31 protein-coding genes are annotated in these 40,427 nt (G+C 42.1%); 26 read left to right on the top strand and 5 right to left on the bottom strand.

The genetic code is table 11. The features are described 5' to 3' along the window. The 8 genes from AC075L_RS15160 to AC075L_RS15125 all read left to right on the top strand — a co-directional run. A partial coding sequence (locus AC075L_RS15160; protein ID WP_476387870.1) for a carbohydrate ABC transporter permease occupies positions 1–429 on the top strand: 429 nt, incomplete at its 5' end. Next, a complete protein-coding gene (locus tag AC075L_RS15155) occupies positions 419–604 on the top strand; it encodes a hypothetical protein (protein ID WP_476387869.1) in 186 nt (61 codons plus the stop codon). The genes AC075L_RS15160 and AC075L_RS15155, both read left to right, overlap by 11 nt. Positions 605–636: 32 nt before the next feature. Then, complete coding sequence (locus tag AC075L_RS15150; protein ID WP_118331179.1) at positions 637–3,015, top strand: glycoside hydrolase family 31 protein; 2,379 nt, start codon at positions 637–639, stop codon at positions 3,013–3,015. Positions 3,016–3,242: 227 nt separating this feature from the next. Next, positions 3,243–3,632 carry a hypothetical protein gene (locus AC075L_RS15145; protein WP_270434708.1) on the top strand — a complete coding sequence of 130 codons (390 nt, stop codon included), beginning with the start codon at positions 3,243–3,245 and terminating at the stop codon, positions 3,630–3,632. A gap of 108 nt (positions 3,633–3,740) precedes the next feature. Continuing rightward, positions 3,741–4,256 carry a flavodoxin family protein BilS gene (gene bilS, locus AC075L_RS15140; RefSeq protein WP_270434723.1) on the top strand — a complete coding sequence of 172 codons (516 nt, stop codon included), beginning with the start codon at positions 3,741–3,743 and terminating at the stop codon, positions 4,254–4,256. A 101-nt stretch (positions 4,257–4,357) separates the two neighbouring features. After that, positions 4,358–5,422, top strand: coding sequence for an FUSC family protein (locus AC075L_RS15135; protein ID WP_161233623.1), 1,065 nt, complete (start codon positions 4,358–4,360; stop codon positions 5,420–5,422). A gap of 126 nt (positions 5,423–5,548) precedes the next feature. Continuing rightward, positions 5,549–7,108, top strand: a complete 1,560-nt coding sequence (gene cls / locus AC075L_RS15130; protein WP_008706252.1) for a cardiolipin synthase — start codon at positions 5,549–5,551, stop codon at positions 7,106–7,108. 99 nt (positions 7,109–7,207) lie between these two features. After that, on the top strand, positions 7,208–8,296 hold the full coding sequence (locus AC075L_RS15125; protein ID WP_119250514.1) for a class II aldolase/adducin family protein: 1,089 nt from the start codon (positions 7,208–7,210) through the stop codon (positions 8,294–8,296). Positions 8,297–8,385: 89 nt separating this feature from the next. Here AC075L_RS15125 and adhE read toward each other — a convergent pair whose 3' ends face one another. Continuing rightward, entirely contained in the window at positions 8,386–11,043 is a 2,658-nt protein-coding gene (gene adhE, locus AC075L_RS15120) for a bifunctional acetaldehyde-CoA/alcohol dehydrogenase (protein ID WP_476387868.1), read from the bottom strand. 504 nt (positions 11,044–11,547) lie between these two features. Beyond that, positions 11,548–13,380, bottom strand: a complete 1,833-nt coding sequence (typA, locus tag AC075L_RS15115) for a translational GTPase TypA (RefSeq protein WP_055060077.1) — start codon at positions 13,378–13,380, stop codon at positions 11,548–11,550. 427 nt (positions 13,381–13,807) lie between these two features. Here typA and AC075L_RS15110 point away from each other — a divergent pair, with 427 nt between their 5' ends. The 4 genes from AC075L_RS15110 (at position 13,808) to dapB (ending at position 17,007) form a co-directional block, all read left to right on the top strand. Then, positions 13,808–14,434 carry a single-stranded DNA-binding protein gene (locus AC075L_RS15110; RefSeq protein ID WP_008706256.1) on the top strand — a complete coding sequence of 209 codons (627 nt, stop codon included), beginning with the start codon at positions 13,808–13,810 and terminating at the stop codon, positions 14,432–14,434. A gap of 281 nt (positions 14,435–14,715) precedes the next feature. Beyond that, positions 14,716–15,207 (top strand): cob(I)yrinic acid a,c-diamide adenosyltransferase, encoded by a 492-nt coding sequence (locus AC075L_RS15105; RefSeq protein WP_020993654.1) that lies wholly within the window; start codon positions 14,716–14,718, stop codon positions 15,205–15,207. 79 nt (positions 15,208–15,286) lie between these two features. Beyond that, complete coding sequence (dapA, locus tag AC075L_RS15100) at positions 15,287–16,180, top strand: 4-hydroxy-tetrahydrodipicolinate synthase (protein ID WP_008706258.1); 894 nt, start codon at positions 15,287–15,289, stop codon at positions 16,178–16,180. A 65-nt stretch (positions 16,181–16,245) separates the two neighbouring features. Beyond that, a complete protein-coding gene (gene dapB / locus AC075L_RS15095) occupies positions 16,246–17,007 on the top strand; it encodes a 4-hydroxy-tetrahydrodipicolinate reductase (RefSeq protein WP_008706259.1) in 762 nt (253 codons plus the stop codon). A 147-nt stretch (positions 17,008–17,154) separates the two neighbouring features. On the opposite strand, the gene AC075L_RS15090 is transcribed toward dapB, so the two are convergent. Beyond that, positions 17,155–18,414 (bottom strand): D-alanyl-D-alanine carboxypeptidase, encoded by a 1,260-nt coding sequence (locus AC075L_RS15090; RefSeq protein ID WP_118331210.1) that lies wholly within the window; start codon positions 18,412–18,414, stop codon positions 17,155–17,157. Positions 18,415–18,707: 293 nt separating this feature from the next. On the opposite strand from AC075L_RS15090, the gene AC075L_RS15085 reads away from it, so the two are divergent. The 6 genes from AC075L_RS15085 to AC075L_RS15060 all read left to right on the top strand — a co-directional run bounded on the left by AC075L_RS15085 (position 18,708) and on the right by AC075L_RS15060 (position 27,382). Continuing rightward, positions 18,708–19,181, top strand: a complete 474-nt coding sequence (locus AC075L_RS15085) for a midas domain-containing protein (RefSeq protein WP_161233631.1) — start codon at positions 18,708–18,710, stop codon at positions 19,179–19,181. A gap of 296 nt (positions 19,182–19,477) precedes the next feature. Continuing rightward, on the top strand, positions 19,478–20,245 hold the full coding sequence (hisA, locus tag AC075L_RS15080) for a phosphoribosylformimino-5-aminoimidazole carboxamide ribotide isomerase (protein WP_195982475.1): 768 nt from the start codon (positions 19,478–19,480) through the stop codon (positions 20,243–20,245). A 202-nt stretch (positions 20,246–20,447) separates the two neighbouring features. Beyond that, positions 20,448–20,975 carry a ribosome hibernation-promoting factor, HPF/YfiA family gene (gene hpf, locus AC075L_RS15075; RefSeq protein ID WP_008706266.1) on the top strand — a complete coding sequence of 176 codons (528 nt, stop codon included), beginning with the start codon at positions 20,448–20,450 and terminating at the stop codon, positions 20,973–20,975. Positions 20,976–21,350: 375 nt separating this feature from the next. Next, positions 21,351–22,823, top strand: coding sequence for a 4-alpha-glucanotransferase (gene malQ / locus AC075L_RS15070; RefSeq protein WP_008706270.1), 1,473 nt, complete (start codon positions 21,351–21,353; stop codon positions 22,821–22,823). A gap of 233 nt (positions 22,824–23,056) precedes the next feature. Further along, a complete protein-coding gene (secA, locus tag AC075L_RS15065; RefSeq protein WP_025578833.1) occupies positions 23,057–25,633 on the top strand; it encodes a preprotein translocase subunit SecA in 2,577 nt (858 codons plus the stop codon). A 282-nt stretch (positions 25,634–25,915) separates the two neighbouring features. After that, positions 25,916–27,382: a sodium-dependent transporter gene (locus AC075L_RS15060; protein ID WP_022380009.1), complete on the top strand. Its 1,467-nt coding sequence runs from the start codon at positions 25,916–25,918 to the stop codon at positions 27,380–27,382. Positions 27,383–27,511: 129 nt separating this feature from the next. On the opposite strand, the gene AC075L_RS15055 is transcribed toward AC075L_RS15060, so the two are convergent. Then, positions 27,512–28,372 carry a helix-turn-helix domain-containing protein gene (locus tag AC075L_RS15055; protein ID WP_270434712.1) on the bottom strand — a complete coding sequence of 287 codons (861 nt, stop codon included), beginning with the start codon at positions 28,370–28,372 and terminating at the stop codon, positions 27,512–27,514. A 675-nt stretch (positions 28,373–29,047) separates the two neighbouring features. Here AC075L_RS15055 and dapF point away from each other — a divergent pair. The 8 genes from dapF (at position 29,048) to AC075L_RS15015 (ending at position 39,407) form a co-directional block, all read left to right on the top strand. Continuing rightward, the gene (gene dapF / locus AC075L_RS15050; protein WP_330674782.1) at positions 29,048–29,896 is read left to right on the top strand and encodes a diaminopimelate epimerase; all 849 of its coding nucleotides are present in this window, start codon (positions 29,048–29,050) and stop codon (positions 29,894–29,896) included. Between the two features lie 233 nt (positions 29,897–30,129). Continuing rightward, positions 30,130–31,240 (top strand): peptide chain release factor 2 gene (gene prfB / locus AC075L_RS15045; RefSeq protein ID WP_096788358.1). Its coding sequence is split into 2 segments (ribosomal slippage): positions 30,130–30,204 and positions 30,206–31,240, totalling 1,110 coding nucleotides; the frame shifts between segments, so codons are not numbered across the junction. 168 nt (positions 31,241–31,408) lie between these two features. Further along, positions 31,409–31,864: an ACT domain-containing protein gene (locus AC075L_RS15040; RefSeq protein ID WP_008706279.1), complete on the top strand. Its 456-nt coding sequence runs from the start codon at positions 31,409–31,411 to the stop codon at positions 31,862–31,864. A gap of 6 nt (positions 31,865–31,870) precedes the next feature. Then, positions 31,871–33,085: a homoserine dehydrogenase gene (locus AC075L_RS15035; RefSeq protein WP_476387867.1), complete on the top strand. Its 1,215-nt coding sequence runs from the start codon at positions 31,871–31,873 to the stop codon at positions 33,083–33,085. Positions 33,086–33,248: 163 nt separating this feature from the next. Next, positions 33,249–34,457, top strand: coding sequence for an aspartate kinase (locus AC075L_RS15030; RefSeq protein WP_008706282.1), 1,209 nt, complete (start codon positions 33,249–33,251; stop codon positions 34,455–34,457). 14 nt (positions 34,458–34,471) lie between these two features. Further along, on the top strand, positions 34,472–35,494 hold the full coding sequence (locus AC075L_RS15025; protein ID WP_118409151.1) for a DUF975 family protein: 1,023 nt from the start codon (positions 34,472–34,474) through the stop codon (positions 35,492–35,494). Positions 35,495–35,643: 149 nt separating this feature from the next. Then, positions 35,644–36,924: a M28 family metallopeptidase gene (locus AC075L_RS15020; RefSeq protein ID WP_055057889.1), complete on the top strand. Its 1,281-nt coding sequence runs from the start codon at positions 35,644–35,646 to the stop codon at positions 36,922–36,924. A gap of 323 nt (positions 36,925–37,247) precedes the next feature. Further along, positions 37,248–39,407, top strand: coding sequence for a Tex family protein (locus tag AC075L_RS15015; RefSeq protein ID WP_118409152.1), 2,160 nt, complete (start codon positions 37,248–37,250; stop codon positions 39,405–39,407). A gap of 87 nt (positions 39,408–39,494) precedes the next feature. Here AC075L_RS15015 and AC075L_RS15010 read toward each other — a convergent pair whose 3' ends face one another. Beyond that, entirely contained in the window at positions 39,495–40,388 is an 894-nt protein-coding gene (locus tag AC075L_RS15010; RefSeq protein ID WP_008706289.1) for a LysR family transcriptional regulator, read from the bottom strand. Positions 40,389–40,427 lie beyond the last annotated feature (39 nt).

Raw genomic sequence — 40,427 nt, 5'->3', positions numbered from 1 at the left:
ATGTCCGGATTTACTACTTTGTATGTAATTGTTGTTGCGTCTATGTCTGCATATATCATATCCAGATTCAAATTCAAAGGAAAAAATCTTCTGATGGCATTGATCCTTACAGTAGCAATGTTTCCGCAGATGATCATTATCGGACCGGTGTTCAATATGTACTATTCTCTTGGAAAACTGAATTCCTACTGGGTATGTCTGGCGTATTCATCTATTACTCTGCCAAGTGCAGTATGGATTATGGTGGCACATTTCAAACAGGTTCCTCTTGCACTGGAGGAGGCAGCGAAGATTGATGGATGTTCTACCTGGGGAACTTTATGGAGAATTATTTTTCCAATTGCAGCACCGGGAGTAATTACAGACTGCGATGATGACTTTTATTTCAGCATGGAACGAATATCTTCTTTCATGTACCATGAACAGTAATGAATCAATCCAGACAGTTCCGGTCCGTATCGGATATCTGAGAGGGCAGTATACAATTTACTGGAACCAGATTGCGGCAGCTGCTGTAGTTGTAGTAATTCCTACTTTAGTGATGGTATTACTGTTCCAGAAACAGATCGCAGCCGGAATTGCCAATGGTGCAGTCAAGGAGTAAACAGTTAAAGAGTAAAAAGGAGGCATAAACTGATGAGCTTAAAAAAATACGCAGTACCAACACATCCTTTGTGCTCTGCCGGCGCAGTGCTGCAGGGGGAAAATTACAGAATATCAATGTTGACAACCGCATTAATCAGATTTGAGTATAGCGAAGATGGGAAATTTGAAGATCATGCAACCCAGATGGTTTACAACAGAGAATTTCCTGTTCCGGAATTTCGTGTTGTAGAAAAAGAGGAAACTCTTGATATTTATACAAAGAATCTGGAGATTCATTATGATAAACAGAAATTTACACCAGGCGGTCTGATGGTCCGCGTTGCAGGTGGAATGGCAGGAGAGAGAGTATGGCATTACGGAGAAGAGACGAAAGATCTTCGGGGAACTGCAAGAACTCTGGACTGGGCCAACGGTGAAATCCCGCTGGAACATGGAATTATGTCAAAAGACGGATTTTCTGTTCTGAATGATTCTCATACAATGGTACTTATGGAAAATGGTTCTGTAAAACCAAGACAAAACAAAGGAGAAGATTTTTATTTCTTTGGTTACGGTCATCGATTCCTTGAATGTCTGAAGGATTTTTATCATCTTTGTGGAAAAACACCTCTTTTACCAAGATATGTGCTGGGTAACTGGTGGAGCCGTTACCACAAATATGATGAAGCAGAGTATAAAGAGCTGGTAGAGAGATTTGAAAAAGAAAAAGTTCCTTTTTCAGTAGCTGTTATTGATATGGACTGGCATCTTGTTGAGGATGTGGATCCTGTATATGGAAGCGGATGGACAGGCTATACCTGGAACAAAAAGCTGTTTCCGGATCCGCCGGAATTCCTGAAATGGCTTCATGACCATAATATGAAGGTAACATTGAATGTTCATCCGGCAGATGGAATCCGCCCATATGAAGAAGCATATCCACGTATTGCAAAGAAAATGGGAATGGATCCTGAGCAAAAAGAGCCGGTACTTTTTGACATAGCAGATGATAAATTCCTTGAGGTTTATCTTAATGATCTGCATCATCCGATGGAAGAAGACGGCGTAGATTTCTGGTGGCTTGACTGGCAGCAGGGAACTGTTACGAAAATACCGGGTCTGGATCCCCTTTGGATGTTGAACCATTATCACTATCTTGACAGTGTATGGAAAGGCAAGAGACAACTTACCTTTTCCAGATATGCAGGTCCGGGAAGCCACAGATATCCCATTGGATTCTCTGGTGATACGATTATTACATGGGAGAGTCTGAAGTTCCAGCCATATTTCACTGCAAATGCCAGCAATATCGGATATGGATGGTGGAGCCATGACATTGGTGGTCATATGTTTGGATACAGAGATGATGAACTGACTGCCAGATGGGTAGAATTGGGAGTATTCTCTCCGATCAACCGCCTTCACAGTACAGATAATCCATTTAATGGAAAAGAACCGTGGAAGTATAACCGGATTGTGGAAGAAACAATGAAGAAGTATCTTCGTATGCGTCATAGCCTGGTTCCTTATCTTTATACTATGAATAAGTATGCAAGCAGAGACGGAATTCCGCTTGTACAGCCAATGTACTATCAGGAACCGGATCAGGAGCAGACTTATCATGTGCCAAACAATTATTATTTTGGAAATGAGATGATGGTTTCTCCGATTACGGAAAAAATGGATGAGGTTGCAGTTGCTGCCAAAGCAGTTACCTGGATCCCTAAAGGAGTCTGGTATGATTTCTTTAATGGAAGAAGGTATGATGGCGGACGATTGATGGAACTGTGGAGAACTATAGATGAGATTCCTGTACTTGTAAAAGAGGGCGGTATTATCCCGCTGAAAGATATGGAGGAATATGACAATTCCATAGATAATCCGGAAAAATTCCTGATAAAAATATTCCCTGGTAATACAGGATCATTTGAACTGTGGGAAGATCAGGGGGATACAGCGGAAGATAATGATGAGAACTGGGTAAAAACACGGTTTGCAAAGGAGAAGAATATATTTACAATTTCCAGGGCTGCGGGAAATACAGATGTAATTCCTGTGAACCGTACATGGAAATTATGGTTCTATGGTGTGAAGGAATCCAACTTTAAAATATATGTCGGAGACCGGGAATGTGACTGTGTATCTGAATGGAAAAAGAATCCTGACAGATTTGAGATTATTGTAAAGGATATTCCAGTGGATCAGGAAATATGTGTAGAGTTTGTTGATGGAATAACAGAGTGTGAGCATAGATGGACAGAAGAGATTTTTGCTGTTCTGGAACGTGCGCAGATTGAATACAATTTGAAATCTGAAATTTTATCTACCATACAGAAACTTGGAAAGGATGCTGTGGCATCTTTGAATGCGATGCATCTGAATCAGGCTCTTTATGGAGAATTATTAGAGATTCTTACAGCAGAAATGTAATGTTTAATATCTGTTAGATGAAACTATTTTCAACAGTTCAAAAAATAAAAAAGTGATCGGGAAATAGGATCCCCAGAACAGGGAGGGTATGACTCATTTTGAGTTATACTCTCCCTGTTTAAGTTTATAAAAAAGGAGTCCTCCATTATTTTATTATTTTATTGAGAAAAGCCTGAGAAAAGTTTAAAATAGGAGATAATAAAAAATAAACGAAAGGAGTTTTTATCATGAGTAAACGAACAGAGAGAATGAGCCGGAGTGCAGCTGAGAGAATTAACCGCAAAGATACAGTGATCAGACAGAATAATGCAGAACTTGAGGAGCTGAGGAATCAGTATGAGAATCTAGACATCTGTGAGGAGGATAAGCAGGTGATTGATGATTATATTGCCTGCAAAGATGCCAGAGCTGACAGGATGGCAGAGAAGCTCTATGAAAAGGGAAGAAAAGATGTAAAGAGATGTATCCGTATTCGAAAACTGATCCGCAGATGCATAATTCTGTCTGCCATTGTTACAGTGGTGCTGGTCCAGTATAATAAGAATGAAAAGCTGAGAGAAAGTATGGAGGAGCTGCTGAAAATGTTCCGGGATGGAGTGTCGGACGAGGATTTATAACTGATATAAATAACGCAGATAAAAATGTACTTTCGGAATCTTTTTACAAAAGCAAATACAAGGAAGACTTCGAGAGTGCATAAAACAAAAAAAGGAGCAAGAGACAGCATGGGAATACAAAGATACTCGATTATATACAGCAGTAAAACAGGGAACACAAAGAAGCTTGCGGAGAAGATCAGGGAGGTATTGCCTGAGGAAAACTGTGACTATTTTGGAACAGAAGGAGCAAAGGCTCTCTCTTCCGACATATTATACATTGGATTCTGGACAGATATAGGGAATGCAGATCCTGCAACACTTGAACTGTTAAAGAGTCTGAAAAACAAGAAGATCTTTCTGTTTGGAACAGCAGGTTTCGGAGGCAGTGAAGCCTATTTCCAGCAGGTTCTCGGGAAAGTTAAAGAATCTGTTGATGAGAGTAATACAGTGATGGGAGAATTTATGTGTCAGGGGAAAATGCCCCAGTCAGTCAGGGACAGATACGTAAAGATGAAAGAGAAGCCGGATCATGCGCCGAACCTGGATGAACTGATCCAGAATTTTGACAGGGCGTTATCTCATCCTGACAATGAGGATCTGGACAGACTGGAAGAAATAATCAGAAGAGACCTGAAAAAATAATTAAGTCTTGACTAACAGAGGGAACTGCGGTATAGTGCTCGTTACTAAAAAAGGTAATTCATAAATTTTTATAGATTTTCGCGAAAGAGAGGTAACGAGATATGACATTTTATCAGGAATTACAATTGAGTTCGACCGGCTCCAAGCAGCTGATCAGAAGCACCACAGACCCAAAAGAGAAAAGACGGCACATTTTAATCTATAATTTTAAAGTGTATCTGGTTATGGCTTTTTGCGTAGCAGTGGTGAGCATGTACAGTAAGCTTACAGGGAGCAGCAACAGTGTAGTTGGTGTTACTGTTCTGTTGGCAGTGCTTGTGCTGCGGCAGGCAGATTTCGGGATCAGGACAACACATGGACTGCTTTCCATTGCAGGAATCTTCGGTATTCTTATGGCAGGACCCCGTCTGGCAAATATAGTGCCTCCGTTAGCCGCGTTTGCAGTGAATGCTGTGTGTATTTTACTACTGATGATACTGGGCTGTCATAATGTGATCATGTACAATCATTCTACCTTTGTTCTGGGCTATTTGCTGCTTCTGGGCTATGATGTGACAGGAAAGGAATACACCTTCCGTGTGATCGGCTTGTTGGTGGGAATGGTGATCTGTATGATCGTCTTCTATAAGAACCAGAGAAACAGAGCCTATCGAAGAACCTTCCTGGATTTGTTCCGGGAATTTGATCTTAAGTCAGCAAGAAGCAGATGGTATGTGAAACTGACACTGATCGTATCCAGCGCAATGCTGTTTATGAATCTTCTGGGACTTCCCAGAGCAATGTGGGCAGGAATCGCCTGTATGTCCGTATGTCTGCCTTTTACAGAGGACTGTATCCCAAGGTCTGTGAGCAGAGGAATGTTTAATGTTGTGGGCTGTCTGCTGTTTATTGTGCTGTATCTGGTACTTCCTAAATCCATGTATCCGTACATTGGAATGATCGGAGGAATCGGAGTTGGATATTCAGCAGGATATCCGTGGCAGACTGCATTTAATACTTTTGGAGCCTTATCTATTGCAGCAGGGATCTTCGGAATGCCGGCAGCAGTAGCGCTTCGTATAGGCGCCAATGTACTGGGAGCAGCTTATACGGTAATCTGCAATAAAGTGACAGATAAAGTAGCAGAGTATATAGGCACAAATAAATGTGCAGAAAATCTTTCCTGACTGAAACTGCGGAGCAGTTATCCGGTTATAAGCAAGTAAAAAAAGCGGACGATTTTATCTGTCTGATATGTGTTCTGGGAACAGAGTGAATATTAACGTATAATGACAGAGGGAGAGAGAAAGAATATGAAACAGGATACCCTGGAAGGCAGGGCGAAAACGAAAAATGGTGTAAAACGATTATGCTTTTCCGCAGTATGTATTTTACTGGAAGCAGCTTTTATCATTGCTATGATCACAAAGCTGAATCAATATGCGGAGATTATCAATCTGATGACAAGGCTTCTTGCAGGTGTACTGGTTCTTAAGCTGTATGCGTCAGACCAGACTTCATCTATGAAAATGCCCTGGGTTATTTTGATCCTTGTATTCCCTATCTTGGGAGTGGGATTGTACTTACTGATTGGTCTCAATGGCGGTACCCGTAAAATGCGGGAGCGTTATGACCAGATCGACAGGGAACTTCTGCCGTTGCTTCCCAATGACAGTGAGTGCAGGGAAACGCTTGGCAGGAAAATCCCGAAGGCAGGCAATATTTCTGATTATATACAGAAAAATGCCTCCTATCCGGTCTATCAGAATACAGATGTTATTTATTATGATGAGGCAGTCAAAGGGCTGGAGGCTCAGCTGGCAGATCTGGCAAAGGCAGAGAAATTCATTTTTATGGAATATCATGCCATTGAGGATGCACAGGCCTGGCATAAAATCCAGAGAGTTCTGGAAGACCGCGTAAAGGCAGGCGTAGAAGTCAGAGTATTTTATGACGACATGGGTTCCATTGGGTTTATCAATACAGACTTCATTAAGAAAATGGAAAATGTGGGAATCCATTGCAGAGTGTTCAACCCTTTTACTCCGGGCCTGAATGTGTTCCTGAATAACCGGGATCACCGCAAGATCACAGTGATCGATGGAAAAGTGGGATTTACCGGCGGTTACAACCTTGCCAACGAATATTTTAATTTCACACATCCTTATGGACAGTGGAAGGATACAGGTATCCGTCTGGAGGGGGAGGCAGTCCGTTCCCTAACAGTAACATTCCTGGAGATGTGGAATGCTGTCAGTGATAAGGATAAAAATGACAGTGATTTTACCGAATTTCTGGTCCAGACAGATTATCAGGCAAAGCAGACAGGATTTATCCAACCCTATGCGGACAGTCCTATGGATCATGAACAGGTAGGTGAAGAAGTGTATATCAGTATGGTGAATAAAGCGGAAAAATACTGCTGGTTTATGACTCCGTACCTGATCATCACAGATGAAATGACCCATGCTCTGTGTCTGGCAGCCAAGCGAGGGGTAGATGTAAGGATCATTACACCTGGTATTCCGGATAAAAAGATGATCTACAATATCACACGATCCTTTTACCATGGACTGGTAAAGCATGGAGTGCGTATTTACGAATGGACACCTGGTTTCTGTCACGCAAAGATGAGTGTGGCAGATGACTGTATGGCAACCTGCGGAACCATAAATCTGGATTACAGAAGTTTGTATCATCATTTTGAAAACGGCTGCTTTATGGCAGACTGTCAGGCAGTTCTGGATATCCGAAATGATCTTGCAGCAACCATGGATGAATGCCGTGAAGTGACAGAACAGTACAGTACCGGACGCAGCGCGTATCTGCGCCTGGGACAGCTGTTTATGAGGTTATTTGCGGGACTATTATAACGTTACTGTTTACTCCATAACACTTGGAAAAAAGCAGAATATCGTGTACAATGGAATGGGTAATAGCAAAACTATTAAAATATGGGAGGTATTTTAACTATGGATCTTTCAATCTTAGTAAAAATGTCAAATACTTATGGAAGCAACCCTGCCTATGTTCTTGCAGGCGGTGGCAATACTTCTGTAAAAGACGACACTACATTGTATGTAAAAGGCTCTGGTACACAGCTTGCCACAATCAAGGCAGAGGAATTTGTGGAAATGAGCAGAACACGTTTGAATGAAATCATGAAGACAGATTATCCTGAAGATGATGTCAAACGTGAATCACTGTATCTTGCAGATGTTATGGCTGCAGTAACAGATGCTGACAAAACAAAACGTCCAAGTGTAGAAGCACTGCTTCATAACTTATTTGCCTATACTTATGTACTGCATGTTCATCCTACACTTGTCAATGGACTGACCTGCGGAAAAGGGGCAAAGGAACTCAGTGAACAGCTTCTTGGAAAAGATGTACTCTGGATTGATATCTGCAAACCCGGATATACACTTGCGCGTATCTGCTATGAGAAAATGAATGCTTATAAAGAAGAATTTGGAAAAGATGTTCAGGTTCTTCTGCTCCAGAATCACGGAATTTTCGTTGCAGCAAATACTGTAGAGGAAATTGGAGCATTATTTGACGGCGTGATCAGTAAATTAGAGAAACAGGTAAAGAGAACTGCTGATGTCAGTGATGCTGTTACATCTGAAAAAGAACAGGCAGCAGAGAAGCTTTCCCGGTTATTGGGACATGCAGTAGAAGTTGTACCTGTAGCGGAAGCTGATAACTTCGTAAAAGATAAGGCAGCGGCTGCACCGCTTCTGAAACCATTTACACCGGATCACATTGTATACTGTGGACCATATCCGTTATTTGTAGAGGATATTGACCAGGCAAAAGCTGCGCTGGATGCATTTATGGCAGAGAATGACAAAGAGCCAAGACTGATCCTGGTACAGGGAGTCGGTGCCTTTATCATGGAAGATGATAAGGGAAAAGCTGCAAAAGCACAGCTTCTTGTAAAAGATGCCATTAAGCTTGCAGTATATGCAGAAAGCTTTGGTGGCCCGCTTCACATGACAGATGATATTACATACTTCATCACACATTGGGAAGCAGAAGCATATCGCAGTAAGAAATAATATAATAAGGGCTGTCGTTTTTTGACAGCCCTTATTATATTGGTTTAAACACTATATTTTTAAAGGAAAAGGTTTATTTTCAGCAAATCTTATTTCGTTTCTTTTTTCTCTTTGGCCTTCCTGGATTCAGGAATATTTCCCTCTCCATAGTAAGCTTTCAGATAGATTTCTTTCAGCTCAGACATTAATGGATATCTCGGGTTGGCACCGGTACACTGGTCGTTGAATGCCTGTTCGGTCATTTCGTCCAGAGTTTCGAGGAAGTATTTCTCGTCTACGCCGTATTCTTTGATCGTATGTTTGATCTCGATAGTATCCATCAGTTCCTGCAGTTTCTGGAGAAGCTTCTCAAATACTTCGCTGTCGTTCTTGCCTGTCAGACCTACAGAACGGCCAATCTCAGCGTAACGTGCAAGTGTGTGCGGATACTGATACTGTGGGAAGGTACCCATCTTAGCTGGAACTTCGGCTGCATTATAGCGCAGAACATGAAGCAGAACCAGAGCATTTGCAATACCATGTGGAAGGTGATGGAAAGCTCCCAGCTTATGAGCAAGAGAGTGGTTTACGCCAAGGAAAGCATTTGCGAAAGCCATACCAGCCATGCAGGAAGCATTTGCCATATGCTGTCTGGCTTCTACATCAGAACCATCTTTGTATGCACGTGGCAGATAGTTAAATACCAGTTTGATTGCATTTAATGCAAGACCATCTGTATAATCAGATGCCATCATGGAAGCATAGGCTTCAAGTGCATGAGTCATAACGTCGATACCGGAAGCACAGGTCAGTCCCTTAGGTGCGCTCATCATATTATCTGTATCAACAATAGCCATGTCAGGCATTAATTCATAATCAGCCAGAGGCCATTTGATACCTGTAGTCTTATCAGTAATGATAGCAAAAGGTGTTACCTCGGAACCTGTACCGGAAGATGTTGGAACAGCTATAAAGTAAGCTTTCTTACCCATATGCGGGAATGTGAAGATTCTCTTACGGATATCCATAAAGTCCATAGCCATATCATCAAAGTTGGCGTCCGGATTTTCATAGAGAACCCACATGATCTTGCCGGCATCCATTGCGGAACCACCGCCCATTGCGATAATGCAGTCAGGCTCGAACATTCTCATTGCAGCAGCACCGGCTCTTGCAGAAGCGAGAGATGGATCTGGCTCTACATCGTAGAAGCAGGTATGTACGATTCCCATCTGATCTAATTTATCTTCGATCTTTTTAGTATATCCATTCTTATAAAGGAAAGAGTCTGTTACGATAAAGCAGCGTTTCTTGTGCATAACAGTGCCAAGTTCATCCAGAGCAACCGGCAGGCAGCCTTTTTTGAAATAAACTTTTTCCGGTGTTCTAATCCAGAGCATATTTTCTCTCCTTTCAGCAACGGTCTTGATGTTAATGAGATGTTTTACACCTACGTTCTCAGATACGGAGTTGCCACCCCAGGAACCGCAGCCCAAAGTCAGGGACGGAACAAGTTTGAAGTTGTAAAGGTCGCCGATACCGCCCTGAGAAGATGGAGTATTGATGAGGATACGGCAGGTCTTCATAGCTGCTGCGTGTTTTTCCATCTTTTCCTTCTCTCTTGTGTCAATGTAGAGAGCGGAGGTATGTCCATAACCGCCGTCAGCTACAAGCTGTTCAGTTTTGGCAATCGCTTCGTCAAAAGTTTTGGCCTTGTACATGGCCAGTACAGGTGAAAGCTTCTCATGTGCGAATTCTTCGCTGATGTCTACAGATTCAACTTCGCCGATCAGAATCTTTGTTTCAGGAGGAACTGCAACACCGGCCATCTCAGCGATAGTGGCAGCCTTCTGGCCTACGATCTTTGCATTCAATGCGCCATTGATAAGGATAGTTTTTCTTACTTTCTCTAATTCATCCGGTTTCAGGAAGTAACATCCTCTGTAAAGGAATTCTTCTTTTACTTTCTTATAAATGCTCTCAAGAACAGTTACAGACTGTTCGGAAGCACAGATCATACCATTGTCAAAGGTCTTGGAATGGATGATGGAGTTAACTGCCAGACGGATATCTGCACTGTCATCAATGATAACAGGAGTATTTCCGGGACCTACACCTAAAGCAGGTTTTCCGGAAGAATAGGCAGCCTTAACCATTCCGGGACCACCTGTGGCAAGGATGATGTCTGCTTCACGCATAACCTGATTTGTCAGATCAAGACTTGGAACATCAATCCATCCGATGATTCCCTCCGGTGCACCGGCTTCTACAGCTGCCTCCAGAACAACCTTTGCTGCCTCAATGGTACATTTCTTTGCGCGGGGATGCGGACTGATGATGATTGCATTACGTGTTTTCAGTGCGATCAGAGTTTTGAAGATTGCAGTAGATGTTGGGTTGGTTGTAGGAATAACAGCAGCAATCAGACCGATCGGTTCAGCGATTTTCTTAATACCGTAAGCAGTATCTTCTTCAATCACACCGCAGGTTCTGGTATTCTTATATGCGTTGTATACATATTCGGCTGCGTAATGGTTCTTGATAACCTTATCTTCTACAATACCCATTCCTGTTTCTTCAACAGCATCTTTAGCAAGCGGGATACGTGCTTTGTCAGCAGCAGTAGCGGCAGCTTTAAAAATCTTATCTACCTGCTCCTGGGTAAATGTTGCGAAAATCTTCTGTGCCTCTTTCATGGCTGCAATCTTTGCAGTAAGGGCTTCAGGGGTGTCGATGATGGTTGGGATAGTGTTCTCTTTTTTTGCCATTTGGGAATCCTCCTGTTTGTGTTTTCGTTAAAAGTATTTACCGTGACCTGTTATGTTTTTATTATATAAATAAACTGATTATTCGGTCAACAGTAACATTGATATGAGCATAACGAAATATTATGGTGAAAATTGTGCATAATCACGTAAATAATGTGAATAAAATATCAATTGTCAGAATATATGAGAAAAATTTAACAATATATGTTCTGTTGGCAACTGAGAGAAAGTTAAAAAAATAACGTTAATAAATTAACAACCTCGATGATGCTATTATATGACTTTGTTAATCATTTGTCAATTACATAGCATATGAAAAAGTTAACAAATACTAACTAGGAATTTCGTGAAAATATAACAATATAATTTGTAGAAGGATTTATGTTTTTCCATATGTTTGCAGGAGATTAAGAGTTACTGTGAACGGAGTGAACAGTAATGATTAAGAAAAATTAAGCCCCGCAAAATCTGCGGGGCTTAATTTTTCTTAAGTTTCTATTTGTTTCAGGCTTTTCTGAAAGCGGCTCTCTTACGTTCTCTGGAATCCAGAAGTCTCTTACGGATACGGAGAGACTCTGGTGTAACCTCAAGGAGTTCATCCTGGTCGATGAAATCGATGGCCTGTTCCAGACTGAGAACTCTTGGTGGAGTTAATTTCAGTGCATCATCAGCGGAAGAAGAACGTGTGTTAGTCAGATGTTTTGTCTTGCATACGTTCAACTCGATATCTTCGGCTTTACCATTCTGTCCGATAACCATACCGCTGTAAACCTTTGCACCAGGTCCGATAAACAGAGTACCACGCTCCTGGGCTGCGAACAGACCATAAGTAACAGCTTCACCAGCCTCGAAAGCGATCAGAGATCCCTGTTTTCTGTACTGGAAATCTCCCTTGTAAGGAGCATATCCGTCAAACATAGTATTGATGATGCCGGTACCCTTGGTGGAAGTAAGGAACTCACCGCGGAATCCGATCAGTCCACGGGAAGGAATGTGGAATTCCAGACGGACAGTACCGTCACTGGCAGTACTCATACCCTGCAGCTCACCTTTACGTTCGCTCAGCTTCTGGATTACAGTACCGGAAAATTCTTCCGGAACATCTACATAAGCGATTTCCATAGGTTCAAGTTTCTTTCCGCGCTCGTCTGTTTTGTACAGAACCTCCGGTTTACTTACTGCGAATTCATAACCTTCACGTCTCATGTTCTCGATCAGGACAGACAGATGAAGTTCTCCACGTCCGGAAACCTTAAAGGCTTCTGTTGTTTCAGTATCTTCTACACGAAGGCTGACATCTGTATTCAGCTCACGGTAGAGACGGTCACGAAGATGACGGGATGTGATGTATTTACCTTCCTGGCCTGCCAGCGGACTGTCATTTACGATGAAGTTCATGGCAATGGTAGGCTCGGAAATCTTCTGGAAAGGAATTGCCTCCGGGTTTTCTCCGCCGCAGAGAGTATCACCGATATGGATGTCTGCGATACCGGAAATAGCAACGATAGCACCGATAGTGGCCTCTTTTACTTCAACTTTGTTCAGACCGTCAAACTCGTAGAGCTTGCTGATCTTAACTTTCTTACGTTTGTCCAGATCATGATGGTTTAACAGAGTCAGTTCCTGGTTAACAGCGATTGTACCGTTTTCAACTTTACCAACACCGATACGTCCAACGTATTCATTGTAATCAATCGTGCTGATCAGAACCTGAGTATCTGCCTCCGGATCTCCTTCCGGAGCCGGGATATATTTCAGGATTGCTTCAAATAACGGAGCCATATCCTTAGGAGTGTCGTTTAAGTCGATCACAGCATGTCCTGCTTTGGCAGAAGCATACAGGAACGGACAGTCAAGCTGTTCATCAGAAGCACCAAGATCCATAAGAAGTTCCAGAACCTCATCTACAACTTCATCCGGACGGGCTTCCGGACGGTCGATCTTGTTGATACATACGATTACATGAAGGTCAAGTTCCAGTGCTTTCTTAAGAACGAATTTTGTCTGAGGCATAGCACCTTCGAAAGCATCAACGAGAAGAATAACACCGTCTACCATCTTAAGTACACGTTCTACCTCGCCGCCGAAATCAGCATGTCCTGGTGTGTCAATGATGTTGATTTTTGTATTTTTGTAATGAACAGCTGTGTTCTTGGATAAAATAGTGATACCACGTTCACGTTCGATATCATTAGAGTCCATGACACGTTCCTGAACTTCCTGATTTTCGCGGAATACACCGCTCTGTTTCAGAAGCTGGTCAACCAGAGTTGTTTTACCATGGTCAACGTGGGCGATAATGGCTACGTTACGGACATCTTCACGTTTTGTTCTCATAAAATGATTTTCCTTTCCTCTTTAAGCTTTGAATGGGTAACTGTTCGGCACACTGGCTGAACAGTTACCGGAATTGTTAATATTCATGTGTTATCAGCAGGATTATTTTGCTGCAAAAGCAGTTTTTTCAAATATGATTTAATCTTGCAGATGAATTTGTTCCTATTATTATGTGTTTTTTTCTTCAATAAGTTACCCGAATTTTCAGTTTACCACATTTTCGCCAGATTACAAGGTGTTAAAATAATTTTTTTTATTTTTGCAGATTCTGGTTCTAAATGAGAATGCCTGTACATAACCTTATAAAGAACAATACAAGGTACAGAGGAGCATATGCGGGATCGCTGAAAAAGCAGAGACTATTTACGGTCTACACTGCAGGCAGGGATTCTGACACAGGTGCTCTACAGGGAAGGAGAACCACATTATGGCAGATAAAATTATTGAAAACAATCAGGTATCTATGATGGGCAAAATTGCAGCAGGCTTTACATTCAGTCATCAGGTCTTTGGAGAAGGCTTCTATATGACTGAGCTGCTGGTCAAAAGGCTCAGTGATTCGGAAGACAGGATTCCGGTGATGGTTTCTGAACGGCTGGTGGATGTAACGCAGGATTATATCGGAGAATATGTGGAAATCCATGGACAGTTCCGCTCATATAACCGCCATGAGGAGAAGCACAACCGTCTCGTGCTTTCAGTATTCAGCAGAGAACTGAAGTTTGTGGAAGAAGAGGATGAAACAGTTCCGGTAAATCAGATTTTTCTGGACGGATATATCTGTAAGCCTCCGGTGTACCGTAAAACTCCTCTTGGAAGAGAAATTGCGGATGTGCTGTTGGCAGTAAATCGTCCGTATGGAAAATCAGATTACATACCATGCATCTGCTGGGGCAGAAATGCCCGCTATGCATCTGCGTTTGAGGTTGGCGGTCATGTCCTGATCTGGGGACGTATCCAGAGCAGAGAATATATGAAACGGATCGGGGAAAATGAAACAGAGAAGAGAGTTGCGTATGAAGTATCTGTAAGCAAGCTGGAATATATGGAATAATTCCATTGCCGCAGGCAATTTGGAATGAATTTTGGCCACGTTACTGTGAACGGAGTGAACAGTAACGATTACTGTAAACAGTAGCACTTGCAATTCTTCATAAACTGCGGTAATATAAGCGTATTCAGATAACTATGGCAGCCTGCTGTTCCACGAAGCATTCCGGCGTGAATATGCCGGAAGCTCATCGCAGAAGTCGAAAACAGACTGCTGTTTATCATGTCTGTAATGACACAGAGAAGAAGGTACAATTTCAATAACGATAAGAGGAATTGTTTGTTATGGAAAAAGAATTTACAGAGGTTTACTGTGGCGGGGGAAAGGGAAAGACAACTCTGGCGATCGGTCAGTGTCTGAGAGCTTCCGCACAGGGTAAAAGCGTCATTATTATTCAGTTTCTGAAAGGAAGAGAGCGCAGGGAACTGGATTTTCTGGAGGAACTGGATAATCTGGATATTAAGATATTCCGTTTTGAGAAGCATGATGAAGGATATGAGGAACTGAATGAGCAGGAGAAGGCAGAGGAGAAAACCAATATTCTCAATGCTTTGAATTTTGCGCGCAAAGTGATCGCAACGCAGGAATGCGATTTTCTGCTCCTGGATGAGATTCTTGCACTTCCGGATTATGGGATCACTACTGCAGAGGCAATCGGTGATATCCTGAAGATGAAGGACGAGAGTATGCATATTTTGCTTACGGGACGGACGTTACCGGACAGCCTGCGTAAATATGCAGACAGCATAACTACACTGACAACAGAGATTGTATAAGGTGTATAAAACCTGATTATTGTTTATGAATGGGCAGTAATCTGTATGGAAATTACAGAAGAATAAAGGAGGAAGGCAAATGGCAATTTTTAAAGGTGCAGGTGTTGCAATCGTAACCCCTATGTATGAAGATGGCAAGGTTAATTATGATAAACTGGAGGAACTTCTGGAGTATCAGATTGCAAACAGTACAGATGCGATCATTATCTGCGGAACAACAGGAGAATCATCAACGATGACGCATGGAGAGCATCTTAAGACAATTAAGTTTGCAATCGACAAGGTAAACAAACGTGTTCCGGTTATCGCAGGTACAGGTTCCAACTGTACGGAAACTGCAATTATGATGTCAAAGGAGGCTGCTTCTTACGGTGCAGATGCACTTCTTATAGTGACTCCATATTATAACAAGGCGACTCAGAAAGGACTGATCGCTCATTATACAGCTATTGCAGAGGCAGTTCCGGAAACACCGATCATTATGTACAATGTTCCGAGCCGTACAGGATGTAACATCCAGCCTGCAACAGCAGTAGCTCTGGCTAAAAATGTTAAGAATATTGTTGGTATCAAAGCAGCAAGCGGAGATCTTTCACAGATTGCAACCATGATGTCCATGGCTGATGGCTGCATTGAACTCTACTCCGGAAATGATGATCAGGTACTTCCGATTCTTTCACTTGGCGGACTTGGAGTAATTTCCGTACTTTCTAATGTAGCTCCTAAGGAAACACATGATATGGTTATGAAATTCCTTGAAGGAGATACAAAGGGTGCAGCAGAAATCCAGTTAAAGGCAATCCCGTTAATTCATGCACTGTTCAGTGAAGTAAACCCGATTCCGGTGAAAGCAGCTCTGAATCTGATGGGTAAAGAAGTGGGACCACTTCGTATGCCATTATCCGAGATGGAAGATGCAAACAAGGCAAAACTTGCTGAAGAACTGAAGAATTTCGGAATTAAACTTGCATAAATATAACCGCAGGATTGTTCGGAAAATCAACTTGCCGATATACTGGAATTGAGAGGAATAGACAAATGGTAAAGATTATTATGCATGGCTGTAACGGTCACATGGGTCAGGTAATCTCCGGACTTGTGGAGAAGGATCCGGATGCTGAGATCGTAGCAGGTATCGATGTGGCAGATCAGGGAAAGAACAGCTACCCTGTATATACAAATATGGAAGAATGTCAGGTAGAGGCAGATGCCCTTATCGACTTCTCTTCTGCAAAAGCAACAGATGCACTTCTTGCTTACTGTGAGAAACGCAAACTCCCGGTTGTATTATGTACAACCGGTTTAAGCGAGGAGCAGCTCGCAAAGGTGGAAGAGACATCTAAGAATGTCGCAGTTCTGAAATCTGCAAATATGTCTCTTGGAATCAATACTCTGATGAAACTGCTTCAGGATGCGGCAAAGGTTCTGGCAACAGCAGGATTTGACATGGAGATTGTTGAGAAGCATCACAGACTGAAACTGGATGCACCAAGCGGAACAGCACTTGCACTGGCTGACAGCATTAATGAGGCAATGGATAACCAGTATCATTATATCTATGACCGCAGCCAGAGACGTGAGATGCGGGATGATAAGGAAATCGGTATCTCAGCAGTCCGCGGTGGAACAATCGTAGGAGAACACGAAGTGATCTTCGCAGGTCCGGATGAAGTGATTGAATTTAAGCATACTGCATATTCCAAAGCTGTATTTGGAAAGGGTGCTGTTGAAGCTGCGAAATTCCTTGCAGGTAAACCGGCAGGAAGATATGATATGAGCGATGTTATCAGTGCAAAATAATCAGGAATGCAGTAAAAATTGATAACTGGTAATTTTCAGTATCTTCATAGCAGTGAAATAAAATATATAAAAGGAAAGTGTATCTGATGTTTCAGAACACTTTCCTTTTTTGTAATATTGGCCTGTATGCTGCTATAATAATTCTGATCAATGATTATATGCGTAAGTCAGCAATGTTCTGGAATCCTGCCAGCGGGCAGAAGATGAATCTGCACCCAGGACAACAGAAATATAGGTGTTTCCCCTTGCGGAATAAGAAAGTCCGACAAAACAATAGCCTGCTTTGTTGGTATAGCCTGTTTTCATACCCTGAACTCCCGGAACATTGCCGAGCAGGGCGTTGGTGGTGCCGATAGAATAGCTTCTGCCGGTGTTGAGATTAGAGAAAGAATAATAGCCGGTGCTCACCAGTTTGCGGAACATAGGCTTTTTGATCGCATACTGGGCAATTTTTGCCAGGTCAGAAGCTGTTGTGTAATGGTTATACCCTGCATCCAGACCATTTGGGGTTGCGAAATGTGTATTCGTACATCCGATCTCTGCTGCTTTTTTATTCATTAATTTAACAAACTTTGCAGTGGAACCGCTGACGTGTTCGGCAATGGCAACTGCGGTGTCGTTGTGGGAGGGAAGCATCAGGGAATAAAGCAGATCTTTCAGATAAAATATTTCTCCTGCATTTGCATAAAGCTTGCTGGGTTCAATAGATGCTGCGTAAGGGGAGAACTTTACTTTTTCGTTTAATTTGCAGTTTTCAAGTGCAAGGATACAGGTCATAATCTTGGTTGTGCTGGCGTTGGCATGAGCAACATTTTCATTTTTGCCATAAATAATCTGACCAGTATCTGCATTCATAAGAAGTGCACAGTCAGAGGAAAGGGAATAATTTAATCCGGTGTGGGTGACAGTACCATTCTGGTTAAAGTAATAGTAAGTTCCCTTGATCTTGTGTTTTCCTGTAACTGCTTTTCCGTCTTTGCCAAAATAGTATTTCTTTCCGGATTTGTCAGTGTACCATCCGGTAACCATGGCACCGTCTTTACCGACATAGTAATAATTTCCTTTATATTTGATAAGAGAATTCTTTATCAGATATCCCTGAGATCTGGTTCCGAAATAATAATTTTTGCCTTTGATCGTATGCCAGCTGCACCAGCGGTGTCCGAGTTTGTTAAAATAATAGGTCTTTTTGTCAATTTTCAGAAATACATTTTTGGCGATGGTTTTATCATCATAGCGGTAAATCCAGTAATCGCCGTCTTTTACAAATTTTCCCGATGCTGCGATATCAGGTTTCTGAAGTGTGGATGCATAGATAGTAGAAACACTGCAGGTAAACAGCAGGAAAAGTGCAGCCAGAAATATGAAAACAGAGCTGCGAAGTGAATGGTTCCTTTTTCTTTTCATGATAACCTCCTGTAAATATGAGTTATAGATATTCCGTAAAATACTGCAGTCAATCCATCTCATTAATGAGTGAAATCCTGCTATGGCAACTTGTCGGTACGCTAGATTGTAGGAGTATATATGTACGGAGTAATCTGTTTTGTGTTATTTAAATCATAGCATGAAAAGTAAATTTTTTCCAGAATAGTATTGAGTTTTTGGTACATATTAAAAACATAATATAAAAACATGAAAAGACGGAGAGGTTCTGCTGCATGGACCGGCAGAATGCTTTCCGGGAACAGGAGATGAATATGGGAATAAAGGTAAAAAAGATTCTGACAGGTACAGCACTTATTATGTCACTGTGCATGTTCACAGCATGTGGAAATGCAAATAAAGCAGCTGATGAGGCAGACACAAACGAAGAAAATATGACGGATAATAATGCTGCAAACGATGATAACATGGAAAATAACGCAGGAGAAAACAATACAAATGAAAATAGCACATCAGGAAACAATGCGGCAGATAAAAATGTAAATAATGGTGGAACCGTCACAGACAATGGAACTGCCGCAGAGGATGAAGCTGCAGAAAATGAGACAAAACAGAATAGCAATGCAACAGATAACACTGCAGATAATACCAGAATTGATGAAAACAACAACGGTGACGGCACTGTATCCGGTGAACTGGGAAATAGCGTCAAAGATCTGGGCGAAGGGGTAGGTAATGCTGTAGAAGATGTGGGTGATGCTGTTGGCAATGCGGCAGAAGGAAGATAGACATCAGGAATAATTTATGGTATTATCGTGTTAAATCGGTAAAATTTAAATAGTGTACTCCCGAAGTTTTTATTGTATTTGTTTTTGCATCTAACTATAGCAATCATTGTAAATAATGCATATTGATTCAGCTCATCAGAGCGTGAAATCCGTTACTGTGAACGGAGTGAACAGCAGATATCTTCCTTGTCTTTCGCACTCTGCTGAACTGTCTCAAATGCATTAATTTAAGAGGCTTGCTATAAGTACAAAAAGATTCTGAGGGTACATATAACGGATATGGAGGTACGGATTTTATGAAATTTCGCCCATGTATTGATATACATAATGGAAAAGTAAAGCAGATTGTAGGTGGAAGCCTTACGGACGTACAGGATCAGGCAAGTGAGAATTTTGTATCTGAGCAGGATGCATCTTTCTATGCAGAATTATATAAAAAGGCAGGGATAAAAGGAGGACATGTAATTCTGTTAAATGGTCATGACTCCCCATACTATGAATCAACAAAAGAACAGGCGATTCTTGCATTACATACTTATCTGGGAGGATTACAGATTGGCGGAGGAGTGAACCCGGAAAATGCAGGGGAATATCTTAGTGCAGGTGCCAGTCATGTAATCGTTACATCTTATGTATTTAAAGATGGAAGGATTTCCTGGGAAAATCTGAACAAAATGAAAGAGACTGTGGGAAAAGAGAAACTGGTTCTTGACCTGAGCTGTCGCAGAAAAGATGGAAAATACTATATTGTGACAGACCGCTGGCAGAAATTTACAGATGTCACTATGACACTGGATATTATGAAAGAACTGGGAAGTTACTGCGATGAGTTTCTGGTCCATGCAGTAGATGTGGAGGGAAAGGCACGCGGAGTTGAAACAGAACTTGCATCTCTGCTGGGGGAGTATAAAGGAAATCCGGTTACTTACGCAGGTGGAGTTGGCTCCATGAAAGATATTGAGAATCTGCGAAAATATGGAAAAGACAGACTGGATGTCACAGTAGGCAGTGCATTGGATCTTTTTGGAGGAAATATTTCATTCTCAGAACTGATTAAACTTTAACTGATTTTTATAGTAATCTCAGGAATCACTGTGAAAATGTATAGAACAATTACAGAATTTTTGCTATTTCCCCATAATGACAAAGGAACTTTAAAGTTATTTCTGAAGTAAACAGAAAAAATGTGAAATTTTAATAAAATAGTGTTAAAATTCAAAAATGTGTGTTATAATAGATTCATCAAACAGCAAAGGGGATGGAAGCATGAAGTTTATCATCAGCGGAAAAAATATTACAGTTACAGAAGGTCTTAAGACAGCAGTCCAGGACAAGCTCAGTAAACTGGAAAGGTATTTCACTCCTGACACCGAAGTTGTAGTAACTTTAAGTGTTGAAAAAGAAAGACAGAAAATTGAAGTGACAATCCCTGTAAAAGGAAATATCATTCGTTCCGAACAGGTAAGCAATGACATGTATGTATCAATCGATCTGGTAGAGGAAGTCATTGAACGTCAGCTTCGCAAGTACAAAAATAAAATCGTAGACAAACAGCAGGCAGCAGCCAACTTCCAGAAAGCATATCTGGACAAGGACTACGATGAGGATGAAGAAGTTAAGATCATCCGTACCAAGAAATTCGGAATCAAACCAATGTATCCGGAAGATGCATGCGTACAGATGGAACTGCTCGGACATAATTTCTTTGTATTCTACAATGCAGAGACAGAGCAGGTAAATGTAGTTTACAAACGTAAAGGCAATACTTACGGTCTGATCGAACCGGAATTCTAAATCTGCTTATAAGATCAAAAATATGAAACATAGACAGCCATAAAAAAGTTTTCATAAAGAAAAGCTTCCTTACAGAGAGACAAAATGCCCCCTGTAAGGGAGCTTTTTTGTCAGGAAAAATATATACCTTTAGCGCATAAGGAATGCTTTGACGCAGTGGCCTAAATATGTTAAAATATCAAAAGATATTATGAAATTTGTAACTGTTCAGCAGTTAAAAAATTACAAGTTGAAATTCATTCCGGATTGTCTGCGGCAATGGAATATTGACTTGTATATTCTGGTGGAACGTTCTGTTGGAATGGATTGCTGAAGAATAGTTACCGAAATTTTATAAATGAAGAAGTGTAAAAAGAAGGAAGGAGCACAAAAATCATGAGAAAAGCCGGAGTATTAATGCCAGTTTCCGCACTTCCGTCCCGTATTGGTGCCGGAGAACTTGGAGAATCTGCATTCCAATTTATCGAGTTATTAAAGGAGAATCATGTAAAGATATGGCAGATACTGCCACTGAATCCGGTTGGCTATGGTAATTCCCCATACCAGCCATATTCCTCCTGTGCAGGGGATGAGTTGTATATCAGTCTTGATGCGCTTGCAGAGGAAGGTCTGTTAAAGGAACATCCAAAGGAATTTCAGGAGAGAGCTACAAGAGTAGATTATGAGGCTGTTCGCCAGTACAGAGAGCCTTTCTTAAGAACTGCGTTTGATGTTTTTACAGAGAAAAAGGGACAGGAAGAAACAGCATATAAAGAATTTGCTTCACAGGAATGGGTATATGAGTATGGTGTGTTCCGCGCATTAAAGAAAGCAAATAACGGAGAATGCTGGAATGACTGGCCGGAAGAATATAGAACCTGGCCGGAGAACAGACAGAAGTTACCGGCAGAGGTGGAGACAGAGGCGCAGTATCAGATGTTTCTTCAGTATATTTTCTACACACAGTGGATGAAGGTGAAGAAGGCTGCAAACGATGCCGGAATCCAGATCATGGGAGATGTTCCTTTCTATGTGGGACAGGATTCTGTAGACGTATGGGGTGGAAAAGATAACTTTCTTCTTGATACAGATGGACGTCCGATCTTCATCGCCGGAGTACCGCCTGATTATTTCAGTGCTACAGGGCAGAGATGGGGAAATCCGATCTATGACTGGGAGCATATGAAGGAACAGGATTACAGATTCTGGGTGGACAGAATCGGCTATAGCAACAAATTGTTTGATATTATAAGGATCGACCATTTCCGGGCATTTGATACATACTGGAAAATTCCGGCAGACTGCCCGACTGCTATTGACGGTGAATGGATCGAGGCACCGGGATATGAGGTCATTGATACACTTCAGAAAGAAATTCCGGGATTAGATCTGGTAGCAGAGGATCTGGGGCTGCTTCGTCCGGAGGTTCTGATGCTGAAAGATCATTATCATCTGAAGGGAATGAAGATTCTGATCTTCTCCATAGAAACAGGTGGAAAATATGCCCGAGATACCTTCCATGATGTGGAAAACATGATTTTTTACACAGGAACGCATGACAATGATACGATCATGCAGTGGTATGGAAATATGAGTGCCGCAGCCAGAAGAAAAATCCGCAGGATGTTAAAGAAGGCGGGAGCATCACAGGGCTCTGTCAAGGACAGATTCCTGCAGTATACCATGCAGAATCAGGCAGAATATGCGATCATTCCGTTGGCAGATATTCTTGGACTTGGAAAAGAGGGCCATATCAACACACCGGGAACCATTGGTTCTCCGAACTGGGAGTGGCATTTACCGGATTTTATACAGGCCAAAAAGGAACTGCAGAAATTTGGCAGACTGATCGTGGATACAAAGCGATAAATTTTGGTGACTCCGTAATTTTCTTGGTTTGTTCATGAAAAATTCATTGTTTTCCATAACGGAAAGTGTTAGAATATACAAGTATTGTGTATTATAGTAAGCGTTTGTAATGTTCGCATGCTGCTGACATGTCTGCTGTGGACGGAGTGAACAGAAATTATTCCGCACAGTAGCAATTGTTATATGGCAGCAATGCTTGTATAAAAAAGAAATAAACAGGAGTAAAACCTAATATGAATATGTTTTCAAAAGTATTCGGGACCCGCAGCCAGCGAGAGGTTAAGCGTATCATGCCTCTGGTTGAGAAAATTGAGAGCCTGCGCCCGGACATGCAGAAGTTAAGCGACGAAGAACTCAGAGGAAAAACAAGAGAATTTAAGAAACGTCTTGAAGAGGGAGAGACACTGGATGATCTGCTTCCTGAGGCATTTGCGGTTGTACGTGAAGCAGGCAAGCGTGTTCTTGGAATGGAACATTTCCGTGTGCAGCTTATCGGTGGTATCATTCTCCATCAGGGACGTATCGCAGAGATGAGAACAGGTGAAGGTAAAACACTTGTCGCCACACTTCCGTCATATTTAAATGCACTGGAAGGCAAAGGTGTGCATGTCGTAACAGTCAACGATTACCTGGCTAAACGAGATGCGGAAGAAATGGGAAAGATTCATGAGTTTCTTGGCCTGACAGTCGGTGTTGTTTTAAATGATATGAAGCAGGATGAGCGTCGTGCTGCATACAACTGTGATGTTACCTATGTTACGAACAACGAACTCGGTTTCGATTATCTGCGTGACAACATGGTCATCTATAAAGAACAGCTGGTACAGAGAGATCTGCACTACTGTATCATCGATGAGGTCGACTCCATTCTCATCGACGAGGCACGTACCCCTCTGATCATTTCCGGACAGAGCGGTAAGTCAACCAAGTTATACGAGGCCTGCGATATCCTTGCTCAGCAGTTAGAGCGCGGTGAAGCCAGCCATGAGATGACCAAGATGGCAGCCATCATGGGTGAAGAAGTTATCGAGACAGGTGACTTCGTTGTAAATGAAAAAGATAAGATCGTAAACCTTACAGAGCAGGGCGTTCATAAGGTTGAGAAATTTTTCCATATTGAAAACCTGGCAGATCCGGAGAATCTGGAGATCCAGCATAATATTACACTTGCACTTCGCGCCCATAACCTGATGCATAAGGATCAGGATTATGTAGTTAAAGATGATGAAATCCTTATTGTTGATGAATTCACCGGACGTATCATGCCGGGACGCCGTTACTCAGATGGTCTTCATCAGGCAATCGAAGCGAAAGAGCATGTTAAGATCAAACGTGAGAGCAAGACTCTGGCAACCATCACTTTCCAGAACTTCTTTAATAAATATGATAAGAAGGGCGGTATGACCGGTACAGCTGTCACAGAGGAGAAAGAATTCCGTGATATCTATGCAATGGACGTTGTAGAGATCCCGACTAACAGACCGGTTATCCGAGTTGACCATGAAGATGCTGTTTATATGACAAAGAAAGAGAAATTCAACGCAGTTGTCAATGCTGTAGTGGAAGCTCATGCGAAACAGCAGCCTGTACTGGTCGGTACCATTACGATTGAAACTTCCGAGCTTCTCAGCCGTATGCTGAAGAGACAGGGAATCAAACATAATGTATTGAATGCCAAGTTCCATGAACTTGAGGCAGAGATTGTCTCACAGGCAGGTCAGGCAGGAGCAGTTACGATCGCCACTAACATGGCTGGTCGTGGTACAGATATCAAGCTGGATGATGTGGCAAGAAATGCAGGTGGTCTGATGATCATCGGTACAGAACGTCATGAGTCCAGACGTATTGATAATCAGCTTCGCGGACGTTCCGGACGTCAGGGAGATCCGGGTGAATCCCGTTTCTATATTTCCCTGGAAGATGACCTGATGCGTCTGTTCGGTTCTGAGAGACTGATGAAGATCTTTACATCTCTTGGTGTTGCAGAGAATGAACAGATTGAGCACAAGATGCTTTCCAATGCAATTGAGAAAGCTCAGGAGAAGATTGAGTTTAACAACTTTGGTATCCGTAAGAATCTTCTTGATTATGACCAGGTAAACAATGAACAGCGTGAGATCATCTACAAAGAACGTCGTCAGGTTCTCGACGGTGAGAATATGCGCGAAGCAATCTATAAGATGATCCAGGATACAGTGGATACTTATGTTGATATGTGTTTCTCTGATGATGTAGATTCTGAAGAGTGGGATCTGAATGAATTTAACGGTGTTCTTACTCCGATCATTCCGATCAGACCGCTTACAGCTGAGAGTGTAAAAGGCAAGAAACGCGATGAGATCAGACATGAACTGAAAGAAGAGGCAGTGAAGCTCTATGAAGAAAAAGAAGCAGAGTTCCCGGAACCGGAGCAGCTTCGTGAATTAGAGCGAGTTGTACTTCTGAAATGCATTGACAGCAAGTGGATGGATCACATTGATGATATGGAAATCCTTCGTCAGGGTATCGGACTTGCTGCTTATGGACAGAGAGATCCGGTTGTTGAATATAAAATGAGTGCATTTGATATGTTCAACGAGATGATCACATCCATTCAGGAAGATACTCTTCGTATGCTGTACCATGTACATGTAGAGCAGAAGATCGAGCGTGAACAGGTAGCTAAAGTTACCGGAACAAACAAGGATGACAGTGCCGGTCCTAAGAAACCGGTTCAGAGAAAAGAAATCAAAGTATATCCGAACGATCCCTGCCCATGTGGAAGCGGTAAGAAATACAAACAGTGCTGTGGACGTAAGAATAAGGCCTGACTCGTTTATCTCAGTTGAGAAGATTCCCATTTCTATAAGTGGTGAGTTCATTACTACAGAGCGGGCAGTAATGATTTTGTAAACAGAACATTGTGAGCAGATCATGTCTGCTGCAAAATAAAAGGGCTGAATCATGAGGCCCTTTTATCGTGCGCAAAAACACGTTAGCGCGTTGAATTGGCAGATTGTGAATATCTGTCTGAACTGTTCAGTACATCCACAGCTATGTGATTATGATTGATGAACAGTCACATAACAATTCCATAAAGGGGGAAAAACAGTATGAAAAGAGAGTCTTTCGGCTCACGCCTTGGTTTTATCCTGGTGTCAGCAGGATGTGCCATCGGTATTGGAAACGTGTGGAAGTTTCCGTATATCTGCGGGGCATATGGAGGCGCGGCCTTTATCCTGATCTACTTATGTTTTCTGGTTATTCTCGGTATTCCGGTTCTGGTAGCAGAATTTGCGGTAGGACGGGGAAGCCACACAAGTGTTGCGAAATGTTTTGACAAACTGGCACCTGCAGGAAACTGCTGGAAGCCATTGAAATTTATTGGTATTATTGGATGTTATATGCTGATGATGTTTTACACAACAGTAGGAGGATGGATGATCTACTATTGTGTGAAGAGTCTGCGGGGAGATTTCGTTGGAGCGACTCCGGAAGCAGTAACACAGTCTTTTTCCGACATGCTGGGAAATGCACCGACGATGATGTTATGGATGGTGATCATCTGTCTGATCGGATTTGCAGTCTGTTTCATGGGATTGCAGAATGGTATTGAAAAAATCTCCAAAGTAATGATGAGTGCACTGCTTATCATTATGGTGATCCTTGCGGTTCATTCAGTAATGATGGAAGGCGCGGGAGAAGGAATCCGCTTCTATCTGATTCCTGATTTTCAGAAGATTAAGGAAGCAGGAGTTGGTAATGTAGTATTTGCGGCATTGAGTCAGTCATTCTTTACATTATCCATTGGTATTGGTGCCATGCTGATCTTCGGAAGTTATCTGGACAAATCCAGAAGCCTTACCGGAGAGGCGGTAAGCATCACCGTACTCGATACTTTTGTTGCGCTGACAGCAGGATTTATCATTATTCCGGCATGCTTCTCCTATGGAATCCAGCCGGATGCAGGTCCAAGCCTTATCTTTATCACTCTGCCCAATATTTTTGCAAAGATGAGCGGAGGGGCTTTGTGGGGAAGTCTGTTCTTCCTGTTTCTGACATTTGCTGCGGTTTCAACGATCATTGCTGTATTTGAGAACCTGATCGTGTTTAATATGGAACTGTTTGGCTGGAACCGTAAAAAGAGTGTTGTTGTCTGCGCAGTTCTTGTTGTGATCTTAAGCATTCCATGTGTGCTTGGATTCAATGTACTTTCCGGATTCCAGCCATTCGGAGATGGAAGCAACATCATGGATCTGGAAGACTTTATTGTTTCTAATAACCTTCTTCCTCTTGGAAGTCTTGGTTACCTTCTGTTTTGTACCAGAAAGAACGGATGGGGATGGGACAATTTCATTGCAGAGGTGAATGCCGGTACAGGCATGAAATTCCCGAAATGTCTGAAAAATTATGTTGCCTATGGAATTCCGGCGATTATCATTGTGATCTATCTGAAAGGTTACTATGATAAATTTGCAGGTCTGGGAACAGCAGCACTGGCCGGATGGATGATCGTGGCACTGGTACTGCTGGGATTCGTATTCTACTGTGCGACAGCGAAGAAGAAAGTGAAACAGTAAGCGGAGCGCGAATATCTGTCCGACCTGAGAACAATAAAAGATGTAATTATGTCTGAGAAGAAAGATTCTTTCAGACATGGTTACATCTTTTTTGTGTTATGGAATTGTTGTGTAAAGGTAGTGGATATATTATTTTAGAGGATTGCTATAATGAGGCAGTTCTTCGCTGGGGTTGGTTTTGAACTGTTTACGGTATGCCCGGGAAAAAGTGCTGTATTCTGCGAACCCGCTTTCCTGTGCTGCTTTTGTCACAGGCATTCCATTTGAGATCAGAGTACGTGCCATAAGAAGCCGCTTGTTTACAATATAATTATGAAGGGTATAGCCGGTTTCTTGTTTGAACTTCCGCATCAGATGGTACTTGCTTACATAATATCTGGCAGAAAGCGTTTCTACAGACAGATCTTCTTTCAGATTGTGGTTGATATACTGAAGGATACTGGCAATTTGCGAGTCAAAGGTGTAGGATTTTTTATCAAATATGTACTGCTTTTCCAGAAAGATACGGTTCAGATAAACCATAAACTGAAGAAAAAGTGACTGTGTCAGGATTTCCCTTCCATATTCATCGGATTTTGCAGAATTTTCCAGTTCAAACAGGATGTCTTTCATCTTTTCCTGAAGAGCAGAGTTCAGACGTACCAGATTATAGCTTCGGTCATTTGCTTTCTGGAAGCATTTCAGCAGTTCCTGCCAGGGAATATCGTTTTGGACCCAGAGAATAAAACGTTCATATGGAACAGATGGATCAATCTCCGGGCGGTGGATGGCATGGCGGTTTACCAGAAGAATGTCCCATGGTTTCAGTTGATAAGCTTTTCCTTCTATATGATAAGCAGCCTTGCCGGAGATGAAGATAACTACCTTGTGAAAATCATGATAATGGTAAGAGAATTCCTTTCTGGTCTGGTCTTTAAGATGAAAAAGTCGGAATTGTTCGTTCAGGTATCCTGTTTTTTCTGTCTGATAGAACTGTTCTGATAATAACATATCTGCCTCCGATATCTGCAATGATTATTTAATCGAATCAAGCAAGTCCCCTGTGGAGATTGTGAAAAGAAATAAGCAGTGGAAAGCAATAAGCGGAGGGAAAAGTTTGATTCATGGTATAATCATATCATTTAATGCGCAAATGTACAATTATTACTAAGAATGTAACAAATAGTAACGAATATATTTTATAATTTCTGAGAAAATATGCTACAAAGATATTGACATTATTACACGATAATAGTATCATGCAATTACAAAGTAATCGTAAAAACTTTGTAACTATTTCGAAATAGGGTAAAGAAATAGAAAACTGAACAGAGAGGAGTGATGCTGCTGTAAGGCTGTTATATCAGAGAACTGATATAATGGTCTTTTTTGTAACACTTACAGAGCATTTTTTGCAATATTTCAAGCATTTTACTCTATATACATGGTAAAAATAATAGAATATAATGACTGTAAAGTCAGGATGTGATATGAGAAAATTGCCTGACACAAAATTTAACCGAATCAAGTAAGTCCCCTGCGGAGGTTGCGAAGAGCAATAAGCAGTGGGTGGGGACTCAGACAAGTGGCGAAGTGAGTTGGAAAGATTGCCCGACAATTGATTATCGATGCAGATACAAAAGCGGGAAGTATCCGGGATTATAAATCAGAAGGAGAGATATGGTTATGGCAAATACAATTATTATGAGTAAATATCAGGGACTTGGAAACGATTATCTGATTCTTGATCCGAAGAAAAATCAGGTACAGCTTCAGGGAAAGAAGATTGCACTTCTCTGCCAGAGAGGATTTGGGCTTGGCGCTGACGGTGTGCTCTATGGACCGGTAGAAATTGATGGGAAATTGGGTGTGCGTATTTTTAATGCAGACGGAAGTGAAACTGCCATCAGTGGAAACGGCGTGCGTATTTTTGCCAAATATCTGATGGACAATGGATATATTACTGAGAAAAAATTTGACATTGAAACTATGTCAGGCACGATTCATGTGGAATGCCTGAACAGCCGGGCAACGGAATTTAAAGTAAACATTGGAAAACCATCTTTTATCTCCAGCGATATCCCTGTTTCCGGTGAAGTTCGTGAAGTAATTAAGGAGAATTTCGTATTCCATGGAAAAGAATACAAGGCTACCTGCCTGACAGTTGGTAATCCACACTGCATTATTTTTACAGACAATGTAAGTGCAGAAGCTGTAAAGAATCTGGGACCTTATGTGGAGAATGCAGATGAATTTCCGGAGAGAATGAACCTGCAGATCTGCCGTCAGGTCGACAAGGGAAATCTGGAGATTGAAATCTGGGAAAGAGGTTCCGGATATACAAAGGCTTCCGGAACAGGAAGCTGTGCGGCAGCAGCGGCAGCCTATAAGCTGGGGCTGGTAGAATCCCGTATTAATGTAAATCAGCCGGGCGGAATGATACAGATCGATATGGAAGAGGACGGAACTATCTATATGACAGGAACAGTGGGATATATTGCAGATATCAGTGTTGCAGAGAGCTTCTTCTCGTAAATTATACAGGCTTTATGCGCAATTCAGTGTAAAGTATGATTACCCACAGTGTGAAATGTAACGATAAATGATCATTTCACACTGTGGGTAATTCTTTGTTTGTAATTTGCTTAAAGATATGGTATTATTTTAAACGAATTATTTACTAGGACTGCTATAATCTATAGCAATTCAGTCGGTTATCCACAGGGAGTCCGACAGAGAATATTTATAATAAGAAAGTGGGTGAAGCTGTGGTTGAATTAGACCAGTTCAAGAGCATTCTTGCGACTTATACAGAACCATTAGTGGAAGTGAGGGATTCACTTTGACCTGGCTAACAAAGAGCAGAAGGTCGAAGAATTAGAGCGCGAAATGGAAGCGCCTGATTTCTGGGATGATGCAGAAGTTTCCCAGAAGAAAATGAAAGAATTAAAAGACATGAAAGATGACATGGAGACCTATCAGAATCTGGTTACACAGATGGAAGATATGGAAACCATGATCGAGATGGGATATGAGGAGAACGATCCTGCACTGATTCCTGAGATTCAGGAAATGCTGGATGAGTTTCAGAAGGATTTTGACAATATCCGTATCAAGACACTTCTTTCCGGAGAATATGACAGTGAGAATGCTATCATTAAGCTGAATGCAGGTGCAGGCGGAACAGAGGCCTGTGACTGGTGCGGTATGCTTTACCGTATGTACAGTCGCTGGGCAGATAAGAAAGGATTTACCCTGGAAGTGCTGGATTATCTGGACGGCGATGAGGCAGGTATCAAATCTGTTACTTTCCAGGTAAACGGAACAAATGCTTACGGTTATCTGAAATCAGAGAAGGGAGTTCACCGTCTGGTGCGTATTTCTCCTTTCAATGCAGCAGGTAAGCGACAGACATCTTTTGTATCCTGTGATGTTATGCCGGATATCAAGAAGGATCTGGATGTAGAGATCAATGACGATGAGATCCGTATTGATACTTATCGAAGCAGTGGTGCCGGCGGTCAGCATATCAACAAGACATCATCTGCCATCCGTATCACACATTATCCTACCGGAATCGTGGTACAGTGTCAGAATGAACGTTCTCAGCACATGAATAAAGATAAAGCCATGCAGATGCTGAAAGCCAAGCTGTATCTTCTCAAGCAGCAGGAGGCAGAGGAAAAACTCTCTGGTATCCGCGGTGAGGTGACAGATATCGGATGGGGAAATCAGATCCGTTCTTATGTTATGCAGCCATATACCATGGTAAAGGATCATCGTACAAACGAGGAGACCGGAAATGTGGATGCAGTACTTGACGGAGGAATTGATATTTTCATCAATGCATATCTGAAATGGATCGCACTGAAGAAATAAAAGAATAAAAAAGGCTGTCTGAAATCAGGACAGCCTTTTTCGTGTTGAGGCATAATGATTTTACACAATGATTCAGCAGAATATATTTCTTGCGTATTTTTGTGTGGTGTGATAATATATCCAGTGTGTAAAAACAAATGTCTTTAAAGAACGGACAGGTAAATTGATATGCAGAAACCAGTAACAGAGAAAAAGAAATATTTTGTAGTGAGGGAACGAGCAGTTCCGGAAGTCCTGCTGAAGGTGGTGGAGGCAAAGAAGCTTCTGGACTCCGGCAAAGTGGACACTGTACAGGATGCAGCAGAGCGCACAGGAATCAGCAGAAGCTCTTTCTACAAATACAAAGATGATATTTTTCCATTTCATGAAGAGACAAGGGGAAAGACGATCACCTTTATTATCCAGATGGATGATGAACCGGGGCTTTTGTCGGTTGTCCTGCAGACGATTGCACGGTTTCATGGAAACATTCTCACCATTCATCAGAGTATTCCTATCAATGGGATTGCCACACTTACTCTGAGTGTGGACATTCTTCCGGGCGAGGGAGATGCAGAAGCAATGGTAGAGACGATTGAACAGAATGAAGGAATTCATTATCTGAAAATATTAGGCAGGGAGTAAAAGAAAATGATCAATGTAGCAATTTTAGGATATGGCACAGTTGGAAGCGGTGTATTTGAAGTATTAAATGAAAATAAAGAGAGCATTTCCAGACGTGCCGGACAGGAACTTCATGTAAAATATGTTCTGGATCTTCGTGATTTTCCGGGACAGCCGGTAGAGAAGGTTCTGGTCCATGATTATGAACAGATCGTCAGTGATCCGGAAGTAGATATTGTAGTAGAGGTTATGGGCGGTGTGGAGCCTGCTTATACTTTTGTAAAGAAGGCACTTCTGGCAGGAAAGAATGTCTGCACTTCCAATAAGGCTCTGGTTGCAAAGCATGGCCGCGAGCTGATGGATATTGCAAAGGAAAAGAGCATTAACTTCTTATTTGAAGCAAGCTGTGGCGGCGGAATCCCGATCATTCGTGTCATCAATTCTTCCCTTACAGGAGATGAGATTGACGAAGTAACAGGTATCCTGAACGGAACTACCAACTACATGCTTTATAAGATGATCACAGAAGGCTGTGAATTTGACACTGTATTAAAGGAAGCACAGCAGAAGGGTTATGCAGAGGCAGATCCTACCGCCGACGTGGAAGGATACGATGCATGCCGTAAGATCGCAATCCTTTCCTCTCTTGCTTATGAGAGATATTTTGATTTTGAAGATATTTATACAGAGGGAATTACAAAAATCACACCTGAAGATATGGAGTATGCTGCAAAGCTTGGCAGAACCATCAAACTTCTTGGAACCAGCCGCAGACTGGCAGACGGAACCTGTTATGCAATGGTAGCACCGTTTATGCTCGGCCAGAACAGCCCTCTTTACAGTGTAAATGATGTGTTTAATGCAGTATTTGTACATGGAAATATGCTTGGAGATGCCATGTTCTATGGAAGCGGTGCAGGTAAACTGCCTACAGCAAGTGCTGTAGTTGGTGATATTGTGGATGCCGCAAAACATCTCCATGTTAATATTGTGACAAACTGGAACAGCACTCCGGCAGTACTGAAACCACTGGATGAAGTGACAGAAAGATTTTTTGTGAGAATCAAAAAAGAAGCAGCAGAAGAAGCGAAGAAGGTATTTGGTGATGTTGAGATCATCAGCCTGGGACAGCTTCCACAGGAATGTGCATTTATCACTGATGAAATGACACAGGGAGCATTTGAAGAGAAACTGGCTCAGATCGGAGATCAGGTACTTGCAAAGATTCGAGTTAAAGATTGATAAACTGACAGATTTCGTGTATCATATAGTGTGCCTGATAAGGTGGACACTGATACAATACTTCAGATAAATATTTGTACAGTGATTACTGTAAACAGAACAGGAAAGGGAAGATATGAGAATCTTCTCTTTCCTGTAAACTTATTATGGAGGAAGTAAAACAATGTTGATTGTCAAGAAATTTGGCGGTACATCGGTTGCAAATAAAGAACGTATCTTTAATGTTGCCAGCCGCTGTATAGAAGAGTACAGAAAAGGAAATGACGTGGTTGTCGTTCTGTCCGCAATGGGGAAATATACGGATGAACTGATCACTATGGCAAGGGATGTCAATGAGAAACCGCCGAAAAGAGAGATGGATATGCTCTTTACCATCGGAGAACAGATGTCTGTTGCACTGATGGCAATGGCGATGGATAAACTGGGAGTTCCTGCGGTTTCCCTGAATGCTTTTCAGGTTTCCATGCATACGACAAGCAGTCATGGAAATGCACGTTTAAAAAGAATTGATACAGAGCGTATCAGAAGAGAGCTGGACAGCAAAAAGATTGTAATAGTTACCGGCTTCCAGGGAGTTGACAAGTATGATGATTATACGACTCTTGGAAGAGGCGGTTCTGACACAACAGCGGTTGCTCTTGCGGCTGCTCTTCATGCAGATGCCTGTGAAATCTATACAGATGTAGATGGTGTTTACACAGCAGATCCGCGTAAGGTTCCGAAAGCAAGAAAGCTCAAAGAGATCACTTACGATGAAATGCTTGACCTTGCGACTCTCGGGGCAGGTGTGCTTCACAACCGTTCTGTGGAGATGGCGAAGAAATATGGCGTGCCGCTTGTGGTACGTTCAAGTTTAAACAACAGTGAAGGAACTGTGGTAAAGGAGGAAGTTACAGTGGAGAGAATGTTGATCAGCGGTGTTGCGCTGGATACAGATGCAGTGAGAATTGCGGTAATCGGATTAAAGGATGAGCCGGGTGTAGCTTTTAAATTATTTGATACCCTTGCGAAGAAGAATATTAATGTAGATGTGATCCTGCAGTCTATCGGACGTGCGGGCAGAAAGGATATTTCTTTCACAGTCGATGGAAATGATCTGGATGATGCAGTTGCAGTTCTGGATGCAAATCAGGCAAGACTTGGATTTGCAGAGCTTCATTCTGAGAGAAATATTGCGAAGCTTTCCATCGTAGGTGCAGGAATGATGAGTAATCCCGGAGTAGCTGCAAAGATGTTTGAGAGCCTCTATAATGAGGGCGTAAACATCAATATGATCTCTACATCCGAGATTCGTGTGACAGTTCTGATCAATGAAAAGGACGGCGTGCGCGCAATGAATGCAGTACATGATGCCTTTGGTCTGGCAGACTGATTTAGGAGAATTACATGACATCGAGACGTGAATTAAAAAACTATGCGAAGCAGGCCATGTCAGGAAAATATGGGATACTGATCTTGGCATTTGTTGCAGTTCAGGCGCTGGCCCTAATCAGCAGCATGATATCCTCGGCTTTATTTCCGGGAGAGGAAACAATTGATATTGTGCTGTCGTATGCATTTACATTTATTCTGACTCTGCTGATCAATGTGGTAGCGGCAGGTATGAATTATATGTATCTGAATATTGCCAGAGGGAAAGTATATTCATTAAATGACCTGTTTTATTTTTACAGACATCATCCGGACAGAGTGATCGTTGCCGGATTTTTTATGGCAGTACTGAATCTGCTTACCATGCTGCCCTATACGATTTACAGTAATGCGAATCTTCCGGGTGAAGATGCTTCTGTGGAGGTGCTGATCACTTGGCTGTATACAGGTGTTGTTCTGATGATCGTTGGAATGATTGTTTATCAGATTCTGGTCATTCCTCTGGAGATGACTTATTATATTCTGGCAGATAAGCCGGAATTGAAAAGTACAGAGGCTATGAAAGAGAGTCTGGAGATGATGCATGGAAACTTCGGAAGATATCTGATGCTGAAGATAAGCTTTATCCCATTGATGTTTCTTTCTGTTTTTACATTCTATATTGCACTCTTGTGGATATTTCCATATATGGCCATGACAGAAGTAATGTTCTATCGTGATCTGACAGGGGAGCTTAAAGTGCAGAAAGAGGAAGAAGAACGTGTGGCACGAGACTATGTGAATCCTATGTTTGACAGCCATTCACAGAGTGAACAGCCACAGGAAGATCAGACGCATCCGCAGCAGTTCTGGCGTGTGCCGGAAGAATCGGTTTCTTATGAAAACGAAGATGAACAGAATATTACGGACAGCACAGAAATACAGAATGTTCAGACAGATATGGATGATAAAAAAGAGCAGAATGATTCATCACCAAAAGAAGAGGAAGAAGACAACGAACCGAAACCATGGGATGAATATTTTGACAGTCTGAAATAAAAATACAGTTTATTAAATTGAAGACCTTTTTGCTATGATAAGTATTATGATATCAGGGTTAAAATACCTTTTGGCCCTGACATCATATTATCAGAAGAAAAAGGTCTTTTCTATAGCAATTCAAGAAAAGGGAAAGGGTTTTTACGATTATGAATACAAATGAGATCAGTGGAAAGCGTCAATTGGAATTTCTGGCAGATTTTGATTATATCAGAGAGGCAGGAACTGCAGGAGAAGAAAAAGCAGCAGAAAGGATTCAGAAAACTCTGGACAGTTTTGGCGTGGAGAGTCATCTGGAAGAATTTTCTTTTGATACCTTTCAGATAAAAAAAGCAAAGCTGAAAGTAACAGAGCCATACACAAAAGAATACACAGTAACCGGATATGGAAGATGCGGAAACACAGCAGAGGACGGGCTGGAAGCACCATTTGCGTATGCAGAGAACGGTGATGATATCAGCCTTGCACATGTCAGCGGAAAGATTGTTATGGTAAATGATCCAGTGAGAAAAGATATGTACCGGAAGCTGGTGAAAGCCGGTGCTGTGGGATTCATCAGTATTGCAGGTTCTCCGTTAGATGAAGGCGTGGATCTGGTTCCACGTGCATACGCTCTGCCAAAGAATCTGCCGGGAGAAGAGAAAAAGGAAGCAGGAAGAGAAGCCGTCAATTATGATAACAGGATTCCTGGCGTAAGCATTCATTACAAAGATGCCATCGAACTGGTGACGAAGGGTGCATCTCAGGTATGTTTATCTGTAGAGCAGGAGACAGTAACATGTACATCCCGTAATGTAGTGGCACGTATCGAGGGGACAGATAAGGCAGAGGAAATCCTGACTCTGACTGCACATTATGATTCTGTTCCGGAGGGACCGGGGGCGTATGATAATATGTCCGGAGCAGCAATCATTATGGAACTGTGCAGATATTTCCATGCACACAGACCACGCAGAACAATGGAATTCATATGGTTTGGAGCAGAAGAGAAAGGTCTGCTGGGAAGTCAGAATTATATCAAAATTCATGAAAATGAACTTTCGGCACATCGTTTTAACATGAATGTAGATCTTGCCGGACAGCTTGTTGGCGGAACTGTGGCAGGGATCACCGGTGATGCGTCTGTCTGCAGTATACTCACATATATGGCTCATGAAATCGGTATCGGAATGTCAACGAAGAACCAGATATGGGGAAGTGATTCCAATACTTTTGCATGGAAAGGAATCCCTGCAATGACGCTGAACAGAGATGGGTTTGGCATGCATACCCGTCACGACACCATTGCACTGCTGTCAGACTGGTCACTGGAGAGAAGTGCAGTTCTGCTCGGCTATATTGCAGACAGACTGGGAAATATTGAAAGCTTTCCGTTTGAACGGAAAGTGCCGGAGGAATTTATTGCACAGCTTAATGAATATTTTGGGTAATTTACTTTTTATACGCTGTTATCCTGTGGGATTTTGACATATGTATGCAAAAATCCCGCACTTGACAAATCACTGCCAGATTGATACCCTATCACAAGAGCGTTTTTGATGATAAAAAATCAATCTGAATTCTGACAAGTGTGCCGACAAGTTGATTCTTGAAACAATCTTGCAGGATAAATTTTTTTATTTCAAGGCGGAGGAAGGAGGCGTAGCGGTGACTACGGCGACCGACGACAACGCGGAAATAAGAAATTTAGACGCAAGATTGTTCGAGAAATCAACTTGTTGGCACACAAGCAACAAGAGGAGAGAAACAAATAATGGATATTATTCAGGTAATCACACAGGAATTGAAGGTGGAGAAATGGCAGGTAGAAGCCGCAGTCAAATTAATTGACGAAGGCAACACCATCCCATTCATTTCCCGATACAGAAAAGAAGCAACAGGTTCCCTTAATGATGAGCAGCTTCGTACACTCTTTGAGAGACTGACGTATCTGAGAAATCTGGAAGATAAGAAGAATCAGGTATTAAAGAGCATCGAAGACCAGGGCAAGCTGACTGAGGAACTGAAGAAACAGATTCTGGATGCCCAGACACTGGTTGTAGTAGAGGACTTATACAGACCATATCGCCCGAAACGTCGTACCCGTGCGACAATTGCCAAAGAGAAAGGGCTGGAACCACTGGCAGATATCATTCTTCTGCAGATGACAGACAAGCCGGTAGAAGAGGAAGCCAAGGCATACGTCTCCGAAGAAAAGGGTGTTAAGAATGTTGCAGAAGCATTGAACGGAGCTAAAGATATTATTGCAGAGCGTATTTCCGATGAAGCAGACTATCGTATCTACATCCGTAACCTGACAACAAAGAACGGAAGTATTTCTTCCACAGCAAAGAATGCGGAAACTCAGTCTGTATATGAGATGTATTATGAATTCGAGGAGCCAGTCAGGAAACTGGCAGGACACCGTATTCTTGCGTTAAACCGTGGTGAGAAAGAGAAATTTATCACTGTTAAAGTAAATGCACCGGAGGAAGACATCCTTCGTTATTTGAATAAGAGAGTGATCAAAAAAGACAACCCGAATACAACTCCGATTCTGAAAGCAGTTGTAGAAGACAGTTACAAACGTCTGATCGGACCGGCTATCGAGCGAGAAATCCGCAGTGACCTTACTGATAAGGCAGAAGACGGCGCAATCCATGTATTCGGCAAGAATCTGGAACAGCTTCTGATGCAGCCTCCAATCGCAGGCAAAGTCGTACTTGGATGGGACCCTGCGTTCCGTACAGGCTGTAAGCTGGCAGTTGTAGATGCAACAGGTAAAGTTCTGGATACAACAGTTGTTTATCCCACAGCTCCGACTACTGAGAAAAAGATCCGTGCTGCCAAGGATACAGTGGAAGGTATGATCGAAAAATACGGTGTATCCCTTATTTCAGTAGGAAACGGTACAGCATGTCGTGAATCCGAGCAGGTGATCGTAGATATGCTCAAAGAAATCCCGGAAAAAAAGGTGCAGTATGTTATCACAAATGAGGCAGGAGCATCTGTGTATTCTGCAAGCAAACTGGCTACAGAGGAATTCCCGAATTTTGATGTAGGACAGAGAAGTGCGGCTTCCATTGCAAGACGTGTACAGGATCCGCTTGCAGAACTGGTTAAGATCGATCCGAAATCTATCGGTGTGGGTCAGTATCAGCATGATATGAATCAGAAGAAACTGGATGAAGCATTAAGCGGCGTTGTAGAAGACAGCGTAAATAAAGTTGGTGTAGATTTAAATACAGCATCTGCATCTCTGCTTGAGTATATTTCCGGTATCAGCAAAGCAATTGCCAAAAATATCGTAGCTTACAGAGAAGAGAACGGTCAGTTTACAGACAGAAAAGAACTTCTCAAAGTAGCGAAATTAGGACCGAAGGCATTTGAACAGTGTGCAGGTTTCATGCGTATTTCCGGTGGAAAGAATCCTCTGGATGCAACAAGTGTACATCCTGAGAGCTATGAAGCAGCATCTGCACTTCTTTCAAAACTTGGATATAAGCCAAATGATGTTGTGGCAGGAAATCTCCTTGGACTTTCCCTGCAGGTAAAAGACTATAAGAAGATGGCAGCAGAACTGGGAATCGGTGAGATCACACTTCGTGATATTGTAAAGGAACTGGAGAAACCGGCCCGTGATCCTCGTGATGACATGCCGAAACCGATCCTTCGTTCAGACGTTCTTGAAATGAAAGATCTGAAAGAAGGAATGGTGCTGAAGGGAACTGTCCGTAATGTTATTGATTTCGGTGCATTTGTAGATATCGGTGTACATCAGGACGGTCTGGTGCACATTTCCGAGATGACAGAGAGATTTATCAAACATCCTCTGGAAGCGGTGAGTGTAGGGGATATCGTAGATGTAAGAGTAATCGGAGTTGATATGAAGAAAAAACGTATCAGCTTATCCATGAAAGGATTAAATAAATAACATCAATAAAACAGGGATTGCCACTGCAGACCGGATATCTGCAGGAGTGATCCCTGTTTTTTGGGGTACTGCTGTCTGCAGTAACAGTTATTCTGTTTCCCGGTGTGATGTGAGGTGTTCTTCAAGACTGCGTGCTGCAATGCTCTGTGGCCTTTTTACATTGCGGATCAGACAAATCTTTCGTTCAGGAAGAGGCTCTTCAATGGGAATCTGGACGATTTTCCCTTGAGCAATATGTTCAGCAGCAAGCTCTTCAGGGAAGAATCCGATTCCCAGGTTGTGCTGCACCATAGGGAAGATCTGGTCAGTAGTTGCCACTTCCATATCAGGTGAGAAGGGAAGGTTATGGCGCATAAAATACTGTGTATATAATTCTCTTGTACTGCTTCCGGGAGCAATCCCGATCAGAGGGATATCCTGCAGATCCTGAAGACAGTGTTTGTTGGAAGCTGTTTCCGCATATTCCTCTCCACCTATAAGGATCTCGCGGAAAGAATAGAGGGGAATTCTCTGAAGTGGTTTTTTCAGGGCGACAGGTGTGGTAACTACTGCAAAGTCTACCAGACCGTTTTCCAGTGCCTGAACTGCCTGTGGTGTGGAATGATTAGAAATCCTCAGCTTTACATGTGGATAACGGTGATGAAAGACTTCCAGTTCGTTCAGCAAGAATAAACGCAGTGCGATTTCACTGGCACCAATATTTACAAGTCCGCTTTCCAGACCTTTATCTTTGAGAAGTTCATTTTCTCCTGATACAAGCTGTTCTATTGCAATTGATACATGTTCAAAAAGTCTTTCTCCTTCAATGGTCAGCTGTACTCCGCGATTGGAACGGATAAAAAGTTTACATCCCAGCTCATTCTCCAGAATATTCATACACCGGGTAATGTTAGGCTGATTGTTTCCCATAACGTCGGCTGCTTTGGAAAAACTCTTATACTGGGCAACATAGTAAAAAATACGATAATAATCAAGAATCATGATACAGTCGGCTCCTTATGCTATATAAAAATAGAATAT

The organism is Blautia sp. ZXY-1-B12 (assembly GCF_056339915.1).
The sequence above is the reverse complement of the archived record's forward strand: the minus strand, read 5'-3'. Positions and strand labels throughout refer to the sequence as shown.

Bases quoted from the DNA above. Each gene is read 5' to 3' on its own strand.
- AC075L_RS15055 (WP_270434712.1), bottom strand. From the start codon at position 28,372: ATGTTATTATCAGAACAGTTCTATCAGACAGAAAAAACAGGATACCTG.
- AC075L_RS15145 (WP_270434708.1), top strand. From the start codon at position 3,243: ATGAGTAAACGAACAGAGAGAATGAGCCGGAGTGCAGCTGAGAGAATT.
- dapF (WP_330674782.1), top strand. From the start codon at position 29,048: ATGGCAAATACAATTATTATGAGTAAATATCAGGGACTTGGAAACGAT.
- AC075L_RS15150 (WP_118331179.1), top strand. From the start codon at position 637: ATGAGCTTAAAAAAATACGCAGTACCAACACATCCTTTGTGCTCTGCC.
- bilS (WP_270434723.1), top strand. From the start codon at position 3,741: ATGGGAATACAAAGATACTCGATTATATACAGCAGTAAAACAGGGAAC.
- AC075L_RS15155 (WP_476387869.1), top strand. From the start codon at position 419: ATGAACAGTAATGAATCAATCCAGACAGTTCCGGTCCGTATCGGATAT.
- AC075L_RS15060 (WP_022380009.1), top strand. From the start codon at position 25,916: ATGAAAAGAGAGTCTTTCGGCTCACGCCTTGGTTTTATCCTGGTGTCA.
- AC075L_RS15025 (WP_118409151.1), top strand. From the start codon at position 34,472: ATGACATCGAGACGTGAATTAAAAAACTATGCGAAGCAGGCCATGTCA.
- AC075L_RS15020 (WP_055057889.1), top strand. From the start codon at position 35,644: ATGAATACAAATGAGATCAGTGGAAAGCGTCAATTGGAATTTCTGGCA.
- hpf (WP_008706266.1), top strand. From the start codon at position 20,448: ATGAAGTTTATCATCAGCGGAAAAAATATTACAGTTACAGAAGGTCTT.
- AC075L_RS15030 (WP_008706282.1), top strand. From the start codon at position 33,249: ATGTTGATTGTCAAGAAATTTGGCGGTACATCGGTTGCAAATAAAGAA.
- malQ (WP_008706270.1), top strand. From the start codon at position 21,351: ATGAGAAAAGCCGGAGTATTAATGCCAGTTTCCGCACTTCCGTCCCGT.
- typA (WP_055060077.1), bottom strand. From the start codon at position 13,380: ATGAGAACAAAACGTGAAGATGTCCGTAACGTAGCCATTATCGCCCAC.
- AC075L_RS15110 (WP_008706256.1), top strand. From the start codon at position 13,808: ATGGCAGATAAAATTATTGAAAACAATCAGGTATCTATGATGGGCAAA.
- AC075L_RS15135 (WP_161233623.1), top strand. From the start codon at position 4,358: ATGACATTTTATCAGGAATTACAATTGAGTTCGACCGGCTCCAAGCAG.
- secA (WP_025578833.1), top strand. From the start codon at position 23,057: ATGAATATGTTTTCAAAAGTATTCGGGACCCGCAGCCAGCGAGAGGTT.
- AC075L_RS15040 (WP_008706279.1), top strand. From the start codon at position 31,409: ATGCAGAAACCAGTAACAGAGAAAAAGAAATATTTTGTAGTGAGGGAA.
- AC075L_RS15035 (WP_476387867.1), top strand. From the start codon at position 31,871: ATGATCAATGTAGCAATTTTAGGATATGGCACAGTTGGAAGCGGTGTA.
- adhE (WP_476387868.1), bottom strand. From the start codon at position 11,043: ATGGCAAAAAAAGAGAACACTATCCCAACCATCATCGACACCCCTGAA.
- AC075L_RS15125 (WP_119250514.1), top strand. From the start codon at position 7,208: ATGGATCTTTCAATCTTAGTAAAAATGTCAAATACTTATGGAAGCAAC.
- AC075L_RS15085 (WP_161233631.1), top strand. From the start codon at position 18,708: ATGGGAATAAAGGTAAAAAAGATTCTGACAGGTACAGCACTTATTATG.
- AC075L_RS15105 (WP_020993654.1), top strand. From the start codon at position 14,716: ATGGAAAAAGAATTTACAGAGGTTTACTGTGGCGGGGGAAAGGGAAAG.
- cls (WP_008706252.1), top strand. From the start codon at position 5,549: ATGAAACAGGATACCCTGGAAGGCAGGGCGAAAACGAAAAATGGTGTA.
- hisA (WP_195982475.1), top strand. From the start codon at position 19,478: ATGAAATTTCGCCCATGTATTGATATACATAATGGAAAAGTAAAGCAG.
- dapB (WP_008706259.1), top strand. From the start codon at position 16,246: ATGGTAAAGATTATTATGCATGGCTGTAACGGTCACATGGGTCAGGTA.
- AC075L_RS15010 (WP_008706289.1), bottom strand. From the start codon at position 40,388: ATGATTCTTGATTATTATCGTATTTTTTACTATGTTGCCCAGTATAAG.
- AC075L_RS15015 (WP_118409152.1), top strand. From the start codon at position 37,248: ATGGATATTATTCAGGTAATCACACAGGAATTGAAGGTGGAGAAATGG.
- AC075L_RS15090 (WP_118331210.1), bottom strand. From the start codon at position 18,414: ATGAAAAGAAAAAGGAACCATTCACTTCGCAGCTCTGTTTTCATATTT.
- dapA (WP_008706258.1), top strand. From the start codon at position 15,287: ATGGCAATTTTTAAAGGTGCAGGTGTTGCAATCGTAACCCCTATGTAT.